This is a genomic window from Aurantiacibacter odishensis, from assembly GCF_003605195.1.
GTDB lineage: Bacteria > Pseudomonadota > Alphaproteobacteria > Sphingomonadales > Sphingomonadaceae > Alteraurantiacibacter > Alteraurantiacibacter odishensis.
The window spans coordinates 169,041-226,711 of record NZ_QYOS01000022.1 but is presented as its reverse complement, the minus strand read 5'-3'; the positions used below and the strand labels follow the sequence as shown (position 1 = coordinate 226,711).

The 57,671-nt window shown below is 64.4% G+C and carries 42 protein-coding genes and 1 pseudogene (2 of these 43 cut by a window edge); 12 read left to right on the top strand and 31 right to left on the bottom strand.

Translation table 11 applies throughout. The features are described 5' to 3' along the window. Positions 1–93: the 3' end of a tRNA lysidine(34) synthetase TilS gene (gene tilS, locus D4Q51_RS06775; protein WP_120076980.1), read on the top strand. It extends 867 nt beyond the left edge of the window; 93 of the gene's 960 nt are visible here — the last part of the coding sequence; its start codon lies beyond the left edge, outside the window; the stop codon is at positions 91–93. On the opposite strand, the gene D4Q51_RS06770 is transcribed toward tilS, so the two are convergent. From D4Q51_RS06770 to D4Q51_RS06735, 8 genes are all read right to left on the bottom strand, one after another. Continuing rightward, positions 90–758 carry a L,D-transpeptidase family protein gene (locus D4Q51_RS06770; protein ID WP_240624595.1) on the bottom strand — a complete coding sequence of 223 codons (669 nt, stop codon included), beginning with the start codon at positions 756–758 and terminating at the stop codon, positions 90–92. The two genes, tilS and D4Q51_RS06770, sit on opposite strands and share 4 nt — an antisense overlap. A gap of 94 nt (positions 759–852) precedes the next feature. Next, positions 853–3,627, bottom strand: a complete 2,775-nt coding sequence (locus D4Q51_RS06765; protein WP_120076978.1) for a phosphoenolpyruvate carboxylase — start codon at positions 3,625–3,627, stop codon at positions 853–855. Next, on the bottom strand, positions 3,624–4,244 hold the full coding sequence (gene eda, locus D4Q51_RS06760; RefSeq protein WP_120076977.1) for a bifunctional 4-hydroxy-2-oxoglutarate aldolase/2-dehydro-3-deoxy-phosphogluconate aldolase: 621 nt from the start codon (positions 4,242–4,244) through the stop codon (positions 3,624–3,626). Before eda ends, D4Q51_RS06765 begins: the two co-directional genes overlap by 4 nt. Before the next feature lie 6 nt (positions 4,245–4,250). After that, on the bottom strand, positions 4,251–5,225 hold the full coding sequence (gene glk / locus D4Q51_RS06755) for a glucokinase (protein ID WP_120076976.1): 975 nt from the start codon (positions 5,223–5,225) through the stop codon (positions 4,251–4,253). Further along, positions 5,226–7,040, bottom strand: a complete 1,815-nt coding sequence (edd, locus tag D4Q51_RS06750) for a phosphogluconate dehydratase (protein WP_120076975.1) — start codon at positions 7,038–7,040, stop codon at positions 5,226–5,228. Further along, positions 7,033–8,463 carry a glucose-6-phosphate dehydrogenase gene (gene zwf, locus D4Q51_RS06745; protein WP_120076974.1) on the bottom strand — a complete coding sequence of 477 codons (1,431 nt, stop codon included), beginning with the start codon at positions 8,461–8,463 and terminating at the stop codon, positions 7,033–7,035. The genes edd and zwf overlap by 8 nt, the downstream gene beginning before the upstream one ends. 142 nt (positions 8,464–8,605) lie before the next feature. Further along, positions 8,606–9,406: a transglutaminase-like domain-containing protein gene (locus D4Q51_RS06740; protein WP_120076973.1), complete on the bottom strand. Its 801-nt coding sequence runs from the start codon at positions 9,404–9,406 to the stop codon at positions 8,606–8,608. 37 nt (positions 9,407–9,443) lie between these two features. Further along, the gene (locus tag D4Q51_RS06735; RefSeq protein ID WP_120077055.1) at positions 9,444–9,860 is read right to left on the bottom strand and encodes a secondary thiamine-phosphate synthase enzyme YjbQ; all 417 of its coding nucleotides are present in this window, start codon (positions 9,858–9,860) and stop codon (positions 9,444–9,446) included. Between the two features lie 20 nt (positions 9,861–9,880). Here D4Q51_RS06735 and D4Q51_RS06730 point away from each other — a divergent pair, with 20 nt between their 5' ends. Genes D4Q51_RS06730 through D4Q51_RS06710 form a run of 5 tightly spaced genes read left to right on the top strand, consistent with a single transcriptional unit; the run spans position 9,881 to position 14,235 of the window. Then, positions 9,881–10,456: an alpha-ketoglutarate-dependent dioxygenase AlkB gene (locus D4Q51_RS06730; RefSeq protein WP_120076972.1), complete on the top strand. Its 576-nt coding sequence runs from the start codon at positions 9,881–9,883 to the stop codon at positions 10,454–10,456. 56 nt (positions 10,457–10,512) lie between these two features. Continuing rightward, positions 10,513–10,893: a DUF6152 family protein gene (locus tag D4Q51_RS06725; protein WP_120076971.1), complete on the top strand. Its 381-nt coding sequence runs from the start codon at positions 10,513–10,515 to the stop codon at positions 10,891–10,893. Next, on the top strand, positions 10,886–11,632 hold the full coding sequence (locus D4Q51_RS06720; protein ID WP_120076970.1) for a hypothetical protein: 747 nt from the start codon (positions 10,886–10,888) through the stop codon (positions 11,630–11,632). The genes D4Q51_RS06725 and D4Q51_RS06720 overlap by 8 nt, the downstream gene beginning before the upstream one ends. 57 nt (positions 11,633–11,689) lie before the next feature. After that, complete coding sequence (locus tag D4Q51_RS06715) at positions 11,690–13,003, top strand: amidohydrolase family protein (protein ID WP_205689456.1); 1,314 nt, start codon at positions 11,690–11,692, stop codon at positions 13,001–13,003. Further along, the gene (locus D4Q51_RS06710; RefSeq protein ID WP_120076968.1) at positions 13,000–14,235 is read left to right on the top strand and encodes an amidohydrolase family protein; all 1,236 of its coding nucleotides are present in this window, start codon (positions 13,000–13,002) and stop codon (positions 14,233–14,235) included. The genes D4Q51_RS06715 and D4Q51_RS06710 overlap by 4 nt, the downstream gene beginning before the upstream one ends. A gap of 19 nt (positions 14,236–14,254) precedes the next feature. Here the strand turns inward: D4Q51_RS06710 and D4Q51_RS06705 are convergent, their stop codons facing one another. The 4 genes from D4Q51_RS06705 to rimO all read right to left on the bottom strand — a co-directional run bounded on the left by D4Q51_RS06705 (position 14,255) and on the right by rimO (position 19,443). Then, positions 14,255–16,360 carry a TonB-dependent receptor gene (locus D4Q51_RS06705; protein ID WP_120076967.1) on the bottom strand — a complete coding sequence of 702 codons (2,106 nt, stop codon included), beginning with the start codon at positions 16,358–16,360 and terminating at the stop codon, positions 14,255–14,257. 29 nt (positions 16,361–16,389) lie between these two features. Continuing rightward, positions 16,390–16,590 (bottom strand): hypothetical protein, encoded by a 201-nt coding sequence (locus tag D4Q51_RS06700; protein ID WP_120076966.1) that lies wholly within the window; start codon positions 16,588–16,590, stop codon positions 16,390–16,392. Beyond that, positions 16,587–17,744, bottom strand: coding sequence for a PepSY-associated TM helix domain-containing protein (locus tag D4Q51_RS06695; RefSeq protein ID WP_120076965.1), 1,158 nt, complete (start codon positions 17,742–17,744; stop codon positions 16,587–16,589). The genes D4Q51_RS06700 and D4Q51_RS06695 overlap by 4 nt, the downstream gene beginning before the upstream one ends. A 328-nt stretch (positions 17,745–18,072) precedes the next feature. Beyond that, positions 18,073–19,443, bottom strand: a complete 1,371-nt coding sequence (rimO, locus tag D4Q51_RS06690) for a 30S ribosomal protein S12 methylthiotransferase RimO (RefSeq protein WP_120076964.1) — start codon at positions 19,441–19,443, stop codon at positions 18,073–18,075. 73 nt (positions 19,444–19,516) lie between these two features. Here rimO and D4Q51_RS06685 point away from each other — a divergent pair, with 73 nt between their 5' ends. After that, positions 19,517–19,933, top strand: coding sequence for a DUF1761 domain-containing protein (locus D4Q51_RS06685; RefSeq protein WP_120076963.1), 417 nt, complete (start codon positions 19,517–19,519; stop codon positions 19,931–19,933). 8 nt (positions 19,934–19,941) lie between these two features. Here D4Q51_RS06685 and D4Q51_RS06680 read toward each other — a convergent pair whose 3' ends face one another. The 3 genes from D4Q51_RS06680 to serS are packed head-to-tail and all read right to left on the bottom strand — an operon-like array spanning position 19,942 to position 23,067. Next, positions 19,942–21,027, bottom strand: a complete 1,086-nt coding sequence (locus D4Q51_RS06680) for a potassium channel family protein (protein WP_120076962.1) — start codon at positions 21,025–21,027, stop codon at positions 19,942–19,944. 3 nt (positions 21,028–21,030) lie between these two features. Next, complete coding sequence (gene surE / locus D4Q51_RS06675; protein ID WP_120076961.1) at positions 21,031–21,783, bottom strand: 5'/3'-nucleotidase SurE; 753 nt, start codon at positions 21,781–21,783, stop codon at positions 21,031–21,033. Positions 21,784–21,786: 3 nt separating this feature from the next. Then, on the bottom strand, positions 21,787–23,067 hold the full coding sequence (serS, locus tag D4Q51_RS06670) for a serine--tRNA ligase (RefSeq protein ID WP_120076960.1): 1,281 nt from the start codon (positions 23,065–23,067) through the stop codon (positions 21,787–21,789). 142 nt (positions 23,068–23,209) lie between these two features. On the opposite strand from serS, the gene D4Q51_RS06665 reads away from it, so the two are divergent. Next, on the top strand, positions 23,210–24,484 hold the full coding sequence (locus tag D4Q51_RS06665; protein ID WP_240624594.1) for a sulfotransferase family protein: 1,275 nt from the start codon (positions 23,210–23,212) through the stop codon (positions 24,482–24,484). Between the two features lie 561 nt (positions 24,485–25,045). Here D4Q51_RS06665 and D4Q51_RS06655 read toward each other — a convergent pair. From D4Q51_RS06655 to D4Q51_RS06610, 10 genes are read right to left on the bottom strand one after another with little or no spacing between them, the layout of a single operon-like run. Beyond that, positions 25,046–27,697 (bottom strand): CocE/NonD family hydrolase, encoded by a 2,652-nt coding sequence (locus tag D4Q51_RS06655; RefSeq protein ID WP_240624593.1) that lies wholly within the window; start codon positions 27,695–27,697, stop codon positions 25,046–25,048. Next, positions 27,676–28,836, bottom strand: coding sequence for a CaiB/BaiF CoA transferase family protein (locus D4Q51_RS06650; protein ID WP_240624592.1), 1,161 nt, complete (start codon positions 28,834–28,836; stop codon positions 27,676–27,678). The genes D4Q51_RS06655 and D4Q51_RS06650 overlap by 22 nt, the downstream gene beginning before the upstream one ends. After that, entirely contained in the window at positions 28,833–29,861 is a 1,029-nt protein-coding gene (gene dctP, locus D4Q51_RS06645) for a TRAP transporter substrate-binding protein DctP (RefSeq protein ID WP_120076958.1), read from the bottom strand. Before dctP ends, D4Q51_RS06650 begins: the two co-directional genes overlap by 4 nt. Next, on the bottom strand, positions 29,858–31,144 hold the full coding sequence (locus D4Q51_RS06640) for a 2-hydroxyacyl-CoA dehydratase subunit D (RefSeq protein ID WP_120076957.1): 1,287 nt from the start codon (positions 31,142–31,144) through the stop codon (positions 29,858–29,860). The genes dctP and D4Q51_RS06640 overlap by 4 nt, the downstream gene beginning before the upstream one ends. Continuing rightward, on the bottom strand, positions 31,141–33,225 hold the full coding sequence (locus D4Q51_RS06635; protein WP_120076956.1) for a CaiB/BaiF CoA-transferase family protein: 2,085 nt from the start codon (positions 33,223–33,225) through the stop codon (positions 31,141–31,143). The genes D4Q51_RS06640 and D4Q51_RS06635 overlap by 4 nt, the downstream gene beginning before the upstream one ends. Beyond that, a complete protein-coding gene (locus D4Q51_RS06630; protein ID WP_240624591.1) occupies positions 33,222–34,100 on the bottom strand; it encodes a hypothetical protein in 879 nt (292 codons plus the stop codon). The genes D4Q51_RS06635 and D4Q51_RS06630 overlap by 4 nt, the downstream gene beginning before the upstream one ends. A gap of 2 nt (positions 34,101–34,102) precedes the next feature. Next, a complete protein-coding gene (locus D4Q51_RS06625; RefSeq protein WP_120076955.1) occupies positions 34,103–35,410 on the bottom strand; it encodes a TRAP transporter large permease in 1,308 nt (435 codons plus the stop codon). Further along, complete coding sequence (locus tag D4Q51_RS06620) at positions 35,407–35,859, bottom strand: TRAP transporter small permease (protein WP_120076954.1); 453 nt, start codon at positions 35,857–35,859, stop codon at positions 35,407–35,409. The genes D4Q51_RS06625 and D4Q51_RS06620 overlap by 4 nt, the downstream gene beginning before the upstream one ends. Further along, positions 35,856–36,968 carry a CapA family protein gene (locus D4Q51_RS06615; RefSeq protein ID WP_120076953.1) on the bottom strand — a complete coding sequence of 371 codons (1,113 nt, stop codon included), beginning with the start codon at positions 36,966–36,968 and terminating at the stop codon, positions 35,856–35,858. Before D4Q51_RS06615 ends, D4Q51_RS06620 begins: the two co-directional genes overlap by 4 nt. Before the next feature lie 22 nt (positions 36,969–36,990). After that, positions 36,991–39,675: a TonB-dependent receptor plug domain-containing protein gene (locus tag D4Q51_RS06610; protein WP_120076952.1), complete on the bottom strand. Its 2,685-nt coding sequence runs from the start codon at positions 39,673–39,675 to the stop codon at positions 36,991–36,993. A gap of 166 nt (positions 39,676–39,841) precedes the next feature. Here D4Q51_RS06610 and D4Q51_RS06605 point away from each other — a divergent pair, with 166 nt between their 5' ends. Then, the gene (locus tag D4Q51_RS06605; protein ID WP_120076951.1) at positions 39,842–40,519 is read left to right on the top strand and encodes a GntR family transcriptional regulator; all 678 of its coding nucleotides are present in this window, start codon (positions 39,842–39,844) and stop codon (positions 40,517–40,519) included. Between the two features lie 322 nt (positions 40,520–40,841). On the opposite strand, the gene D4Q51_RS06600 is transcribed toward D4Q51_RS06605, so the two are convergent. Together D4Q51_RS06600 and D4Q51_RS06595 are read right to left on the bottom strand one after the other, a co-directional pair. Continuing rightward, on the bottom strand, positions 40,842–42,479 hold the full coding sequence (locus tag D4Q51_RS06600) for a hypothetical protein (RefSeq protein WP_120076950.1): 1,638 nt from the start codon (positions 42,477–42,479) through the stop codon (positions 40,842–40,844). Between the two features lie 229 nt (positions 42,480–42,708). Beyond that, on the bottom strand, positions 42,709–43,293 hold the full coding sequence (locus D4Q51_RS06595; RefSeq protein ID WP_240624590.1) for a LuxR C-terminal-related transcriptional regulator: 585 nt from the start codon (positions 43,291–43,293) through the stop codon (positions 42,709–42,711). Between D4Q51_RS06595 and D4Q51_RS06590 the strand changes: the two genes are divergently transcribed. The 3 genes from D4Q51_RS06590 (at position 43,198) to D4Q51_RS06580 (ending at position 49,118) form a co-directional block, all read left to right on the top strand. Next, positions 43,198–45,363, top strand: coding sequence for a sensor histidine kinase (locus D4Q51_RS06590; RefSeq protein ID WP_120076949.1), 2,166 nt, complete (start codon positions 43,198–43,200; stop codon positions 45,361–45,363). The two genes, D4Q51_RS06595 and D4Q51_RS06590, sit on opposite strands and share 96 nt — an antisense overlap. Positions 45,364–45,723: 360 nt before the next feature. Then, on the top strand, positions 45,724–47,871 hold the full coding sequence (locus D4Q51_RS06585; RefSeq protein WP_120076948.1) for a TonB-dependent siderophore receptor: 2,148 nt from the start codon (positions 45,724–45,726) through the stop codon (positions 47,869–47,871). Then, entirely contained in the window at positions 47,871–49,118 is a 1,248-nt protein-coding gene (locus tag D4Q51_RS06580; RefSeq protein ID WP_240624589.1) for a PepSY-associated TM helix domain-containing protein, read from the top strand. The genes D4Q51_RS06585 and D4Q51_RS06580 overlap by 1 nt, the downstream gene beginning before the upstream one ends. A gap of 35 nt (positions 49,119–49,153) precedes the next feature. On the opposite strand, the pseudogene D4Q51_RS15940 reads toward D4Q51_RS06580, so the two are convergent. The 4 genes and pseudogenes from D4Q51_RS15940 to D4Q51_RS06560 form a co-directional block, all read right to left on the bottom strand. Beyond that, positions 49,154–49,650: pseudogene (locus tag D4Q51_RS15940) on the bottom strand (tyrosine-type recombinase/integrase); the annotation flags it as partial. A gap of 219 nt (positions 49,651–49,869) precedes the next feature. Further along, the gene (locus D4Q51_RS16105) at positions 49,870–51,141 is read right to left on the bottom strand and encodes an autotransporter domain-containing protein (RefSeq protein ID WP_240624606.1); all 1,272 of its coding nucleotides are present in this window, start codon (positions 51,139–51,141) and stop codon (positions 49,870–49,872) included. Positions 51,142–53,890: 2,749 nt separating this feature from the next. Then, the gene (locus D4Q51_RS06565) at positions 53,891–55,549 is read right to left on the bottom strand and encodes an alkaline phosphatase D family protein (protein WP_120076946.1); all 1,659 of its coding nucleotides are present in this window, start codon (positions 55,547–55,549) and stop codon (positions 53,891–53,893) included. Positions 55,550–55,571: 22 nt separating this feature from the next. Then, positions 55,572–57,671 carry the 3' portion of a TonB-dependent receptor gene (locus D4Q51_RS06560; RefSeq protein ID WP_205689453.1) on the bottom strand. The gene runs 288 nt beyond the window's last position, so the window shows 2,100 of its 2,388 coding nt (coding positions 289–2,388); its start codon lies beyond the right edge, outside the window — the gene reads right to left on this strand; it ends in the stop codon at positions 55,572–55,574.

Genomic DNA, 57,671 nt, shown 5'->3' with positions numbered 1-57,671 from the left:
GCAGGCCAGGGAGGAAACCTTGCAGGGGTGCTGGCGAAGATCGAAGGTGAGCAGTGGTTGCTGACGCGCGAGCCGCCCCGCCGGACAGGCTAGCTTTCGGTCGAAAGCGACCCGCCGACTCCCGTCATCACGCCGTCGGTGATGATGACAACGTCGCCCACGTTGGCAATGTCGAACAGCCGCGATGCGAATTCGTCCGGCACGCCGATGCAGCCGTGGCTGGCGTAGCCCACTTCCACGGTGGAGCCGCCGTGAACGGCCACCCCGTCCCACGTGAGGCGCAGGGTCCAGGGCATCGGCGCGTTGCCGTATTTTTCGGAAACGTTGTGGCGTTCCTTGGTCAGGATCGGGAATGTGCCGACAGGCGTGGGATGCTCCGGCGTGCCCAATAGCGCTGCGGCCGCGCCGATTTCGTAGCCATTGCGGAAAACCGAGATCACGCGAGCCTGCAGGTCCACCGTCATCACCAGCGGGCCATCGGGGATACCTTCGTCGTCCCAGTGCCATTCGCCGTATTTGATCGGCCCTTCGATAGGCAGCACGCGCTTGATGACGAACGGATCGTCCGGATCGTAAGCCGGGGTTTCCTGCACCACTTCCTTGGCGACGAACTCGATAGCCTCATCCACCGCGGCGGCACTGCCTGCGATAATGTCGCTTTCCTGCGCGTCGGTGCCGTGCGTGAACGCCATCGCGCCGCCGAACGTTGCCGTGATGGCAAGGGCGAGCGCGCCAATCCATTTGAAGCTCGTGTTCATGCCGCGCATCCTGCGCCCGAACGCGCGCAAAATCCAGCGGAGAGCACTGCAGCGTCCCTGTTTGGAACGATGCGGCGGGGCTGTCTACGTCAGCTCAGCCATGCGCTCCGAACACGTTGGCGATGGCCGTGGTGATGCGCAGGGAGAGGCCGTAGGCGCGCTCGATCGGGTCGATGTAGTCGCGGTGGATGGCCTCGTAACCCTCGTCGCTGCCGTCGGGCCAGTCGGTCGGCTCGGTCAGGTCGAAACGGGCGATGCGCGGGAAATGCGTGGGGTAGGCCCGCCGCAGTTGCGCCAGCGCGTCGTCTATCCGCAGGGTGAAGACCATTTCCAGCACGTCGTCGCGGCTCACGTCGTTGGCGCGGCTGAACACCGGCACGCTGACGGCGCGGATGAACATGGCTTGCAGCAGCGCGAGGCGCAGCGACTGTAGCACGCCGATCATGCGGCGCTTGTCTTCGCGGTTGTCGGTCGGGGCATCGTCCGGAACATGGTCCAGCAGGCGATGCAACTTCATCGCATCCACCCGCAAACGGCTGGCGAGGCGGCGGAAGGTGCCGACGCGGTCGTCCTTCACCAGATATTCGCTCAGCGCCTGGCAGGCGGCGGTCAGGTGCCCCTCCGTGCCGCGATAGGGGCGACTGGCCCAGTAGGCGGAGTTGAACAGTTCGCCGTGGGCAGCCACGGTCTTCACGCTGGCGAGCGCATTGGCGGCGCGCACGAGACGGACGAGTTCGCGCCCGCGCGGGCTTTCAGCGAGCAGCGCGCCGATTTCCTCGTAATTGCCGTCCGCCGCCTCGCCGATCCCGGCGATCACGTTCACCGGGTAGCCCAGCTGCTGCAGGATGGAATTGTGCGGGATGGCGCGGATCTGCCGCAAGGACATCTCGCGATCGGCGGAAAGGTCGCTCTGGCGGCGACTGACGCGGCTGCCGGTGGAGTTGAGCAGGCCGAGGCCGAAGGCGGTGATCGCACGGCTGTAGGTGCGGCTTTCCAGGTGATCGCGCTGGTGTTCCTTCACCGCGCGGTAGAAATCGAGACTGAGGTCCGTGCGCTGGTAGAACACGTCCTTCGGCACGTCGGTATCCGCCTGCGCGGGACGAAGCACGGCGATGCGGGTGAGCATGGCGCGCGCCAGTTCGGGGGTGGAAAACCACAGGTAGCCATCGCCGCCCTGGAAGCTGACTTCCGGCTCCAGCGGAATGCCGGCGCGGGCGAAACGGCGCCGTGCCCAGGGTGAGAGCGCCCATTCCAGCCTGTCCGCCATCTTGGTGGGGTGCGCGCCGCGGCCCATGGATTCGCCGTGGGTGTTGAAGATCAGCGCCGCGACATAGTTCAGCCCGTTGTCGTCGATGGCAGCGGCAAGGCGGCCCTGCAGACGCTCGATCGCGAGGCTGGCGGGGATCTGCCCGACGAAGCGCCCGGCGTCTGAGAAGCCGGTTTGAATCGCCACGCGGCCACGCTTCTTCGCGTATTCCTGGTAAACGGGCTCGGCCAGCAATTCATCGAGGAAGCGGCCGCCGTGTTCCAGCGCGGTCTCGGTTTCGAACAGGGGCGATACGTCGACCTTGTCCTCGATCCCGAACAGCTTGGCGAAATAGAGCGCGGCGAGCACCGTTGCCGGTTCCTCGCACTCCGCGATCAGCATGCGGATCGGCGCGTCCTCGTCGATATGGGCGAGGATCTGCGCCATGGCGAGGAACTGGCGAATGGCCGTGCTGGCCTCGATCGCCAGTGCGCCGAAGTTGCTGCGGCGCGGCTCGATCTGCTCGATCGCGCGGTTGAGATGCACCACCGCGCCCTTGCTGGCGAGGTCGAGGTTGCCATCCGGGTCGATCCGGCGGCGGATGGCGTTGTGAAGCTGCTTGGCATTCACGCGGAAATGGATCCAGCCCATGCCGAGCCCATCGGCGCGCATGGCGGCGGCGAGCGTCTTGAGCGCCACGGCGCGCTTCGCATCGTCGGAGGTCTTCGCCTCATCCTCCAGCGCATCGATGTAGCGCGACAGACTCAGGAGCTTGCGCGGATCGCTGGCCGTCAGCCGGTTGGCGGCGACCGAAAGCGCGGCGGGATCGGAAAGGTCGGCCGAGAAATCCTCGGCCCGCTCTGCGGCGTAATCCGCTGCGGGGCGCAATTCGGAAAGCAGCGCGTGATCGGCGTCGATGACTTCGAGCGAAGCGACGTAGCGGGAAAGGCGTTCGGCCTTTTCCGTCAGGCGGAAGCCGATGGAATTGGACCAGGTGATGTCGGTCCGCCCGTCCATGTCGTAACCCACCCAACTGGCGAAGCGGAAGGGCAGGGGGGCAAGCTCGTGCCACTGGTCCGGCCATTGCTTCTGTGCGTGGGAGAGAAGCTGCGCGACGATCGCGTCGCGCGCGTCCTGCGCATGGGCAATGGCACGCATGGCGCGGTCATGCTCGTAGGACAAGGTGACTTCGGGCCGCTCCCCGCCGATGCAATCGGACGTAATCGGGGTGCCGTGGCTGGCGGCGCTCGCCACCGCGTCCGACTGTTCGGGCGTCAGGAGGAAAGTGGGGTGGGCGGTGAAAACCGCGTGGAGCTGTGGGCGCTCCCACTGCTGGCGGAACTTGGCGAAGTCGTCCTTCTCCAGCGCTTCGGCCAGCGCTGCCTCGTTGGCATCGCTGCCGATGGGGGCGACCATGCATTCCAGCCGGTCCGCCCGTTCTTCCAGTGCCGCGACTTCCAGTTCGGCGATCAGCGCCTCGAAATCGTCGAGCGTCATCTCGCCACCTTCCAGCTTGCGCGACAGTTCGTGCGCGAGCTGGAACACCGGGTTGAACTGCGGGGTCTCCACCGTGCGCTGGTGCAGGTCCTGCAGGCGCTGGGTCAGGTCTGCGACGCCGCTCATTTGCCCATCTCCGCAGCTTCTTCTGCCAGTTTGCGAATTTCCTCGGTCGAGGCGCCCTTTGGTGCGACCCAGCTGCCGCCTACGCACAGCACCTGCTCCATCGCCAGCCAGTCGGGCGCGGTTTCGGGGGTGATGCCGCCGGTGGGGCAGAACTTGCACTTGCCGAAGACCGAGGTGAGCGCCTTCAGCGCCGGGATGCCGCCGTTCGCCATCGCCGGGAAGAACTTGAAATGGGTAAGCCCCATGTCGAGGCCCGCCATCAATTCGCCCGCCGTGGCGATGCCGGGCAGGAAAGGCACTCCGCTCTTGATCGCGGCGCGCCCCAGCGGTTCCGTCAGGCCGGGGGAAACGATGAACTCGGCACCTGCGGCCAGCGCCCTGTCCAGATCGTCACGGTTGGTGACGGTGCCCGCGCCCACGATGGCCCCGGGGACGAGGTTCATGCGCTTGATCACCTCGATCGCGGCATCGGTGCGCAAGGTGACTTCCAGAACCTTCAGGCCGCCTGCCACCAGTGCTTCCGCAATGGGGCGTGCCTCAGCCGGATCGTCCACCACCAGCACCGGGATGACCGGGGCCGAGAGCATGATTTCCTCGATGTTGTCGGGTGCGCTCATGGGTCGTCAGTCTCCGTGGCTCTGGATGAATGCCGCTGCCGCGCCGAACAGGCCGGGCTGGGGATGGGTAATCAGCTTGACGGGAATGCCCGCCATCAGGTTTTCGAAACGGCCCTTCGCGCGGAAGCGTTCCGCGAAGCCGGAGTTGGGCAGATGTTCGCGAAGCCGGTAGCCAAGGCCGCCCGCGATCACGACGCCGGAAAAGCCGCCTTGCGCCAAGGCGATATCGCCCGCGACCGCGCCCAGCGACAGGCAGAACCGGTCGATGGCGGCGGCTGCCAGGCTGTCCGTGCCTTCCATTCCGGCTTTCCAGATCGAGATATCGTCCTGCTCCTTCACAGCGCGGCCTTCCAGCGCGGCGAGGGTGGCGTAAATGTCGACGATGGCGGGGCCGGAGACGACGCGCTCCACCGAAACCCGATTGTGGCGCTTCCTCAGCCGGGCGAGGATCGCATCCTCGATGGGGTCGAGCGGGGCGAAATCGATGTGTCCGCCCTCGGTAGCCGAAACGCGGTAGGTGCCGTCAGGCTCGCGGAACAGGTGCGCCACGCCAAGGCCGGTGCCCGGCCCCATGACGGAGAGGCGCCCGGTGGGCTTCAGCGGACCTTCGGGGCCGGTCAGGTGCAGGAACTCGTCGTCACCCGCACGCGCCACGGCATGGGCGACGGCCTCGAAATCGTTGACGATGGTGAAGCGCGAGACGCCCAGCTTGCTCTCCACCAGCGCGGGACGAATGATCCACGGGTTGTTGGTGAAACGGATGACTTCGCCTCCCACCGGCCCGGCAATGGCCATGGCCACCGCATCGGGTAGGGTGCCGCCCTTGCGTTCGCGGTAGTCCTCCCACGCGGTCTGGAAGCTGGCGTGGTCCTCGGTATGCAGCGTGATCGGCTCGTCCATGGTGAGCGTGCCGTCCTCGCCCTTGGTGGCGATGGCGAAGCGGGCGTGGGTGCCCCCGATATCTACGGTTACAAGTTCCATTTACAGCCCCGCCACGGCCAGCATCGCGCTGCCGCCTTTCTCTGCTTCGTCCGCCTGTGCGCGCATCATGGCGAACAGTTCGCGGCCCGTGCCCATGTCCGGCACCGGGTCGGGCGCGGGCGTTCGGGCGGAAAGGTCTGCCGTGGTGGAGAGTTCGCCAGTCTCGGCGCAGACTTTCACCACGTCGCCGTCTTCCAGCAGCGAGAGCGGACCACCACCCAGCGCTTCGGGTGAGCAGTGGATGGCGCAGGGCACCTTGCCGCTCGCGCCGCTCATGCGGCCATCGGTAACGAGCGCGACGCGGTAACCGCGATCCTGCAAGACGCCCAGTGCCGGGGTCAGTTTGTGCAGTTCGGGCATTCCGTTCGCGCGCGGTCCCTGGAAGCGGACCACAACCACCACGTCCTTGTCGAGTTCGCCGTTCTTGAACGCCTCGTTCACCGCGCCCTGCGTCTGGAACACGCGGCACGGTGCCTCGATGGTCCAGCGTTCGCGCTCCACGGCGGAGGACTTGAAGCAGGCACGCCCCAGGTTGCCCTGGACCAGCCGCATCCCGCCATCGGGCTGGAATGGGTCGGAAGCCGGGCGCAGCATCTCGTCGTCGCCGCTGGGGCCGATATCGCGCCAGTCGAGCGTATCTTCATCAAGCCACGGCTCCTGCCCATACTGTGCCATGCCGCGTTCCTCGCCAACGCCGATCACGTCGGCATGGGCAAGCCCTGCGCCAAGCAGTTCGCGGATCACGAAGCCCATGCCGCCCGCGTCGTGGAAGTGGTTCACGTCGCCCGAACCGTTGGGATAGACCCGCGCCAGCAAGGGCACCGCGCCGGAAAGTTCGGAGAGGTCCGTCCAGTCAATCTGCACACCCGCCGCGCGGGCGAAGGCGGGGATGTGGATGGCGTGGTTCGTGGAACCACCCGTTGCCAGCAGGCCGACAGCGGCATTCACGATGGCTTTTTCATCGACACAGTGGCCGAGCGGGCGGAAATCGTTGCCGTTCTTCGTCATCGCCGCCACGCGGTGCACGGCGGCCCGGTCCAGCGCCTGGCGGATTTTCGTGCCGGGCTGGAAGAAGGCCGCGCCGGGCACGTGCAGGCCCATCAGTTCCATCATCATCTGGTTGGAATTGGCGGTGCCGTAGAAAGTGCAGGTGCCGGGCGAGTGATAGCTTCCCAGCTCGCTTTCAAGCAGCTCTTCCCGCGTCGCCTTGCCTTCGGCGTAGAGCTGGCGAACGCGTTGCTTTTCCTTGTTCGATACGCCCGACGGCATCGGGCCGCTGGGCACGAAGACGGCGGGCAAGTGGCCGAAGCGCAGCGCGCCCATCAGCAGGCCCGGCACGATCTTGTCGCAGATGCCCAGCAGCAGCATTCCGTCGTACATGGCGTGGGAGAGCGCGACGCCGGTGCTGAGCGCGATCACGTCGCGGCTGAAGAGGCTGAGTTCCATGCCCGTCTCGCCCTGCGTCACCCCGTCGCACATGGCAGGCGTGCCGCCTGCGACCTGCGCGGTGGCGCCCACTTCGCGGGCGTAGATCTTCAGCCGTTCGGGGTAACGCCCGTAGGGCTGGTGCGCGGAGAGCATGTCGTTGTAGGCGGAGACGATGCCGATGTTCGGCCCGGCGTTGGTCTTCAGCGCCTCCTGGTCCTCCAGCGCGCCAGCAAAGGCGTGGGCAAGGTTGGAGCAGGAAACGGCGGAGCGTTCGGGCTGGTTGTCCGCCTCGCGGTCGATCAGGTCGAGATAAGCGCGGCGGCTGTCCTTCGACTTTTCGATGATGCGCTGCGTCACGCGTTCGATGGTGGGGTTGAGGCTACTCATGCCAGCTTACTCCGTCGCGTTCGGCCAGGGCGATGGCTGCGCTGGGGCCCCAGCTTCCGGCGTTATAGGTCCTGGGCGTCTTGCCCTCCGCTTCCCAGCCCGCGCGGATCGCGTCGATCCACTTCCACTGCGCTTCCACCTCGTCACGGCGGACGAACAGCGTCTGGTCGCCGTTGATGAGATCGAGCAGCAGCCGCTCGTAGGCGATGCGCTTGTGCTTGCCGGTGAAGGCATCGGGCATGCGGATATCCAGCGGCACTTCGCGCAGCGTCATGCCCTCGTGCTCGATACCGGGCACCTTGGCCATCAGGGACAGGGTGATGTTTTCCTCAGGCTGGATGCCGATCACCAGCTTGTTCGGCTTCAGCCGTGCATCGGGGAAGATCGAGTGCGGCACGCAGCGGAAGTTGACGATGATCTCCGTCACCCGCTCGGGCAGGCGCTTGCCGGTGCGCAGGTAGAAGGGCACGCCCTGCCAGCGCCAGTTGTCGATATGGGCCTTCAGCGCCACGAAGGTTTCGGTGTCGCTTTCCTTGCCCAGTTCCTCGTCATAGCCGGGCACGATCTCGCCGTTCGAGGCGCCGCCGCGGTACTGGCCGGTCACGCTCTCGTCGTCCTTCAGCTTGCGCAGCGCGCGCAGGACTTTCACCTTCTCGTCGCGCACCGCGCCCGCATCGAAGCTGCTGGGCGGTTCCATCGCGACGAGGGCGAGGAGTTGCAGCATGTGGTTCTGCACCATGTCGCGAAGAGCGCCCGCGCCGTCGTAGAAATCGACGCGGCTTTCGAGGCCCACTGTCTCGGCCACGGTGATCTGCACGTGGTCGATATGCTGCGAGTTCCACAGCGGTTCGAACAGGATGTTGGCAAAGCGCAGCGCGATCAGGTTCTGCACCGTTTCCTTGCCCAGGTAATGGTCGATGCGGAAGATGCGGCCTTCGGGGAAGGCGCTGGCCACGGCATCGTTGATCTCGCACGAACTGCCCAGATCGGTGCCGAGCGGCTTTTCCAGGCAGATACGCGCATTGTCGTCCGCCAGACCGTGGGCAGCGAGCCCCTCGATCGTCGGCTTGAACAGGCTGGGCGCGGTGGAGAGGAAGATCGCAGCCTCGCGGTCCTCTCCCACCTTGCCTGCGAGGTCGGCATAGCCTTCAGGCGTGGTGACATCGAGCTGGCTGTATTTCAGCCGGTTGAGGAAATCGGCCATTCCGCCGCGGCGGTGCGCGGGCAGGAACTTCTCGATCGCCTCGCGCGCAAAGCTGCGGAATTCGCTGTCGGTCAATTCGGAGCGGGCGGTGCCGATGATTTCGAGATCGTCGGAAAGCAGGTCGTCCGCGTCCAGCGCGCACAGTGAAGGCAACAGCATCCGGCGCGAGAGGTCTCCCGTGGCGCCGAAAAGGATCAGCGTTTGTGCCTTCCGGATCAAGTGCGTTCCCCGCTTTGCAATGATGTCGTGTAACGCATTCCTAACCCCTCCCTATGTTGCAGTGCAACACCGTTATCTTTTCATTCGTTTCCCTGCCTCGCCGATAGCCGTTCTTGTGAACGTTAACAAGCCGCGCAGTCCCTCACGCGCATTCGCGCACGTTCACTTCCGAGCTCTTGAACTTCGAGAGGCCGAACGTGGTGAGAAACGATACGTCTGCCGCGTCTCGTCCGATACCGATCTTGGCCGTCTGGTCAGACCTCGCCATGCCCGTGGGATCGACAATGTACCAGGCGCCGCCGCCGGGCGTCGTCGGGTCACACAGGAAGACTTCCGCAACTGCATGAAAATCGGGCGGGTTCACGCCGGGCGCGTAGCAACTGACGTAGCGCGCCGGGATGGTGGAAGCCCGCGCGAAGCAGATCATCACGTGGGCATAGTCGCGGCAGATCCCGCGCCGTTCCACGAATGTATCGAGCGCCGTCGTCGTGGCGTTCGAGCTGCCAGCCTCGTAAGTGAAATTGTCCGCGATCCAGTCGCACATGGCGAGGATTTTCTTCCCGCCTTCAAGATCGCCGAACCGGTCCATGACGAAGCTGTGCATACGGTCGGCCTGGCAGTAGCGCGAATCGAATACGTATTCGACCGCCTCTCCCGGCAGGTCGTGCGGGTCGAGCTGGTGCAGGCCGGCGAGGTCGGGCACCAGTCGGTTGACCTCCACCCTGGCGGTGTATTCGACGTTGTAATCGCCTTCCGCGCGCACCCAGATGCGCTCGCCGACGGCATCCTGCGCGGGCACCCTGGCGGTGTGCAGGGCGGGGGAGAGCACCGTGTTGGAGGAGAGCACCTTCTGCTCGGGAATGATGGCCGCCTCGAACTGCAACAGCAGGTCGGTCGGCTGGTCGAGGTGGAACGCGAACTTGGCGGATATATCGATGGGCATATGCGGTGCGAACGCGCGGGGGGTGCCGCCGGTTTCGCTATTCTCCAATAATGTGTGCGACGATCTCGCGCGAGTGGGAGGCGCTGCGGTGTTCGGCAAGGTAGAGGCCCTGCCATGTCCCCAGCAACATGCGCCCGCCGCCCACCGGAACGTTCAGCGATGCGCCCGTCAGCATGGTGCGGATATGGGCGGGCATGTCGTCCGGCCCCTCGCTGTCGTGCTCGTAATGGTTGCCTTCAGGCACGGCCTTGTCGAGCCAGCGCAGCAGATCCCGCTGCACGGCGGAGGCGGCGTTTTCATTGATGAGCAGGCTGGCGGAGGTATGGCGGCAGAACAGGGTGAGCATGCCGCTCTCTATCCCGGTACCCGCCAGCCAGTCCGCCACCTCGTCGGTGAACTCGTACAGCGCTTTGCCGTGGGTATGGATGGTGAAGCGGTGCTGATCCTGTCGCATGGACACCTATATAGGCATCGATGACGCAGCAGATAGACCTGTTTTCGGATACCCCGGCCCAGCCGCCGGTGGGTGGGCTGCGGGTTATTGGCGAAGTGATCGACGAACAGGAGGAACAGGCGCTGGCCGACCAGATCGATGCCGCCCCGCTGGAGCCGTTTCGCTTCGGCCAGTGGACCGGCAAGCGCATGACCGCGCACTACGGCTCCGCCTACGATTACCAGCGCTCGCGCCCCATCCCTGCGCCGCCGCTGCCGCCTTGGCTGGCGGACCTGCGCATCAGGCTGGGCCACCGGTTAGGCATCGCGCCCGATGCGCTGCAACAGGCGCTGCTGATCCGTTACGATCCGGGCGCAGGCATCGGCTGGCACCGGGATCGCCCGCAGTATGGCGAGGTTATCGGCCTTTCGCTGGGCGCGCCTGCCACCTTGCGTCTGCGCCGTCGGTTGCCGGACGGCGGCTTTGCCCGACATGCCGTGCCGCTTGCGCCGCGCTCTGCCTACCTGCTGTCGGGCGAGGTGCGGGATAGCTGGGAGCATTCGATCGTGCCGATGGAGCAGACCCGCCGCTCGATCACCTTCCGCACCATGCGCTAGAGCTTCTGGACAGCGCGCAGTCAAAACGACACTGTGGGGTTGGAAGAGGAGAGGGAATGTTCGGGAAAACGATGACGCTTGCGCTGGCACTTTCCGGCGCACTGGCAGGCGGGGTGGCCGCGCACCACTCGTTCGCGGTCTATTTCGACCCAGAGGCGGACGTGACGGTGGAAGGCACCGTCAAGGCATTCCGCTTCACCAATCCGCACGGCACGCTGGTGCTGGATGTCGACGGCACCGAATGGCGCGGGGAAACGAATGCGCCGGTGGTACTGCAGCGCCGCGGGTGGACGCGGGGGAGCGTTCGGGCGGGGGACCTTGTCACCGTGTCGGGCTGGCGCGCCCGCGATGGCCGCAACTACATGCGCATCCGTGAAGTGCGCGATGCGCAGGGCCACATGATCGGCAACGCCCCGTTCGGGCAGAACGATGGCTAGGTCGCTCGCGCTCGTTTTCGTCCTCGCATCGCTGGCCGCGCCCGCAGCCGCGCAGGACACGCAGCCTGATTTCGAAGGGTTCTGGGGACCGGTTTTCGATGCGGGCGAACCAGCGCCCGACATGCTGGCCAAGCTGCCCGATGGCACCGTGCTGGTGGAGGATACCGGCGTCGTGGAATTCCCGCGCGGCGAATACGGCGGGCTGGAGCCGACACCGCAGGCGCTGGCGCGGGCCGCCGATTGGCAGCCGGAAGACGACATGGCGCTGGACCGCGTGTGCCTGCCGCCCAGCATCGTCTACGCGCTGCAAGGGCCGTTCCCGTTCGAGATCCACCAGACCGACGAACTGATCGTGCTGCGCTACGAATATTTCGACCAGGTGCGGCTCGTTTTCATGGATGGGCGGGAGGCACCGGAGGGCTATCCCCATTCCAAGATGGGCTTCTCCACTGGCCGCTGGGAAGGCGACGAACTGATAATCGAGACCACCCACATCGCTCCCAGCACCATTACCAACAACGGACTAGACCATTCCGCCGACATTCGCATGGTTGAACGCTATCGCCTCGCCGAGGGTGGTGAAAAGCTGGTGGCGACGCAGTGGTTCTCCGATCCGGCGATGATCGGCAGGGATGGTGCGCGCTGGATCGAATGGGAGAAGCGCGAGGGTCAGCACGTCTATCCTTACGAATGCGATCCCACCTTTGCCCTGGAATATGCGGAAACTGCGCCCGAGTAGGCTTGCACGCGGGCCTTGTGGCGTTAGTCTCGGGCGTAACGAAAAAAGGGACTTCCCATGCGAATGATCAAGCAGGCGGCACTGGCCGCCTCTTCCGTGGCGGCGTTTGTCGCTGCTCCGGCACTGGCGCAGGAGACGCCGATCGCCTTCACCGGCGCGACCATCCACACGATGAGCGGCACAAGCGGTACCGGCACCATCGAGAACGGCACGCTGGTGATTCAGGACGGCGAGATCGTCGCCGTCGGCGCTGATGTTACCATTCCCGCAGGGGCCCAGGTCCGCGATGCCAGCGGCATGGTGATCATGCCCGGCACGGTCGACACCCATTCGCATATCGGACAGGTCTCCGGCGCGGACAGCTCTGCTGCCATCCAGCCGGACGTGCGCGCGCTCGATTCGATCAACGTGCGCGACAGCTCCATCGCCCGTGCCCGTTCGGGCGGCGTCACCACCGCCAACATCATGCCTGGCAGCGGCCACCTGATGAGCGGGCAGACGTTCTACATGCACCTGACAGAGGGCAACACTATCGAGGAACTCGCCTGGATGGACGACGACGGCAAGGTGCTGGGCGGCATGAAGATGGCCAACGGCACCAACCCCTTGCGCGAAAGCCCGGCTTTCCCCTCCACCCGCGCCCGCAGCGCCGCAATGGTGCGGCAGCACTTCGTCGCGGCGCAGGAGTATTGCGGGGGCGAACGGAGCCCGCGCGATATCGGCATGGAAGCCATGTGCGAGGTGCTGGACGGCAGCCGCCTCGTCCACTTCCACACCCACCGCAGCGACGACATCATGACCGCGCTTCGCCTCAGCCGCGAATTCGGGTTCGACATGCTTGTCCAGCATGGCGTGGAAAGCGGCCGGGTGGCGCGCGAACTGGCGGCAGCGGGCGTGCCGGTCTCGGCAATCCTGCTCGATAGCCCCGGCGGCAAGCTGGAAGCGCGCGAGGCGGATATCGTCACCGCGGCGCAACTGGAGGATGCAGGCGTGTTCGTCTCGCTGCATTCGGACGACAACATCATCGACAGCCGCCTGATGTACCGGCAGGCCGCGCTCGCCGTGCGCGGCGGGATGAGCCGCGAGGGCGCGCTGCGGGCGCTTACCATCAACGGCGCGGTGCAGCTTGGGCTGGACGAGCACGTCGGCAGCTTGGAAGCGGGCAAGATGGCCGATTTCGTCGTGCTGACGGGCGATCCGCTGTCGGTCTACACCAATGTCGCGGAGACCTGGGTGATGGGCGAACTGCTGTTCGATGCCTCCGACCCCGAGGAACTGCTAATGGCAACCGGCGGCTACGGCGCCGGCAATCCCACACTCAACACCCACGTCCTCGAAGGCGAGGCCCTGATGCTGGAGGGCGGACAATGACGAACGTTGGCAAACTGATTGCGGGTGCATTCACCGCGGCGCTGCTCTCCACCTCTGCGATGGCGCAGGACATTGCCGTGCGCGGCGCGCAGGTCTGGACCATGGGCCCGCAGGGCGTGATCGAGAACGGCGTCGTCGTGATTGAGGACGGCAGCGTCACCGCCGTAGGCCCGGCCGCCAGCACCGCGATCCCGGAAGGGATGCGGGTGATGGAAGCCCGCGTCGTCACTCCCGGCCTGGTCGATGCACATTCCACAGTCGGCCTCACCGGCTATCTCAACCAGCCCGACGATCAGGATCAGCTCGACACAACCGCGCCGGTGCAACCGCACCTGCGCGCCATCGACGCCTACAACCCGCACGACCGGCTGGTGCAGTGGCTCCGCGAACTGGGCATCACCACGGTCCACACCGGTCACGGCCCCGGCGCGCTGGTTTCCGGGCAGACCATGGTGGTGAAGACCGTGGGCAACACGGTCGATGCCGCGCTGGTGGAGGACGGCACGATGGTGGTCGCCAACCTCGGCAGCTGGGCGCTGGACCGCGAGAGCGCGCCCGGCACCCGCGCGAAGCAGATCGCCATGCTGCGCCAGGCGCTTCTTCGCGCCCAGCAGGGCGGCGAGAGCGCGGAAGACGACGACGAGGATGAAGACGCCGTCGACAGCGCCAGCCGCGACCTTGTGAACGAGGCCTTTGAATCGGTCGTGCGGCGGGAGCGCCCGCTGCTCGTCACCGCCAACCGCGCGCAGGATATCATGTCTGCCCTGCGCCTTGCCGACGAGTTCGGCATCGAGGTCATCATCGATGGCGCGGCGGACGCGCCCATGCTGCTCGATGAACTGCGCGAGAGCGGCGTTTCGGTGATCCTGCATCCCACCATGGCTCGCAATTCGGGGGAGATGGAGAACGCCTCCTTCACCACTGCCGCCACTCTGGCGGAAGCGGGCATCCCCTTCGCGCTGCAATCGGGATACGAGGCCTATGTGCCCAAATCGCGCGTGGTTCTGTGGGAAGCAGGCTTTGCCGCCGGACACGGCCTCGCGCCGGAGGACGCGCTGGCCAGCGTCACCATCGATGCGGCTCGCATCATCGGCATGGACGAGCGCGTCGGCAGCCTCGAAGTGGGCAAGGACGGCGACGTTGCCATGTTCAACGGCGATCCGCTGGAATACGTCACTCACGTTACCGGCGTCGTGATCGACGGTTACGTGGTGAGCGAGGCGACGCGCTAGTCGCCCCGCTCGACCACCTTCAGAACGCGATCGAGGCGGATGCCTTCACCGTGCGCGGCGTGCCCTGCAGCAGCGCCGGGTTGAACGCATCGAAGGCCGAAGCCCAGTATGCTTCGTTCGTCACGTTGTCGACGGTGAGGCGCAGGGTGACGGGGCTGTCCCCCGCCGCGAACACGTAGCGCGCGCCGAGGTCCAGCACGGTCCAGCTGTCGAGCTGGAGCGTGTTGGCGGCGTTGGCTTCCTGCTCTCCGGTGTGCGTCACCCGCCCGTTCAGCGTCAGGCCGCGGGCGAAGGGCACGTCCCACTCGATATTCGCATTGGCCGCGAACTCGGGCACGCCCGCTGCATCGAGGCCGCTTTCGAATTCGGAATCGGCGAAGTTGAGACCCGCGATCACGCGCAGGCCCGGCGCCAGCTCGCCGTTCACCGTGGCTTCCACGCCTTCGTTCACCTGTTCGCCGATGTAGGCGAAGCGCACGCCGCCGTTGCCATCATCCACAGCGCCGGTGCCGGGGCGCTCGATACGGTAGACGGCCACGCTGGCAAAGATCGACGGGTCGAAATAGAACTTCGCGCCCGCCTCGTACTGCGTCGAGCGGCGCGGGGCGAGGGTGGTGCCGAAGTTCGAGAACTCCACGTCGTTCGCGCGCGGGCCTTCCTGAAGCGCCTCGATGTAGTTGGCATAGAGCGACAGGCCCTCGACCGGCTTCACCACGAGGCCCGCGACCGGCGTTACCGCCTCGTCGTCGAACTCGGTATCCAGGCCGCCGCCGAAATAGCTGAAGACGCGCACGTTGATGTCCTGCCAGCGCAGGCCGCCCGTCAGCAGCACGCGGTCATCGAACAGGCCCAGCGTGTCGGACACGAACAGGCTTGCAAACTCGCGCTTGGTGATGGGGAACGGATCATCCAGATCGCCGCCGACGAAAGCGGTATCCTGCGGCGCGACCTGCACGGTGTCGTAGAGGTTCGTCGCGAAGGGATTGAAGAAATCGTAGGCGGTGCGGTCTTCCTGCCAGATCATGTTGCCGCCCACGTTGATGGCGTGGCTGACACTGCCAGTCATCACCTTTGCACGAAGGCCCGCTTCCACCGCCTGGTTGTCCTGCTCGTAAGGGATGAAGTTGTGGAAGCCGGAAGTGGCGGCGCCGGTTGCCGCGTCCTCCACGGTCAGGCCGCCGTAAATGCCTTCCTCGTCGCCGCTGCGCGCGCCCAGCTTGGCGTAGGCCAGCACGTCGCGCGCGATGTCGTATTCGAGGCTCAGCGTGCCGAATATGTCGGTGAGTTCGGTGTAAGTGTAGTCCTGCGCGTAGTTGGCGTCCGCTTCCGGTACCTCGGGAACGACGGCGGTGGTGAAGCCGACCTTGGGGCGCAGCGAATCCACGCGCACTTCCTGGTAGGCAAGGTCGAGCGCCGCGCGGAATGCGCCGCCGTCGTAATCGAAAGCACCGCCCAGCACCTGCGTGCGGCGATCCTCGCGGTCGATGGCGACTTCGCCGTTACGGTAGGCTCCGTTCACCCGCACCCCGAACTGGCGGCTGTCGCCGAAGCGGCGCGATACGTCGAGGCTGCCGCCGATGTGCCCTTCGCCCACGAAAGTGGCCGTGGCGCGGGTGCGATCCTGCTCGGCACGCTTCAGCACCAGGTTCACGCTGCCACCAAGGCCCGATCCGCCCGGAGCCGCGCCATTCAGGAAGGCGCTGGAGCCGTTGAGCACCTGCACCTGTCCGAACAGCTCGGGCGCGACGAGTTGGCGCGGGGCGATGCCGTAGAGGCCGTTCACGCCCACATCGTCCCCGAAGAGGGAGAAGCCGCGGATCACGAACTGCTCGGCCGCATTGCCGAAGCCGTAGGTGGTGCGCACAGTGGGATCGTTCTCCAGCACGTCACCGATGGTGAGCGGCTGCTGGTTGTAGATCAGCGTCTCGTCGAAGCTGCGAATGGCAAAGGGCAGATCCTCGGCGGACTGGTTGCCCAGCGCCCCGGCATCGCCGCCGTTGGTGATCTCGGTCGCGTTGTCGCGCTGGGCGGTAACGATGATGCTTTCGGCATCCTGCGCGGTGGCAGGGGAGGCCAGCGCGAAGGCCAGCACGGAGAGAGAAACGGCAGAAAGGCGGGCTGTCATGAGTGGTCCTGTTCTGGAGTCGGAAGGGTTCAACTGCGGCGCGCCCAGGCATTGGCGAGCGCGAGAAGGGGAAGGGCGAGCAAGGCCCAGGCAAGAAAATCGGGCAATCCGTCGCCGTTGAGGCCGATCACCAGGCCCGCAATCGTGGCGACCAGCAGGAAGATCGGCACGGCGAACACGGTGGCAAGGCTGGCGCGGCGCCGCCTGCGGTGCGGGGCGAAGGGCTTCATGCGGGCTGGCCTGCCATTGCGCCGTGCGCGATCTCGTCGATGCGCCGTTCCATGTGCGCGGGGGAGCGGCGCAGCCACAGCAGGATACCGGTCCACAGCACCCAGATCGTCAGCAGCGTCATCACCGCCCAGACAATCTTGAGCGGAAGGCCGCCGTAGTCGCCGAAGTGCAGCGGCTTGGAAATCATCAGCGCCTGGTTGAGCGCGGGCATGGCGCGGGCATCGGTCAGTTCGCCGCTGCGCGCGTCGACCAGTGCTGGAGTCAGCAGGTTCTGCGTCAGCGGACGGTCGCCCTGGAAGAAGATGGCGTAGTGGTGCCCGGTGCTCCAGTCGCCGCCTGGAAAGCCGATGAACTGCGGCGAACGGCCGGGAAGGGCGGCCTGCGCCGAGGCCATTGCGGTGTCGAGCGAGCCGTATTCCTGCGGCGGTAACGGGCGTTCACCGGCATAGCGCGCGGTCATCTCGGCAAGCTCGCCGTTCTGCCAGCTATCCACCAGCGGATCGGCGAAGGCGTTGATCATCCCGGTCGCGCCCACCACAAGCATCCAGCCCAGCGCGACGATGCCGATGAGGTTGTGCTGGTCCAGCCGGCGCACCCGCGCGCTCCGCCGCGTGCGAAGGGTGCCGAATTTCAGGCGGCGCATGAAGGGCGCGTAGAGGACCACGCCGGAGACGAGCGCAATCACGAACATCGCGCCCATCACGCCGAGGAACAGCATACCCGGCAGTCCGAGGAACATGTCGGTGTGGAGTTGCAGGACGAAATCCATGAACCCGCCGCCGGGCGCAGGGCCGAGTGCTTCGCCGGTTGCGCGATCGAGGAACAGCAGCGTCATTTCGTCACCGGGCGCGTCGGGCGCGGGGCCGGTGGTGACGGTCAGCAGCGGGCTGTCCTGGCTGAAGGCCATGAACAGCGGCACTTCGCCGGGCCGCTGGTCGAGCGCGGTTTGCAGCATCTGATCGAGCGGCAGGCCGCCGTCCGCCGACGGGGTGCCGGGCAGAGTGGCGTCATGATCCTCGCCAAACACCGCGTCGATCTCGTCGTGAAAGATCAGCGGCAGCCCGGTGACGCACAGCATCAGCAGGAACGCGGTCGCGATCAGGCTCGTCCACTTGTGGACGAGGAACCAGCCCTTGATGGTCGATCGCTTCAACTGATGCAGCCCTTTGCACGGGGCCACGGCGAATCCGCGGCCTTCGCAGCGCGGGCTAGGCTGCGTGACTGCTCGCGTCAATGATAATCATTCGCAATAGCAGGTGAATTGGCGGGGCCGTCGAGGCCCCGGCTGTCCTACACTGCGGGTGCCGCGCAAAGAGATCGCCCTGTGCCCGATGGATGAGGTTGCGCACGATGAAAGGAGGTCAGATGCGAAAGGTTACACATCCAGCAGCCGCCAACCACGCGGAAGCCCTGCGTTCTGCCGACCGTGAGCGAAATCGCATTTTTGCAAAAGCGCCCTGTCGGCGTTCCACAATCGGGGGTCAGCTCTCGTTGATAACGCCGAACAGGTCGTGCGCGTCGGCGTCCTCGACCTCGACGTTCACGAAGTCGCCGGCCTTCAGCGTCGCCGCGACGTTGCGCAGGTATACTGCGCCGTCGATCTCCGGCGCGTCCGCCTGGCTGCGGCCCGTTGCGCCGATGTCGCCGTCCTCGTCGGGTTCGCCCACCTCGTCGATGATGACGGGAATGGTCTTGCCCACCTTGGCGGAAAGCTTGGCGGCACTGATGCGCTCGGTCACTTCCATCACGCGGGCGAAACGCTCTTCCTTGATCGCCTCTGGCACGGGATCGGGCAGGGCATTGGCCGCCGCGCCTTCGACCGGCTCGAACCGGAACGCGCCCACGCGGTCGAGCTGGGCTTCCTCCAGCCACTCGAGCAGGTACTGAAAATCCTCCTCGGTCTCTCCGGGGAAGCCGACCACGAAGCTGCTGCGCACCGCGATTTCGGGACAGATTTCGCGCCACGACTTCAACCGCTCCAGCACCTTCGCCTCGTTCGCCGGGCGCTTCATGGCTTTCAGTACAGTGCGGCTGGCGTGCTGGAAGGGGATGTCGAGGTACGGCGTCAGCAGCCCCTCGGCCATCAGCGGGATGACCTGGTCGACGTGGGGGTAGGGATAGACGTAATGCAGCCGCACCCACGGCACGTCGCCTTCGGGCGTGCGCATCTGGCCCAGTTCGCGGGCAAGGTCCGTCATGTGGGCGCGGACGGGGTGGCCCTTCCACTCGCGCTCCTCATGCCGGGTGTCGACGCCGTAGGCGCTGGTGTCCTGGCTGATCACCAGCAGTTCCTTGGTGCCCGCCGCCAGCAGCTTCTCCGCCTCGCGAAGAACGGCATCGATGCGGCGGCTGGCGAGCTTCCCACGCAGCGTCGGGATGATGCAGAACGCGCAGGAGTGGTTACACCCCTCGCTGATCTTGAGGTAGCTGTAGTGGCGCGGGGTCAGCTTGATGTCGGGCTGCGGCACCAGGTCGATGTACGGGCCTTGGCTGGGCGGAGCAGCCTCGTGCACGGCCTCCACCACGTCCTCGTACTGGTGCGCACCGGTGATCGCGAGAACCTGCGGGAAGCGCGCGCGGATCAGTTCTGCCTCGTCGCCCATGCAGCCGGTCACGATGACGCGGCCGTTCTCGCTGATCGCCTCGCCGATCGCCTCGAGGCTCTCTTCCTTGGCGGAATCGAGGAAGCCGCAGGTGTTCACCAGAACCACGTCCGCGCCTTCGTAATCCGGGCTCATGGCATAGCCATCGGCGCGCAGCCGGGTGAGGATGCGCTCGGAATCGACCAGCGCCTTGGGACAGCCGAGGCTGACCATGCCGACGCGCTTCTGATCTGGAATCTGGGTTGCCATGATGCGCGGCCCCCTACACCCGATTGCGCCTTTGGGCTAGTGTGCGTGCGGGACGCGGTACTGGAGGGATACGATGGGCAATGTGAACCTGCTGGCGGTGGTGCTGGGCACGGTGGCTTTCTTCGTGATCGGCGCGCTGTGGTACGGCCCGCTGTTCGGGAAAAGCTGGCGCGAAATGAACGGCATGACAGACGAGATGGTGAAGGCCGGCCCGCAGCCCGGGCAGAACCCCGTCTGGCTGATCATGCTGCTGGCCTTCCTGCTGGAGATGGTCGTCGTGCTGATGCTGGGCCACAGCATCGCCCGTTCCAGCGGACAGCCGCACATAATAATGATGATGGCCGTGGGCTTCGGCGCGCTGATCATGGCCCCGGCGCTGGGGATCAACTACCTGTTCCAGATGCGGCCCGGCAAGCTGTTCGCGATCGACGCAGCCTACCTGATCGTCGGTATGGCAGCGGCGGGCGGGGTGTTCATTCTGCTGGGTTAGGTCGCGCGTCAGTCTTCGGGCTTGGCATCGTTGCCGTCCCGGCCGTCGATGTCGGCGGGCTTGATCTCCACGATGATATCGCCCGCTTGCAGGCAGTCTGCCTCGTTTTCCCAGAACCCGCAGGCAACCCCGTTGCGATAGATGCGAAGGCCCCTGCCGCCAGAACATGCCTCGGTCAGCGACTTGCCGATCTCTTCCTGACGCACTTCGCGCTCCACCAGTTGCACGCGGCCGGTGACGGAGGCGAGATCGCCGAGGTAATCGGCGATGTGCGCGCCGCGCGCGCTGCCTGCCAGCAACAGGCCGGTGAAGCGCACTGGATTGATCACGTTGTCCGCACCCGCCTGCCGCGCCAGGAGCTCGTTGTCGGCGGCGCGCACCACGACGCTGATCGGCACTTTTGGTGCCAGATGGCGAACGGTGAGCACGATCAGGATCGAGGCATCGTCGCGCCCTGCGGAGACAAGCACGGTCTGGGCCTGGCTGATGCGCACGGCCTCGAGGTTCTCGTCGCGCGAGGCATCGGCCTCGATCACGTTGCAACCCAGCGCCTCTGCCTGTTCGAGCCGCTCCTCGTTCATGTCCATGACGACGATGCAGGCGGGATCGGTGCCGCGCTCGATCAGTTCGCCCACGGCCTCCGCGCCGGAGACGCCGAACCCGAGGACGACGACGTGGTCGGAAAGCTGGTCCTGGATACGGGCCATGCGGAATTTCTCCCAGCTGCGCTTGATGAGGAAATTGTAGGCGGTGCCGACAAAGATGAACAGGACGGCAAAGCGGACCGGCGTCACGATCAGCGCTTCCACCAGTCGCGCCTGGTCGCTGATCGGGGCGATATCGCCGAAGCCGGTGGTGGTGATCGAGATCATCGTGAAATAGATGACGTCGAGGAAGCTGACGTGGCCGTCGAGATTGTCGACCAGCCCCTCACGGTCCCACCAGTGGATCATTACCACGATGAAAATCAGGAATACCGCGAGGCCGAGGCGGATGAACAGGTCGCCCCATACAGGGATGTTCACGGCCCGCCGCAGGGGTGCGAAGCGGCGCTTGCCGACTTTACGCAGGTCCCTGTTGTGCGAGCGCGCCATGGCTCAGGCGAACCTGTCTGCGAGGTTGGAAATGGCGGAATGGTGCGTCAGGTCGAGCTGGAGCGGGGTGACGGCGATGAAGCCATCCTCCACGGCTTCCAGATCGGTGCCGTGGTCCAGCGTGTGTTCGGCATCCTGCAGGCCGAACCAGTAATACTTGCGCCCCCGCGGATCGGTGCCTTCCACCAAAGAGCCGCGCTCGTAATCGTGGAAGCCTTGTCGGACGACGCGAATGCCCTTCACCTCGCTGGCAGCCAGCGCCGGGAAGTTCACGTTGACGAGAGTGCGCTTGGCCATCTGCACGTCGATCAGCGGCCCCAGCACCTTGGCGCCCCATTGCCTCGCCGCATCGAAACCGTTGCGCGTTTCCCGATAAGCCTGGCTGAGACCAATGGCGGGAATGCCTGCCAGCGCGGCTTCCATCGCAGCAGAGATGGTCCCCGAATAGGTGATGTCGTCGCCCAGATTCTCGCCCGCGTTCACGCCCGAAAGGACGAGATCGGGCTTGCGGTCGGCGAACAGCTTGCGCAGCGCGAGATTGACCGAGTCTGTCGGCGTGCCAGTGACGCTGAAACGCTTCTCGCCATGCTCGCGCAGACGGACGGGGTGGTGGAGGGTGAGCGAGTGTCCCGCACCCGATTGCTCCTCTGCCGGGGCGCAGATCCACACATCGTCGGAAAGCTGGCTGGCGATATCCTCCAGCACGGTGAGGCCGGGGGCATGGATGCCGTCGTCGTTGGTGAGGAGAATCCGCATGAATCAGGCGGGTACCAGTTTTTCGAGCCCGCCCATATAGGGCTTCAGGGCATCAGGAACGGCAACCGAGCCGTCTTCCTGCTGGTAATTCTCCAGCACGGCGACCAGTGTGCGGCCCACGGCAAGGCCGGAGCCGTTCAGGGTGTGGACGAATTCCGTCTTCTTGCCGCCGCCCTCGGGCCGAAAGCGCGCGTTCATCCGCCGGGCCTGGAAATCGCCGCACCAGCTGATGGAGCTGATCTCGCGGTAAGCATCCTGCCCCGGCAGCCAGACTTCCAGGTCGAAGGTCTTGCGCGCGCCGAAGCCCATGTCGCCAGTGCACAGCAGCACCTTGCGATGCGGCAGTTCGAGGGCGTGGAGAATGCTCTCGGCGCTGGCGACCATGTGCTCGTGCTCTGCGTGGGCATCCTCCGGGCGGCAGATGGAAACGAGCTCTACCTTGTCGAACTGGTGCTGCCGGATGAAGCCGCGCGTGTCCTTGCCCGCCGCGCCCGCCTCGCTGCGGAAGCAGGGCGTGAGGGCGGTGAGGCGGATCGGCGAGGACAGATCGTCGATGATCTGTTCGCGCACGGAGTTGGTGAGCGAAACCTCGGCGGTGGGGATCAGCCAGCGGCCGTCCGTGGTCTTGAACAGGTCTTCCGCAAACTTCGGCAATTGCCCGGTGCCGTAGACGGCCTCGTCCCGCACCAGCAGCGGCGGCGCGCATTCGAGATAGCCGTTTTCGCTGGCCTGCTTGTCGAGCATGAACTGAGCTAAGGCGCGGTTGAGGCGCGCCATCTGCCCGCGCAGGAAGGTAAAGCGTGCACCGCTCATCTTCACGGCGGTTTCGAAATCCATGCCGAGCGCGGGGCCCATGTCGGCATGTTCCTGCGGTGTGAAATGGAAAGTGCGCGGCACGGTCCAGCGACTGACCTCGACGTTGTCGTCCTCGTCCGCGCCTTCGGGCACGCCGTCAGCGGGGAGGTTGGGAATGGCAGCCAGCGCATCGTTCAGCGCCTTGCCCTTCGCGCGCTCCTCTTCCTCCACCTGCGGCATCGACTGCTTGATGTCGGCGACTTCGGCTTTCAGCGCCTCGGCCTTGTCCTTGTCGCCCTGCCCCATGGCCTGGCCGATGGCTTTCGAGGCCTCGTTGCGGCGGCTTTGCATTTCCTGCAGGCGGGTTGTGAGGGCACGGCGTTCCTCGTCAAGCTTCAGCAGGTCGGCGGCCACGGGCTCCACGCCGCGCTTTGCCAGCGCAGCGTCGAAGCCTTCCGGATTCTCTCGGATCAGTCGAAGGTCATGCATGGCCGCGGGCTATGCATCGCTAGGTTGCCGCTTGTCCAGCACAGACACAGGCGTCTGGACACAAGCAGCATGGCTCAGGGGAACCATTGTCACGCTGCACCGCTAAAACAGTCACATCGCGGACAACTGACGAGGGCCGTAATTGCTGGACAAGACGATCAAGGAACCCCCGCAGCGCACGTGCTTCGTGGACATTGTGCAAGGGGTGACCCGGTTCGCCATGAAAGCACGGCTGATGCAGCCTGCAACTTTCGACAAGCAGACACTCATGGACCGCGCTGCGCAGGCCGCCGGATCGGACGATTTCGGCGATCCGTGGTTCGAAAAGCCGCTCTCCGTCCTGCTCCAGTCTCTGGAAGACGAGGCGCGGCTGCACGAAGCTGGTGCATGGGTCGCCATGAAGCAGTGCGAAAAGGTGCTCGTCGACAGGCTGCGCGCCCAGCAGTGGTTTGCCCGGCATCCGGAGATCCTTGCCCGGCCCCTTCGCCACCCCGTCTTCATCGTCGGACCGATGCGTTCGGGCACCACGCGGCTGCACCGCCTGCTCTCTTCGGATAGCCGGTTCGATCACATGCGCAGTTTCGAGACGATCACGCCGGTGCCTCACCCTGAATTTACGCATGGTGGGCATGACCGACGCATTACTCTCGCAAGGCGGGCGCGCAAGGTGGCAAACCTTGCCAATCCGCACACGCTGGCCATCCACCCCACTGGCCCGATGCAGCCAGAAGAAGAGCTCGGCCTGTTCGTCAATTCGTTCTGGGGCATGAAGCACGAGGCGCAGTGGCACGTGCCCACGTACGGGCGCTGGTGCGAGCAGCAGGATGCAACGCCAGCCTACGAACAGATGGCACGGCTGTTGCGACTGATCGGCTGGTCGCAGCAGGCCAGTTCGCTGAAGCCCTGGGTACTGAAGACCCCGCAGCACATGCTGGACCTGGACGCCTTGCAGAACGTGTTCCCCGATGCCCGCTTCATCTTCACCCACCGCGATCCCTTGCGGGTGGTGGCCAGTTCCGCCTCGCTCGCCTGGAACCAGACCTGCATCTATTCCGACCATGCCGACCCGCACGAGGTTGGGCGTGAGTGGCTGCGCAAGACACGGGTGCAGATCGAGAGGATGCAGCAGGGACGCCGGCGCGTTGCGCCCGGCCGCATGATCGATGTCCATTACGAGGCCGTCGATGCCGACTGGCGCGCCGAAGTGCGCCGGATCTACGATTTTCTAGATCTCGACATAGAACGCGCGTGGCCCGCGATGGAGGCCTATCGCGAGAGCGCCGACGCGCTGAAACGTCAGCCGCACAAGTACAGCCTCGCCGAATTTGGTCTGTCGGAAGATGCCGTACTGGCGCAGCTTGGCGACTACATGGATCGCTTCGATGTCGCGCCCGAGCCGCGCGCCGCAGCTCGCTGACAAGCAAGAGAAATGGTGGGCGCGGCAAGGATTGAACTTGCGACCCCAGCCGTGTGAAGGATGGGATCAACGGAAATCTGCCGTTTCTAAAAACTTGAAAAGGCAATAAAATCAACGTCTGATGCCCGTCGGTGTTCATCGCTGCCGCATCGGTGATCGTGAAAGGTTGAAGCCAAAAGCGGGCGACGAGCCGCATTGGCATTGCCTGCGCCAAGGCGTCTACCTTGGTTATAGGCCATCGAAGAGGACCGAGGGTGGCACGAGGTTTGCTCGATTGTTCCTAACGCCCGGCTCCCTCAATACTGATGCGGCCTGGCAGGAGGCGTTTAAGCCGTTCAAGGGTGCCGACAAGCGCCGAGAACTTTATTTGGGCAAGGGTGAGCGGAAGAGATTAATCGATACCGCCTGCGAGGAAGTGCAGCCGTTCCTAAGGGCGCTATGTCTCCTGCCCTTGCGTCCTGGCTCGCTTGCAAGCCTTGTCGCGCGAGACTTTGACAAGCGCACCCGGACACTCACAGTTGGCAAGGACAAGAACGGCAGCCCGCGGCAGATTTGGTTCCGCTAAGGCTCGGAGGCAAATTGCTTTCGCTCCACTGTCCAATCCTTTGCGCTGCAGAGAACGCAGCCCTCGCCGATGAAGAACTCAGCGGCCTCCTGGTCGCCGCGCAATTGCCACTTGAGCCAGGCCGAACCTGCGCGTGCCCACTCGCCCCCGTCTTCCAGCATCAGCGTTCCGCCGTGCCCCACAGGGAGGTTGGCAAACATCACCGGCACGTGGTCGATGCGGGCGAAATCGTCGCTGCCGTTGGGAAAGGCGATGTCGGTGGGGCCGCCAAGGATATAGGCGACGGGCGTGTGCAGGTTACGCAAGGCATCCTTGTCGATCTGCACGCCGCTGAGGCCCGGGCCGCCACGATTGTAAACCCCGCTGCCGAAGGCGATCACGGTGTCGATGCGGGGATCGGTGCCTGCCAACAGCGCCTGCAGGCCACCGCAGCTGTGCCCGGTGGCGGCGACGCGCCCGGTGTCGATCCTGCCGTATAGTGGGTCGGCCGGGTCGGCGTTCGCGCGCGCGGCCCAGTCGAGGGCCGCCAGCATCTGCGCGGTGGAGGTTTCGTCCGGCTGGCGCTGCGACGGGGGCGGCAGCGTGCGCGGTCCGCCCGCTGCTGCGGGCATGACGGGCACTTCGGAAAGGATGTCCAGTTCACGCCGAGGCGTTCCGTTGGCGATCACAAGAAAGCCGTGGCTGGCGAAATCGCGCAGGGCATGGCTGGCACTGAGGCCATTGTCGCGGCATCCGCCGTTGCCCCACAGCACGACCGGCATGGGCTCGTCCGGCAGGGTAGCGGGGCGATAGATAGTATATCCGGGCGCGTCTTCCCGCGCCTGCGCGATTGCAGGGTGGGGGCCGCTGCCGCCTGCATCACCGATCTGCCCTTCAATCGCGGCGTCCGCTTCGACATCGTGCAGTGGCAGGTCAACGCGCGATCCCGATTGCCAGCCACGCTGAATGTCCAGCACGGGCGGCGGGTCCTGCTTCACCTCTTCGAGGTTGCGCTGGCGCGGATCGGCGCCAGTGATCACGAACCGCAGCCGGTAACCCGGCTGCACGCGATGTGACAGCGGCATCATGGCAATCGGCAGGCGCGCCGTTTCCCCGGCAGGAAGGGGGGCGACGTCGGCCTCGTACCCGCTGTGCCAGGGCAGTCCGAGGTTGTCCCACGGTGCAGGTTTGGTTGCACGGTGTGAGATTTTCAGCCGCCCGAACGAGAGGACTTCGGCCTCGCCCCCCGGCGACAGTTCCTCGAGATAGACGAAGACGTCGGCATCCTCCCGGTCGGCGGAAAGCTCCACGTGGGCGACAGGGTAGCCGAGGAGGTCCGCTGCGCGGTCGAATGGCTCGCTTGTGTAGGCAAGGCCATGCTCGGCTAGGCTTTCGGGCCAGAAGGAGAAATAGTCGTCGTTGGCGACGTCATAGTCGACCACCAGCCGGTCACTGCCATTATCGAGCGGGCTGGGCGAGAGACCAAGGGCGCCATCTGCGGCAGGTCCGTTGAGATACCAGGCCTGCGTGGTGGAGCTGGTGCCGGGAATGGTCACGCCGCGCACGTATTCGCCTTGGTCGGTGCCGCGATCGGCCCAGTAGGTGACGGGCGGCTCGGCAGAGAATCCGTCGTCGATCCCCTTCAGGTGGTAATCGAAATAGCGCGCTATCTCGCCGACGAAATCGAAGCCGGGCGGGGGCACGCAGTGACTGCCGGGGCCGACCAGGAGGCGGCTGTCCATGTTGCGCGCCGCAATCAGCACCTGGCTGGTCGGCTCGTCTTCCCAGTTGCTCCAGTAGTAGGTGGCAATGCCTGCCTCGCGGATCCTGTCGGCATATTGCCACACGGCGACTTCGTCCCAGAAGGCATTGCCTGTGTAGGAGGACACGCTGTCGCGGAACGGCATTTCCGCCCACAGCCCCGCCATCGGCGTATTGTCCGCGTGCTGCGCCACGGCCTCGCGCAGCAGCGCGCCGTCGCGATCTGCATCCATAGGGACGCTGGCGAGATCGACCGAAAGCGGTTCGTCCGGGCGGGTGTTGAACTGCGCGGTAAGGCCGCCTCGGCGCACGAAATCGTACTTGTCCCAGTCGGTCGCGCCGATGAAGACGGCTTTCAGCGATTCAGGCGCTGCGCCCGCCACCAGTGTTGTCGAGCCGCCGAGGTAGGAGCAGCCGATCATCCCTGCCTTGTCCGTCGTGTAGGGCTGCGCCGCCAGCCAGTTCAGCAGGTCCGCGCCGTCCTGCGCCTCGGTCTGATCGAGAAAGCCGCGCCGCGCCCCGAAGGAGGCGCCCTTGCCGCGTACGTCGGCAGTGGCCACCACGTAACCAGCACGGATTAGCGATCGCATCGCGAGCCGGTCGCTCAGCGCCAGCTCCACGATCTCGCCGTCTTCGTCGTAATAGCGCGCTCGGTAGGGCGTGAAGGCGAAGATGACCGGCAGTGGCTCGTCCACCACGCCGTCCGCGGTCGCGGGGCGATAGATGTTGAGCGCGAGGCGGGTCCCGTCGCGCACGGGCACGTAAAGCGATTCGCGTTCGTATTCCGGATAGGGCTGCGCCGATGCGGAGGTCGCGGCCAGCGATGCCAGCAGGAGCGCGAAGACCGCCACCAGCCGGGCGGGCGAGGGAAGGGGTGTGGCCATCGTCAGTCGTTCCCGTCCAGCCATGCCAGGATTTCCTCTCTGTCAGCATCCAGTCGCGGCGGTGCCTCGTGCGTTCCGGGCTGGCCCGGCTCCATGCGGAAGCCGGCGTTCGGCACCGTTGCCGTGCAGCCCTTGGGCAATGCGTCGGTGTCGAGGTCTAGCAGCGAATCCGCCGAACCCAGGTCCGCTGCCTCGTGCACGCCGCGAACCTTGCCACAGGGAATGCCCTCGCCGCTCAGCTCGCGCTCCCACTCGTCTGCCGCGCGGGTGAGGAAGATCTGCTCCAGCTCCGCGTGCATCGCATCGAAATTGGCGCGGCGCGCGTCGGCGGTCGAGTAGCGTTCGTCGGCCAGCCAGTCCTCGCGCCTCAGCTTGCGCGCCAGTGCGGCGAACTGGTTGTCCTGCACCACGCCCAGCGACACGTGCCTGTCGTCCTTCGTCTTGAACAGGGCGGCGGTGGGAAGCTCGCTGTAACCTGTGTTGCCGAGGCGGCGCAGCGGCGATCCGGTGACGAGGTAGGGCGTCAGCGCGGAGGTCATGAAGGACAGGCTGGCATCGATCATCGAGACGTCGATGTAGGCCCCTTTCCCGGTTTGCTGCCGCTGGAACAGTGCGCCAAGGATTGCCACGGCGGCGGTCTGCCCCGTCAACGTGTCGACGATGGGGAAGCCGATGCGCACGGGCGGGTCGCCTTCCGCGCCGCTCAGCATCATCATGCCGCTGGTGGCCTGCACGATATTGTCGATCGCGGGCCAGTCGCGCTGCGGGCTGTCCTGCCCGTAACCGGAGACGGAGCAGAACACGATGTCCTCGCGCAGCTGGCGAACGGCATCGTAGCCAAGGCCCAGCCGGGCGATCACGCCGGGGCGGAAGTTCTCCAGCAACACGTCGCTTTTAGCGACGATGCGGCGCGCGGTTTCGTGGTCCTTCTCGTCCTTCAGGTCCAGCGCGATGCTCTTCTTGCCGACATTGGCCGCGATGAAAGCCGGGCTCATCCCGTCGAAATCGCGGTTCGAGCCGTAATTGCGGAACTGGTCTCCGCGCGGGGATTCGATCTTGATGACCTTGGCTCCCATCAGCCGCAGGATGTGGCTGGCGAAGGGGCCGGCCATCACGTGGCTGAAATCCGCGACGGTTACTCCTGCGAGGGGCTGGTGCGTCACTTCGTATCTCCGCATTGAACTGTGTCGCGCTCCACCAGGCTCTGGCGAGCGGCGCGATAGGCTGTCATTCCGTCTATCCCCACGCGGAAAAGCGCCCGCGCGTTGGCCTGGCCTTCGCGCAGATAGAGGTCGTCGAACTGCTGCTGGTCCTGCGTGCTGGCAGGCAGGATTGTGATGGTGCTGGCGGCGATCTTTTCGCCCGCGGCCGCGGCGGCGCGGTTTTCTTCGGCAAGGGCGGCTTCCCACACGCCGATGCCTTCTTCGAGGATAGCCCGCTCGGCATCGCTCAGCGATTGCCAGGCTTCCATGTCCATCGCCCGGGAGGGGTAGGCGCCGCGCGGTATGCGAATGTCGTAGAAGTAGTCGGTAACTTCGCCGAAATGCAGCGATTGCAGCGTTTCGGGCGGAGCCACGACGCCGTCGATCACCCCTTTTGCGAGCGCGCTGTAAACCTCGCCCATCGGCAGGTCGACCGGGTCCGCCCCCAGATTGCGCAGCACCGGCAGCAGCTCGGTAGGCGCTCTGATCCTGAGGCCCTGCAGGTCGGCGAGGCTTTCCACCCTCGCGGTGCTCGTCAGGATGCCGGGCAGCACGCCGCCTTGCAGGGCGAGCAGCTTCAGTCCTTCCAGCTCCTTGTCGAACTGCGGCTCTACCTTCGCCATGCAGCGATAGAGCGCCAGTTGCGATTCGATGGAATCGGCCCCGCTGTAAAAGCCTGTCTGGGTGCGCAGCAGGTGGGTGCCGCCGCGCGTATAGATCGGGGTGATGAGGCCGATGTCGGCCACGCCGTGGCGGATCTCCGTCATCGACATGTCAGCCGAAAGCAGCGCGCCGGACCAGATCGGCTTGATCTTGATACGTCCGCCGGAGCGTTCGTGGACGAAGTCGATCCAGGTCTGGTCGGCTCGGCTGAACGGGTGGCTGGGCGGATAGGGCGAAGCGTAAGTCAGCTCGGTCACGCCTTCGGGTACCGGTCGGCTGCACGCCGCCAATACCAGCAGGGCGAGAAGGGCGAGAAGCCTCATGCCAGCCCTTTCTCGTGTAGGAAGCTATCGACCATGCCGACCATCCGGTTGTGGTCCCAGTTGTCGGCATCGACCATGTCGGCATCGATGCGCAGCACCGGCACGCCCGCCTCTTCCAGCGACAGCGCCGTGAGATTAGTGCCCGACTGCGAGAGGCGGTTGTCCGGCGGGAGCAGGATCACGGCGGCATCGATGCCGCAACGCTCCGCCTCTGAGGTCATCCAGCCGTTCATCCACGGCGGCAGGTGCAGCACCTCGTTCATCGAGGCGACGCGGCTGGCCAGCGCTTCCATCGGCTCGCCCTTCAGGTCGCGGATATAGGCCGGCCCGGCAAAGGGCATGTACATCGACCACACGAAGACCGCGCCCAGCTTTTCCTCCAGCGCCTGGTAGAAGCCCGGATCGTGCCAGACCCCGGCACCGATCCACATCAGCCGCAGCCGCTCGTTTCTGGACGCTCCCAGCCCCTTCTCGATCCGCTCGAACACCTCGTCGCGAAACTTCTTCGCATGGGCGACCGCCCAGTCCGATCCGCGGTGCCACTGCGGAATCATGGTGTTGGGCATCTGTTCGGCGATGGAGACGGGGCAGGGGCGCGCTTCGCCGATGGCGCGAGCGGCTTCCCAGATGTAGCCTTCCTGTTCGTTGATCCGCTCCATCAGCCGTTCCAGTCGCGCGGGATCGAACTTTCGCCCGGTCCGCTCTTCCAGGAGGGCGATCAGGTCCTCCATCTCGGACACCATCTGCTCGATACGGTCGGGCTGGTAGACCCGGTCCCACGCGTCTTTCGAGTGGGCGAACCAGTCCACTTCCTTGTGCTCCCAGGCGGGCGCTTCCATCGGGTAGAACTCACTGCCCAGTTCCTTCGCCCACAGGCCGAAGACGTGCTGGATGCAATCGCAGGTGAGCCGCGCCACCAGCACGGTGGGCGTGGGCAATCCGCCCCACGGCGCCGTTTCCGGCTCGTCTGCCAGCGTGCAGGCGAGGCCAAGCGAGCAGTACTTGCAACTGTTCGCGGGGAAGCCCTTCTTCACCATCGCATCGAAATAGCGCCCCGAAAGCTGCTTTGCGGAGATGTAGGCGGACCACCACTGGTTGGTGATGATGGGGATGTCCATCGCGTGGAACAGCTCGTGCGGGGTATCGGCCTGCACGATGGCATAGGGCTCGGCCTCGTCCACGACGCGGCGTTTCAGTTCCTTGCCGAACGCCTTCTGGAAGGCCGTCGCTTCGGACGTGCAGGCCAGTGTCTTGCGGCTGCGCTGGTTGACGGACTGGCTCATTTGAAAACTCCATCGCTTTCCAGCCGCGCGATGTCGGCTGGCGAAAGGCGCGCGATCTCGCGGGCCACCTCGTGCGCGTGTTCCCCGATCGAGGGCGCGCGGAAAGGGGCCAACGTGTCTCGCGAGAAAGCCATCGGCGTAGCAATATGGCCGAAGGTGCCGAGCACCGCGTGCTCGAGGTCCCACATGGCGGCGCGGCCTGCGATCTGGGGGTCGTGATCGAGCAGGTCCTCACAGTCCTGCAAGGCACCGGCGGCAATTCCGGCGGCCTGCAGTTCCTCGGCGATGGCGTGGTCATCGCGCGCAGAAGTCCACGTGGCAATGTCCGGCCCGGTGATGGATAGCAGGCGCTGGTGCTCGGCTTCGCTGAAGCAACTGATCGCCACCCACCTGTCTTCGCCCGCAGCGGGGAACACGTCCTGGAAGTACACTGCAGGGTCCGCATTGCCGAGGCGACGGGGCCGCTCCCCGGCCTTGGCCGCTTTCAGGAATTCGCGCATCTGCTGCACACAGATCTCGTACATCGAGGCATCGATGTGGCACCCCGCGCCGGTTTCGCGGCGGCGCTGCAAGGCGGCAGCGACATGGCCCGCCATGACGAAGGGCACGATCACGTCGCCGTAGGGCACCGCGCCGGGGATCACCGGCTCGCCGTCCGGGTAGCCCGTCAGGTAGGTGCGGCCAGACAGTGCGCCGCCGGTGCCGTCGACGCCCCATTCGTTCGCCAGCGGGCCGGTCTGCCCGAATACGCTGCCTGACACCATCACCAGCCCCGGATTGCGCTTTACCAGGCTATCGTAATCGAGGCCGAGCTTGGCCATCGTGCCGGGCGAAAAATTCTCCACCACCACGTCTGCCCAGTCGATCAGCGGGTCCAGCACCTCGCGCGAGGCGGGCTTCTTCAGGTCGAGCGTCAGGCTGCGTTTCGAGGTGTTGAGATTGGCGAACCACGGCTTGTCGTCGAGGCTGTCGGCGCTGGAGGCCGAAACCTGAACATCGAGGCGGGCGAGGTCGGGGCGGCTGCGGCTCTCGATCTTCACCACTTCTGCGCCGAGGTCGCCCAGCGTCTTGGTGGTGATCGAGCCGACCAGCGCCCAGGCGAAATCCAGCACTCTAACGCCGGACAGCGGGCCGGACCGTTTGCCCTGGTGAACGGCTGGAGCGCCCTTGGCCGCCCCATCGCGAACCGCAGCGAACCGCTCTGGCAAACCATCCGGGGTATCGAAGAAGTGCCGCGCCTTCAGGTGCTCGTTCTGCAGCACATCCGCGGGTTCGTTCACGACGCAGGCGTTGATGCCGCGCCGCCTTCCTTCGGTGGCGATGTCGTGCTTGGTGCGCTGCGCGAAGAACCGCGCCATGGCGGCCTGCCAGCGGTCGCGGGTTTCCTCGGGCAGGGTGGAGCGGTTGTAGGCGAGCCAGTCGACATCGCGCATCGGGTTCTCGACCCCGGTCTCGTCCATCCAGTCCGACAGCGCCTTGTTCGCAGGCGCGCCGAGGCGGCCCGTCATCAACGCGTGGAAGCAGTATCCGTCGGCCAGTTTCCAGATTACCTGCACCTTGGCCCGGCCATAGGCGATGCAGCCGCCCGCCCGATCCAGCTTGCGCCGGTCGAACTGCCAGACGAGCACGCCGTTCACGTTGCGGCTCATGGCGACCTGCTGGATCGAGACGTCGACGTGCTGCCCCATGCCGTGCGTGCCGCGCGCGAAATGCGCGGCCATCGCGCCAGCGGCAGCGACCATGTCGGCGTGGAAGGTGCAGGCATCGCCCGCTTCCTTCACCGGCTTTTCGCCCGGAACGCCTGTCAGCCGCAGCGCGCCGCCCATGGCCGAGGATACCAGCTCTCCCCCGCGCCAGTGCGAACGCGGGCCGCCCGACCCGAACGGAGTGACGGAGACGTGGATCGCCGTATCGGGAATGGCCAAGTCGGCGGTGCCTTCCAGCCCAACGTCGTCGATCACGAAACTTGCGCCCTCCACCGGCCCGCCGATTTCGGCGCCGAGCGATGCCAGGTATCGCGCCAGCGGGCGTTCCTGCATGTCGCCGATCACGGCAACCCTGTGGCCTTCGAGGAAGCTCATCGTGTCACCCCTTCCAGGAACGCGGCAATTTCCTCGCGCGCGCCGTCGTTCGCCAGCCAGTCGCGCCGCGTCATCACGAGCGCGGGAATGCCTGTCGCTTCGAGCGCTTCCCGCTCTGCCGGGAGGTGCCAGCACTGCGCCTCGTCCTCCTCGATCCGCCAGAGAATGGCGGCGCTGGCTTGCGTCGTCTGGAGGGACCTCGCCAGCACGCTTTCCGCATCGGCAAAGCTTCGCGGACCCCGCGGACGGGCGTGCAACTGTTCGCCCAGCGCGGCAAATGGGTCGCCGTTGTCGCCATCGACCGATGGCCCCGGATCGAGCCATTCCTGCGTGAGCGTGGACCCGGCCGACGCGAAACCCGCTGCCTCGATCACTGCGTGGAGCCGCCGGTCGGGCGGCGGCGTCCCGGCCAGCAGACATACGGGAATGTCTCTCCCGTCGGTGGACGAGCGCCTGTTCTCATTGGTTCGCGCAATCGCTTCTCCGAGTGCGCTGGCTCCGACGCCAAGCTGGTCCGCCAGTTCGCGCAGCTTGGCCACGGTGCGCCTGCGGCTGGTGTCGCGGGGTATCTTGCACACGTCGAGGATCAGCGGCTGCGGCCCGCCCAGCTGTCCGCGCCGCTGAAGCTCGCAGATGTAGTAATAGAGGCGCTGCGAAGTGTCGTCGGCGCGGCTGAAGAGGACGTGCTCCAGATCGTCGTAGGCGCCTTCCGCCCAGCTCTCGAGCAGCGGACGTGCCCACGGCGCGAACTTGCTTTCCAGCCAGCCGCTCGCACGCGGCGTCGCACGGTCCGGGTCGAAGGCGAGCGCGCCCTCGAACCGGCCGGTGGCGGCCAGCAGGTCAATCGGGAGGTTGGGACCGGCGATAGCAATCATCTTCAGGTTCCGAGCATTTCTGGCAGCCACAGGACCATGGCCGGGAAAAGGATGATCAGCACCAGGTGGAAGAAATCACCCGCGAGGAACGGCATCACGCCGCGAAAGATGCTGCTGATCGAGATGTCCTTGGCCACGCCCTGCATGACATAGAGGTTGATACCCAGGGGAGGCGTGAGGAAGCCGACTTCCATCGCGCGCACCAGGAAGATGCCGAACCAGATCGCCGTCATCCCGGTGCCCTCCACGATGGGCAGCAGGATCGGCGTCATCAGCAGCATCAGGGCCAGCCCGTCGAGAACGGTGCCCAGAATGAGCAGCAACAGCGCCACCATGAGCAGCGTGACGAAGGTGCCTGTGCCCATTCCCTCGACGAGGATTCCGGCGGCTTCCGCCAGCCCGGTGACGCCGACGAAGGTGGAGAAGATCAGCGCGCCGATCACGATGAGGTAGATGAGACCGGTGGTGCGCAGCGTTTCGTGGAAGGCGTTGAACAGGTTCTCGCGGGTCAGCTTGCGGCGCAGCGCAGCGATCAGCAGCGCGCCCGAGGCACCGATGGCGGCGGCTTCGGGCGGGCTGAACCAGCCCAAGGCAATGCCGCCGATCACCAGCAACACCAGCGCCACGATCTGCCAGATCCGGCCAAGAGCGCGCCAGCGATCCTTCCACTCGGCCCGCTCGCCCGGCGGCGCTAGCTGCGGCCTGAGGCGGACGAGGACGAAGACGACCACGGCATAGATCAGCGCCTGGGTGATCCCCGGAATGATGGCGGCGGTAAACAGCCGCCCGATGGACTGCTCGGCAATAATGCCGAAGACGATCAGCGCGCCCGACGGCGGGATCATCTGCCCCAGCGTTCCGCCTGCGGCGATGGTGGCGGTCGACAGCCTGTCGTCATAGCCGCGCCGCTTCATCTCCGGATAGGCAACGAGGCCCACGGTGGCCGTGGTAGCGAGGCTGGAGCCGTTGATCGCGCCGAACCCGCCGCAGCCCGCGATGGAAGCATAGGCGAGGCCGCCGCGCCGGTGCCCCACAAGCTTGGCCGCAGCATCGAAAAGGTCGCGGCTGGCATCCACCGAGAAGAAGATATGCGCCATGAACAGGAACAGCGGCAGGGTGCCAAGTTCGTAGCGCGTCAGCGTATCGACCACGACGACCCCGCCCTTGATCAGCGCAGCCTCCGGACCGAGGATCAGGACGAGCCCGCCAAGGCCGACAAGGCCCAGCGCCGTGCCGATCCGCGCCCCTGCAAGGAGCAGGGCAAACAGCACGACGATGCCGACAAGTCCTGTGCCTGCCGTATCGATCATGACTGCACCTTCCTGACGATCCGCACGGCCAGGCTGGCCGCAGCGATGATCAGGCAGGCATTGGCGAACAGCCGCAGCAGCCGCCACGGCACGCCAAGTATTTCGCTCTTTTCGTGCGCATCCCACAGGTCGATGGAAATGCATGCGGACCCGATGAGCAGCGCGAGGAAAAAGATCAGCGAAAGGGCATCGGATAGCTTGTCCGCCACGGCCTGCCCCGCAGGAGAGAGCCGGTCGACGAAAAGCCGCACCCGCGCGTGGGATTGCACGATCGTGGCAATCGTCAGCCCCAGCGCGCCTGATACCAGCACGGCGGCCTGCATCAGTTCGATGGAGCCGGTGACGGGAATCCCGAGGTGACGACCGATGACGGCCAGCGTGTCGATCGCGGTCGCCGCAAGCAAGGCAATGCCGCCGAGCCAGATGGCCGCCTTGAGGGGCCGGCTCATCGTGCCGCCTCCAGCCTGCCATCTTCGGCAATGCGGATCGGGGGAAGCCCCGCGCGGCTGGTGATCTCCTCTACATAGCGCCGGATATCTTCGGCCCTGTCGCCGTGCGCCAGCACGGGGCGACCCGGCGCTTCGACATGAACGGGCACGATGGCAGCTTCGGGCGACTTCCCACGCTGGAAGCGCAGCGTGCCAATGAACGCGTTCACCGCCTCGGGATGGAAGGGCGCCAGGTGGTAGGCTGGGTCGGGCTCGAACCCGAATAGCTCCTTGCGCTTGCGGGCCCATTCGCTGCGCGCGGGATGATCCTGGTCGGGCGACAGCGCGCGGGTGACGACGCAGCCGTTGCCGAGGCCGTGGAATATAGGCTTTCCCTGGTGGAATTCTACGCCACGAACGATGTGCGCGTGGTGCGAGATCACCGCTTCCGCGCCGGCCTCTATCGCCATTCTGCCAATATCGCGCTCGTAGGGTTCGATGTGGGCGGGGGTGTGCACGACGCCCTTGTGCAGCGCCACGATGACGTGATCGGCACCGTGGCCTCGCGCCTCTGCGATGCCAGCGGCAAGGATGTCGGAAGCCTCCGCCGAGACTCCTTCGATGCGGGCCATCGGGGTGACCTCGGTGCCGTCCTGCGTCGTGAGAGGCAGATAGGAACAGCCTGCGCGCTCCGCCGTGGCCCATGCCGCCTGCGGGCCGATGCAGTTGTAGCTGAGGAGCGCGATCTTCTGTCCGCATGCTTCCGCGAAGGCGGGGCGGCGCGCATCTTCCAGAGTCATCCCCGCGCCGCAGCAGGCGATGCCCAGCCTGTCTAGTTCGGCGACAGTCTCGGCAATGCCTTGCGCCCCGCAATCGGCGATGTGGTTTCCGGCCAGCGTGAGCATGTCGAAGCCCGCCTCGGCAATGGCCTCCAGGTTTTCGATGGGGGCGCCCGGCGCGGGCACGTCGCCTGCAAGTTCCACCGTGCTTGCGGTATGAGGGACTTCGAGGTGACCGATGGCGAGATCGGCACCGCGCAATGCAGAAGCGATACCCGAGAGCCAGTGCCCGGCGTTCGGCTCGTCGAGAACCAGGTCGCCGGTCACGGCCACGGATATCACTTCTGGCATTTTGCGTCCCTGTTTGCGTCGATCAGAAGCGGACACGCGCCCCGATTGCAAACTGCCGTCCGATCGGGTTGGCCGCCGTCGCATCGTAGCCGCCGCTGCCGTTGCCGCTCGGCGCCAGGTTGACGTAGGGCGGATCGGCATCGAACAGGTTGCGCACCTCGGCAACGAGTTCAAGGTCGGCCATCGGAATCGCGAAGCTGTCTGCCACGCGCCAGGTCAGCGTCAGGTCCACTGGCGTGAAGCTATCCACGTCCTGCGACGGTGTCACGAGGTTGTTGGTATAGCCCCCGACATGGGTCGCCATGACGCGCGCGGAGATTGGGCCGTGGTCCCAGTTGGCGAAGGCACGGGCCTTGAAGCGCAGCGGCTGGAAGATGATGTTGAGCTGGTCCGTCAGGTTGGCCTGCGGCGCGACGGCGACCTCATAATCGGTGAGGTAGGTGCCCGACGCACCCAGCCGCAGCAAGTCGTTGGCGCCGAGATCAAGCATATAGTTCACGCTGAAATCGATGCCCCGCGTGATCGACTTGCCCAGGTTGCGCGAGCGGCCATCCACGAACACGTCGATGTTGGAAAGGCTGCCGCCGGGGAAGGCCCCGAGGACGTTCACGCCGGAGTCGATCAGGGACTGGATCTGGTCCTGCGCCGCTTGGCCGCGCAGCACGACGCCCGTTCCGGCGAACTGCGTTTCCTGGCCGAGGATGGCGAGGTTCGAAAGGTTCGCGCTCACCTGGTTGTCGTAGGCGACATCGAAGTAGGTCAGCGAGAGGCGCAGGCGGTCCACCGGCTCCCAGTCGGCACCGAACGACCAGGTGGTGGCGGTTTCGGGGCCGAGGTCGAGGTTGGGGCCCGAGAGGGCCACACCCACGATCGGCGCGCCGCCGGCCGGATTTTGGTAATTCTGCACGAACAGGTTGTTGCTGTTGCCGTAGATCTCGGGGATCGTCGGCGCGCGGAACGACGTGCCGTAGCTGCCGCGCAGGGTCAGGCGGTCGGTCGGCATCCAGTTGACGCCGAACTGCGGGTTCGTGGTGTTGCCCGCATCGCTGTAGCTGTCGTGACGGATGGCGGCGACGAATTCCAGCTCCTCGAAACCGGGCCGCGCGTTGCCGCCGCCGAACAGCGGAAGCAGCATTTCGGCATAGACCGAATCCACCTTGCGGTCGAAAGTGCGGAAGGAGATCGGGTTGGTCGGCGCGCCGCGGGCAACGCCCAGGTCAACCGAGAATTCCTGCCGTTCGTAACCCACGGCCAGGCGCACCTCGCCGCCGGGCAGTTCGAACAGCGGCCCGCTGGCACCGGCTTCGTAGAAAGTCAGCTGGCCGTTGGTGGGCGCGAGGAAGATCTGGTTGAAGATGTTGTCCAGCACGGATTGGCTGGTGCGCCCGCCGCCGTAGGGATCGAAGGCGGCATTGGGGTCGGAACTGGCCAGAGCCGCGTTGAGGGCGGCGTTGTTCACGCCGTCGTAGGAGCCGGAGAAATCGCGCGTTTCGCCGTAGGCAACCAGCGCCTCGATGGTCCAGTCGAACGGCAGCTCGACGCGAAGGCCGGGCGAGATCTGCCAGCTTTCGGCAGAGCCTTCCGACTTGGTGAGATCGACATCGTCAGCGAAGCTGTAGTCGATCTGGTAGCTGGTGCCGGTAAAGCCCGGCGGGCGCACGAAGAACGCGTTCGTTTCGGGCACGGTCAGCCGGGTGGAGGGCCGCGCACTGAGGCGCGTGAATTCGCGCTTGGAATAGAACCCGTCATAGAAGATCTCGAGCCAGTCGGTCAGTTCGAACGTGCCGGTCGAGTTGAACGAATCGTATTTCTGCTCGGGGATCAGGTCCTGCCCGATCAGGCCGTCGCAGAGGTTGGCAGTGCCCGCCACGATGGAACCGGCGTTGGCCTGCGTGTACTGGTCGGGCAGGGCATAGGTGGTGCCGTTGGCAATCAGCGTGCCCGGCGCGCAGCGGGTGACGCGGTAGTCGTTGCCGCCGAACGGCGTCTGGTCGGAAACGAAGAAATCCCGGTCGTCGCCGCTCAGGTTCGAGCGTTCGACATGCTCGTAGGCGAACATCACCTGTCCGCGATCGAAGCGGAAGCCTGCTGCCGCGCCGACAGACCATTCGTCGAATGCGCCATCTTCCGACGTGCCATAGCGACCGAACGCCTCTACCCCGTCGAGCGAGCGGCGCGGAATGATGTTCACCACGCCCGCCACGGCATCGGAGCCGTAGATGGCCGAAGCGCCGTTGGCGACGACGTCGATCCGCTCGACGCCCAGCGTCGGCAATACCGAGGGGTCGGTCGAACGACTGTTGTTCACCACACGGTGGCCGTCGATCAGCACCAGTGTCGCGTAGGGGCCGATACCGCGCAGGTTCACGCTGTTGCCGTAGGTGATGTTGCCCGAACCGCCGGCCTGCCCGCGCGAGTTCTCCGAAACGCCGAGATCGAACACCTGCGGCAGTTCGCGGATCACGCGGTCGATGGTGACGGCGCCGGAATTCTCGATCTCGTCCCGGCCTAGCACGGTCGCGGTGGCACCGACGGGTGCTTCCCCGGTGCTGACGCGGCTGCCGGTGACGATGATGACGTCCTCGCCATCGATCTCGTCGTCCTGCTCCTGCCCCATCGCGGGGGTTGCCAGGCAGGCTGCGGCCACTGAGGCACCGCAGTAGAGCGCGTTACGGAACGCCGCGAAACTTTTCTTACCCCTGGTCATAGCTTCTCTCCCAAATCCGCCCGAAACTTGCCGTCCGGTTCGCGAATGACGACGGACCCTCGGCCCGCTGCGGCCAGTTGTTTCCCGCTGGGGCGGGTTATCCGCAAGTGAAAAGTGGATGACGAAATTGTTGACAATATGATCGGCAAGGTGTCAGCTTCGGTGGATGGACGAACTAGCCAAGGCCCTGCCCAAAAGCGGCCCGCCCGCGCCCGAGATCGCCGACTGGATCCGCTCGCAGATCCGCGCCAGCCGCTTTGTACCGGGGCAGCGCCTGGTGGAGGTCGATATCATCCGGCGCACCGGGGGAAGCCGCTCCAAGGTGCGCGAGGCGTTTCAGCGGCTGGCTGCAGAGGGCTTGCTGGAGATCGAGGAATTTCGCGGCGCTTCGGTGCGCGAAGCCTCGCTGGAGGAAGTGAGCCAGCTTTACCGTGCTCGCGCGGCACTGGAAGGCATCTGCGCTGCCGATTTCACTCGCCTTGCGACGGACGAGGACAAGGAGCAACTGCGCGAAATCGCCCAGAAGATGGAGACCTGCGTTGAGGCAGGCTCGGCGGAACAGTTCGGCAAGCTCAATTCCGATTGGCATTCGATGATCATGCGCGTCACCAGAAACCACGTGATCGCCGAACTGGTCTCGCGCCTGAACACGCCGGTCCATCACCTGCTGTTCCAGAGCTTCTATCGCGGCAACCGCATGACGCAGGCTATCGAGGATCACCGCGCGATCCTGGATGCGATCATGAACGACGATCCCGAGGGAGCGGAAAAGGCAATGCGACAGCACGTCGAGAACGGGCTGGAATTCCTCACCTCGCTCGACAAAGCACTATTTGGTCCCTGACTGCTTCAGCGCTTAACGTTTACATGGGTCCGATCAACATTTCGCTGGGAAATCTCTATCGGGTGTGTCGATGGCCGGCGAGAATGACTGCTCTCAGCAAGAGAAAACATATGAGCCTAGGTCGGATATTGGGGCGCAAGGCTGACCTTCAATCTTCCGACTATCCGCCGTTAAAGGTTACTGATCCTGTTGGACGAGGTCGGCTCGTATCCTCTGCTCCCCAGTTTGCTCTAGCAGTGCTCTCTCGGAAAATATCGCATCTGCCCCCGCTCACGTAGGCACGCGGCGAGGGCAGGTTTGAGCTTAGACCGTCATCGTCGAGTCAGCATTCCTTGTCGTTTTCCTCGCGGCGGAAGATATTGCCAATGCCGCAGCTTACCCGGCTTACGGCGCGGCCCGTGTTCTCCAGGTGGTGCACCGCCCGCTCGCCCGCCACGCCCAAGATGTCGCGCACCGGCGTGTCGCTTGCTACCGCTTCGCCATAGCGCTGGGCGGTATCCTCCATGCTGACCAGCTCCATCCCGGTGTAGTCGCCAACGTTCTCGCGCAGGCGACCACGCTCCGTAAAGGTCTCGCCGATGCGCCGGAAGTTTTCCTGGTGATGCTCACGCCGGCGCTGGCGCAATTCGGCCAGTGCATTCGGGTCGTCGCTGCGCAGTGCTTCCAGATAGGCAGCGCCCGTGGCCAGCGCGCTTTCAAATTCGGCTCCTGTCAGCGCGGTGACAGTTTCCTGCCCCACAAGAACCGCACCGCCGACAACCGTTGCCCCGCGAGCCATGCGGCCGACGCGGGCGAGCCTGCCTGCATTCGCCGCTGTGCTGCCTGCACGCGCGGCCTGCGCCGTCCGGCCCGCGCGGTTCATGTTGGCGACGCTGCCACCGCCCTGGTTGATCTGCCGAGCCAGTTGCCCCTGGGAGATGCGGCCACGCGCGGCCTGCGCCGCATCTGCATTGGCGACTATCCGTGCCGTCCCATGTACCCCCGCGTTGCGCAGGACCTGCGCCTGCAATCCCTGCTGCGTCAGCGCGGTACCGGCTCTTGCAGCGTTGGCGGCCTGCGCAGCCCGCCCTGCCGTGCCCACGGTGCGGGCGGTGTTGGCTGCGCCTCCGCTCACGTAATATGCGCCTGCACCAAGCGCACCGACAGTCGCAACCGTACCGAACGTGCCCATGCCCTGATTTGCGGCTGCAGCTTCACTAGAACTCACCTGCGCGGTGTATCCGCGCTCGGAGGGAACCGAGCCGGGATTGCCCGATCCGGCTTGCCGGTCGTCCTGCTGCCAGTCCCCGATGGCAGGCAGCGGCTCCACTGGCGGAAGGGGGCGGACAGGCTGAATGGGATTGGCCGGGTCGGATTGCTGCGCGTTGGCGACGGCCTCTCGCGCATGGTCGAACACGTTTCCTATCAGACCATTCGCCGGACCGGGCTGCCCAGGCAACGACTCTTCTGCGTAGAACTGGCCTACGGCGTCGATCTCGGCCACGAAATAATCGGGATAGAAGACGTCCAGCGGATCGAGGTGGTAGGTCACCGGGATCAGCGAGGGAACTTGCGCGACAATCGAACCGTCATCCTGCAAGGTCATCGTGGCGCGTCCCATCAGCGGCAGGTCGTCAGCGCTGAAGACACCGAGATCATTCTGCGTCAGGTTTTGCAGCACCACCATTTCCGGCTCCACGCGCAGAACTGCCGCATGCATCCATTGATCGACAGCAAAGGCACGGCCATCGGCAATAACAATGCGCTTGTCGAGTTCGCGGATCATCCAGACACCGTCGATCACACTCGGCTCCCCCGGGGCCACAGCGTCTATGCGGGGCAGGAAGGCCGGGATCCCCTGGGCCTGCGCCTCGGCACTCAGGATCGGGGCCGGCATGGCGGATACACCGACCGATGCCAGCAGCAGCGCAACGCCGCCCAGCATCTTGGTGCGGATGGAAGTCTTCGTCTTGCGGGTCATTGGTCGCCTCCACTTGCCCTGGCCCGACCTGGGCCTTGAGCGATGGGATATGACTAGGTGAGGCGGCGCCGCGCCGGAATGAGGTGATCACCCCAATCGCAGCGAGGCCGGACCATTTCCCGCAGGCTGCATGCACGATTGAGGTATCGACCTCATGCCCCCGAAGGACCCGTCGGCCTATCGGCAGGAAATGACCTGCAGAACCACTAACATTCCGTGCGATCGTTCCTCAGGCAGAGGCTCCCGGATCGAACAGGCCTTCGCGCAAGGCATAGGCAATAAGTTCCGCTGCGGAATGAGAGCCGGTCTTACCCATCACACTGGTTCGATGGCGGTCTACGGTCTTGATACTGATGCCAAGGGTGTCAGCGATTTCCCGATTGGTGCGCCCGGCAGTGACGAGGCTGAGCACCTGCCGCTCCCGGTCGGTCAGCGCAGCGGCATCCGGCGCATCTTCCAGCAATTGCATGTAGCGCGAACAGATGACCGGGGTGCCCGAAAGGATAAGGGGCAAGGCGCGCTGCAACTCGTCGAGATCGTCGGATTTGCAGAACAATCCGTCCGCCCTGACCTGAACCAGCTCAGCAATCTTGCCCACCGTTTCGATTGCGGTGAAGACGACCACCCGCGTCTGCGGCGACCAGCGCCGCGCCTCCACCAGCACTTCGGTACCCCCGGCATGGGGCATGTTGACATCTAGCATCAGGAGGTCCGGTCTATGCTGCCTGACTGCGGCGATGGCCTCGATACCGTTGGTGACTTCGGCGATGACATTGAAATAATGGTTGTAATTGTTGTCGGCTCGATTGAGCAACGACTTAAGCGCATCGCGAACAATCGCGTGATCGTCTGCCACGATGGCGGAATAACTGCGTTCGAACCCCAACAGTATCCCCCTGTATTTTTGCCCTGTACTAGACCTATAAGAGCAAACATGGGGGCAAATCGAGCCTTTCGCGCATTTTTGACGCTGATCTTGGCGATAATCGCACTTACCTTCATTTCCGGAGTATCTCATGCGCGCGTCGTGATGGTGGAGCCGGGCCGGTCCGCGGAGCAGGTGGAAAAGGCAGCCGGCAACCTGCTGCTGCCGCGGGGTGTGGAGAGCGATGCCAAACAGGCCCTGGCCGAATACAGACGCGGCAGCTTCGTGCCCGAAATTCTCGCCGACGACACCGAAGCACTGCATGACTGGCGCAAATGGATCGCCCTGTCATTCGCCGCAAACGAAAGCGCAGGAGGTGACGAACCCATGCGCCGCGTGATCGGTATCGGCGGCATTTTTGTCGAGCTGCCGCGCGTTTTCCTGACCTGCGACGGCGGACCGATGAAGGAAATACTTGCAAGTCAGACAGGGCCCGAAGGGACGCTGGAAGCGCGATATTTCACCTATGTGCGCACCCGCAGCTTTGCCATCACGCCTGGCCAGCAGTGCCTTGCCCTGATCAATGTTGCCAGCAATGACACGCCCAACCTCGGCATCTTTCGCGAAGGCGATCTTGGGAACAACCAGGTTGTAGCCGTCCTGCTGAAAGCCGGATTTACCGTCACCTTGCTCATTATCGGTCTGGCGCTGGCGATCGTGTCCTACCTCACCAACCGTCCCCTGACGATGTTGATGGGCTTTGCCTACTCGATAACCATGCTCCAGAACGATGCATCGCTTTTCACCACCACTTTCGCTGCCGATGCGATGCAGGGCCGAGCGATCTGGGAAGGCCTGATGCTCCTCACCATCTTTGCCTGCTACTGGGTCTTTCTATTCGCTTTCAGAGCCGAACTGCGCCTGACACGGCCTGTATGGTGGCGTGTACCGCTGACCCTGCTGCCCCTCCCCCTTGTGTATGTGGCGTATGTCTCCAATTCGACGCCCGACCTTCTCTGGGCCTTCTATCTCGCGCTCTTCCTTTACGCTTTGGCAGTGGCGCTGCGCTTCGATGTGTCGCGCCGTCTTCGTTACACGGCCGGGGCCATTCTGACAGGCGCTGTCGTCGCCGCCATTCTGGTAGAGCCGTATTATCTGGGGCGTTTCTTCACAGACCTGACAATCGAATATGTCCGTGATGTCATTCGCCTGGCGACGGGCCTGGGGATGCTGTTGCTCGTCGTGGTGGATACTCTGCGCACCCGCAGCGACCGCGACAAGCTGACCGCCGAACGCATTGCCGCATTGCAGGTGCAGGCAGAAGCAAGCCAGCGCCTGCTCGATGCGGAGCGCGAGTATGTCCGCGCGCGTGAAGCGGCATCGCGCAGGAAAGCGCAACTCGATGCAGCCCGGCACGATATAAGGCAGCCGATCGTCGGCCTGAAGAATGCCGTTGCGTCCGAGACGGAAAACCTCTCGCCCGATCTTCTCTCCCGGCTCAATCAGGCTGTCGCGACACTCGAACAGATGACCGGGGCCTATTCCGCCGATGGAGAGACGTCGAATGCGGTCGCTGCCAAGAACGAGGGCGAATATCCCGTAAACCTGATCCTGCAGGCTACCAGAGACATGTTTGGAAAGGAGGCGTCGAGATTGGGGATTGTCCTGCAGATCGACCACAGTGATCGCAAGACACGGATACCTGCGCTCGCTCTCATTCGGGCGGTCAGCAACCTCGTCGCCAATGCGCTCCATCATGCGAAAGCGAGCAAGGTGTCGGTGACCGTAAGCGAAGAGGGGCCATTTTCCATCATGGTCAGCGACGATGGCGCAGGTTTGACGAAAGACCAGCTGGAGCGATTGAGATTACGCGGTGCGAAGGGAGAGGATTCCAGCGGCGAAGGCCTGGGGCTTGCCATCGTGCAGGACCTGGCCCGCAGTCATGGCTTCGATCTTGCCCTGGAATCCCAACCGGAAAAGGGCACGACGGCCCACCTGCGTTTGGGCGAGCATATTTAGGATAGTCATCAGTCTATTCCGCACAATTTGGAGAAGCGGCAGAACTGTCTTGGTTTGCCGATCCCTCTGTTAGGCCTCCGCTACCTTCGGAACAAACACGGACGGAGGGGGCGGGGATCCCATGGCTTCTGGTCTCGAATAGCTTGGTCGATTCCTAGAAACTGTCAGACGGCTAGTGGGCCGGTTGCGCACTGGCAGCTATCGGCTTCTGCGACTGCCCGGGCGGACATTTTGCTCTCGGGTTATCCCAGCCAACTCGAAATATTCCGGCGCCGGCTAGGTGTTATTGCAAATCATTATCATTGACGCCCGCCTTCTGCTTCCGTAGCCGATCTGCGAACGATTCGCAGGAAGGAAATCATGAGGACTTCGTATTTGATCGGCGCGGCGGCATTGGCCGCTCTAAGCGCCCCGGCGGCGGCGCAGGATACCACTCTCGAGGATGCGCAGGACACTTCGACGCCCTCGGCCAGCACGCCCCAGCCTCGCGACGAGGGAGCGATCATCGTAACAGGACGCGCGCAGAAGCTGTATCGGGCGGACGAAGTTTCAGTTGGCAAACTGGACGCACCGCCGCTGGAATCCAGTCTCGTCATAACGACGATCACGGAGCAGCTGATCGAGGACCAGGGCGCCCGCGACGCGCAGGATCTCTATCGTAATATCTCCGGCGTAAGCTTCTTCAGCTATGCTGGTGTGACCGCGCGAGGATTTCGGCAGGAGGAGATCTTCTATGATGGACTGCGCGGAGATCCTTACGCGGGTTTCTCGGTCCCGCAGCTATTTAACGTGCAGCGGGTGGAATTTCTCAAGGGACCTTCCGGCATGCTCTACGGTCCCGGCGCTCCGGGCGGCCTGTTCAACTATGTCACCAAGAAAGCCGATCCGAGCGAACTTTCGGGCGAACTGACGGTCGTAGCCGGGACAGAGGATCGCTGGGGCGGTTCGGCTGAAGTCAACGTGCCGCTGGGCAGTGCGTTCGGTGCGCGGGGCGGTGTGTTCTACGAGGATCGCGGTACGTTCCGTAACAACGCAGCTTCGCGCACCCTGATCGCCGATGGAGGCGTCTCGTTCGATCCGGGGCCTGTTCGCGTCGACTTGCAGGCCACGCGCTATGACCAGGAGCTCGACGCCAACCGTCTGCGTGGTGTTCCCGTAGACGACAATGGTCAGTTCCTGACAAGCCGCCGCTGGAATCACAACGAACCGTCCGATTTCCTCAATCTTGAATCGGATGTGGTGCAGTTGCGCCTGGAGGCGGAACCTCTGTCGGGACTGACGTTCGATGCCACCGCACGTTACAACAACGCAACCGAGGTCCAGAACTATCACGAGCCGCGCGGGCTCTTCGATTCCGATGGCGACGGCACGATTGACGCCACGATCCGTGAGTTTCGTGATCAGATGCGCACGCAGGAGACCTGGTCGTTCGGTGCCAATGCCGTTTGGGACACCGACATCTCGGCGACGATCGGCAACCGGGTCCTGTTCGGTCTTGATCACTTCACGTCGGACCAGTTCTTTCAGGGACGATCGCTTCGCGGCGCGACTGTCGACACTCCGGGCCTGCCCAACCCGCTCAGTCTGTTCGATCCACAATATGGTCTCTCCGATCCGACTACCTATGACCAGGGCCCCTTCACCATCACGGAGACCGACACCGAGCAAACCGGCTTTTATCTCCTGAATGAACTCACGATCGGGCGGCTGATCCTGACCGGCGGCATCAGGCGTGACAAGGCCGAGGCCGACGGTGTGTCGGAGAGCGAGACCACTTACCGCGCAGGCTTGGTCTACCGAATAACGGACGATGTTTCCGCCTTCGGCCAATACGCAACCAGCTTCGAGCCGCAGAGTGCAGGTTCGCAGAACCCGCTGGCTGGTGGCCCCTTCGCGCCGACAACCGGTGACATTTTCGAAGGCGGGGTGAAAACCGCGCTGATGAACGGTCGGGTCCAGTCCTCGCTGTCAGCCTATCAGATCCGCCGGACCAATATCCTCCAGGCCGACCCGCGCGGCGATGTAGGCGGTGATGGCGTCGATGATCTGGTTTCGCTGGGTGAAATCACCAGCAAGGGAATCGAATTCGATATTGCCGCAGACGTCACGCCCAACTGGGTCGTAACCGTCGCCTACGGTTATAACGACACAAAGATCACCGAGGACAACGGGGGCGGCGGCTTCTCCAATGCCGTTGGCGATCGGTTTGCGAATGCGCCGGAACACCAACTCGGCTTCTGGACGCGCTACCAGTTCCCCGAACTCGGTCTGGCTGCGGCACTAGGCGGCGACTATGTTTCCGAGCGCGTCAGCATCAGCGGCCAGCCGGTAAACGCCTACATGGTCTTCGACGCTTCGCTGATCTACGATTTCGGGCCGTTCCGCGCGCTCCTGCGAGTTGATAACCTGTTCGACAAGACTTACGCAGCTTCGGGCTTCATCGATCGCACGGGGCATTTTCCGGGCGCACCGCGTTCGGCATTTGTCGAACTGGGCTATCGTTTCTGATGGAAATGGCGCGGGATTTCGCTGGCGCGTCGAGGCCGAGCGCAAAGCCCGCGCCGAAAGCCGCGCGCACGTGGTGGAAGGTGCATCAATGGGTCGGCTTGAAGCTCAGCCTGTTTATGACCTTCATCCTGTTCACCGGCACGCTGGCAGTGGTGAGCGCCGAAATCGACTGGCTTTTGCAACCGAGCCTGCGCGTCGCGCCTTCCAGCGTGGAGGGCCCGGTCGCGTGGGCCGAGATTGCCGAGAACGCAGCCGCGTATCCCGGCGTTGCCGAGGCCACGTACATCAACGCCCCTACCGCATCCGCGTTCGCCGCCAAGGTGACGGTCGAGGATATCGAGGGAAATACTTTCTTCCTTCACGCTCACCCGACAACCGGCGAAATTCAAGGCACAGGACCGTGGGTCGGTGCGCACCGCGTATTGAGGAACATGCACCGCCATCTCAACCTGCCGGTCTGGCTGGGCGTCCCGATCGTCAGCTCCCTGGCGATCCTGCTGCTGATCAGCCTGGTCACGTCCTTCGTGGTCTACAAGAAGTGGTGGCGTGGTTTCAGAAAGCCGCTGCGAAACCGTGACGCGCGCACCTGGTGGGGCGACTTTCACCGGCTTGCAGGTGTGTGGTCCTTGTGGTTCGTCGCGCTCATCACGCTCACGAGCTTATGGTATCTCGTCGAGAGCCTGGGCGGCGATGCCCCGGCGCATCCTCGCGTCGAAAGGGGAAATGTGGCGAGCGATGCTGAACCAGCCGACAGAAGCGATCTAGGTGCGGCAATAGATGCTGCTCTTGCTGCCTCTCCGGGGCTTGAGGTCGAGTCCGTGAGATTGCCCAGCAGCGACAATCTGCTCCAGATCGACGGAAACTTCGAAGCGGTGCTGGTTCGTCCGCGTTCGAACGCCGTACATGTCGACGCCCGTACAGCCGAAGTGCTGCTGAAAACCGACGGGCGCGATCTCAATCTGCATCAGCGCATCGGCGAGATGGCCGATCCGCTGCATTTCGGATACTTCGGCGGCTACTGGACCAAGGTTCCATGGTTCCTGTTCGGCCTTGCTCTGACCGGACTCTCGCTCTCCGGTGCGGCGATATATTCTCTGCGTATTGCGCGCGAGCGTGGCGATCAGGTAAAAATTAGCCGGAGCTTTTCGGGCATGTGGCAAGGTATGGGACGCTGGCGTTGGCTTTCCGTCACATCGCTCACAACTGCTTTAATCTTTCTGATATTGCTAGTTTTGGGGATGCAGTAAGTCCGTCAAGGCGCCGCGGCGTTGGAGACATTGCTCGCTGCTTTCGTCCGCCGAAGCGAGTGCGTGCCGTACTCAGCCTTCCGCAGTCCGATCGCCGTTACCCATTCGTCAACCAGGCGCGCATACTGTCGCGTGCTCATGTGGCGTGCAAAGTCGATACGGCTGGGGAACAGATAATGCCAATTGAGCCGCCTCGACGTTCAAGCCACGCTAGCAATGTGGCACGCACATCAGAGGTCAGTTCGAATTGCACCGGCCGGTTGGTCTTTTGCTGAATGACGGTTGACCGATTGCGAATCTCGGCACCCGCGGTCACGTCGCCGATCCTGATTTTCAACAAATCACATCCGCGCAGTTTGCTGTCGATCGCGAGACCGAATAGGGCCTTGTCTCTCAATCGTCCTTCGCGATCGAGATGAAAACGGATTGCCCAGATCTGCTTATGTGTCAGCGGTCGCTTCGTTCCGACATCCTTGCCAGCATTTTAAGCCGGACGGTGTCGCGTTGCTGCATCAAAACGTGAGTAACCCATTGCATTTCTCCTTGGCCCGAATGGCCAAAGGGGTAACGCTCAGGATGTCGGCGCCTGGGCCGCTGGCGGAATGGCGGCTTTCGCTTGTCAGAGCGCGAAATCCGGGCATTCAGTGAATGACATGATAAAGGGACATCGAGCGGAAGACTAGGGTGCCCTGCCAAACAGAAAGGGCCGGGATTGCTCCCGGCCCTTTTCGTTGTTCGGTCCTGTGTGGACTTACATGCCCGAGCCCGGACCGTAAGTGATTTCCACGCGGCGGTTCTGCAGTTCGCGCACGCCGTCTGCGGTGGGCACGCGGGGCATGCTTTCGCCGAAGGCTTCGCTGGAGATGCGACCGCCCGGAATGCCGCGACCGGTGAGGTATTCGCGGACCGAGGCGTTACGACGCTCTGCCAGACCCATGTTGTACTCGACCGAGCCGGAACGGTCGGTGTGACCGGCCAGCATGATGGCCGCGGTGCCGCAATCGCCATAGGCGGTGATGGCGGAGTTGAGCACGGTGGCTGCTTCCGCAGTGATGGTGGACTCGTCCCAATCGAAGAACACGATGTAGGGGCCCTGCTCGCAGACCGGAGCCGGCGGCGGCGGCGGCGGAGGCGGCGGAGGCGGCGGGGGCGGAGGAGGCGGCGGCGGCGGAGGCGGCGGAGGCGGCGGCGGGGCCGCTTCTTCGCCACCGAACCCTATCCGCACCCGCAGGAGTGCGCCGTGTGCGTCATATCCCTCGGCGAAGTTGCCGCGATATCCGAACGTCAGCTGCGATGCGCTGCCGAGATCGAATTCGAGACCTGCGTAGATATCGTAGCGGCTTTCCTCGGGCGTGTTCGAGACGACCGTGAACCCGCCGATCTCGCTGGAAGCGAGTGCGATGCTGCGCGGGTCTGCATCGAAATCGTGCACGTAGGTCGCGCCCACATAGGGCCTGACAATTCCTGCATCGACATGGGCGGTGAGGCCGAGACGGCCTTCGAAGAAGGTGACATCGTCGCGCGTCACCCCGAAGCCGAAGCCTCCGGTTTCAACATAGTCGTCGAAATTCATCTCGGCGTAGTTCAGTCCGGCCGTGGGCGTCAGGACGAAGCCACCGCCAAGTTCGAGGCCGTAGCCCAGCGTAGCCCGCCCGATCAGGCCCTTCACCTCGAAGTCGCTGCCGATTGCGCCCAGAGCACCGCTGCGGTTGGAAAGAACATCGGCGAAATGGTAGCCGACCTCCGCGTTCAGGAACCCTGCGCCGAAACCCAGGCCGGCGTAGGCCGAGACCTTGAAGGAATCTATCTCGTCCTGCGATTCGGCCAGGCCGACCGTGGTGGTCTCGATCTCGGCATAGCTGCCCATCACGCCGATGATGGCGTTCTCGCCAACGGCGAGATCGGCACCGGCGGTGAAGATCGTGCTGTCGGACTCGTATCCGGACACGCTGAGAGAAACCGGGTCTGCGTCTGCCGTGCGCACCCCGAACTGGCCCCAGACGGCACCATTGCCCCTGCCCATGGACATGCGGCGAGCCAGCAGGTCACTGGCGAAGTTGGAGTTCTCGAAGATTTCCCGGCTGATCGACCCATTGAGATCCGGCAGACTGTCGACTGCCACGCTTTCGAAGTCCGACAGGCTGCCTGCCGCGTTGAACGCATCCCGGTTGGCAGTCCTGATCGTGCCCGCGGCCACGCCGCTCTGGATAGCCGAACCTAGCAGAGCGATGTTGCCATCGGTGGTGCCGGTTGCGGGGTTGGCGGCGGTCACCACGACGCTGACCGACCCGATCAGCACCTCGTAATCCAGCAGCCAGTCGTCGTCGTCCACGGTGACGGTGGTGCCATTGTCAGCGAAGTCGCCTGTCTCGGTGAGCACCGGGATGGCCCCTTGGCCGACAAGATCGAAGGTATCGCTCGTCAGAACCGTGATGGTCGAACCGTCCGCCAGGGTCAGGTCTCCGTCAACCGCAAGCGAGTCGAGACCGAGGTCGAAAGTGGCATTGCCGACGACCGTTACGTCGCCCTCGACCGAGCGGTCTCCGACAAAGCGTGTATCGAACAGTTCGCCGACGGTTATGACTTCGAAGCTGTCGAGGATATCGGCATCGAAGATACCGCCCAGCACGGCCGTGTCGTTACCTTCACCGCCGCTGATCCCGTCGGTAAGGCTGGACGCGGTTCCCTCCAGCACGAAGGTGTCTTCGCCTGCCTCTAGGTCAACGTAGCCTTCGACAAGAGCACCGCTCCACTGCTGGAACACGTCGTCGCCGAAGCTCAGGAGCACGGCGTCCATGCGGCCGGTGACCGGGTTCACCGCGTTGCCGGTGATGGTGCCGTAGTTGACGATGGTCTGGCTGGCGAGGTTGGCGACTGAGCCGGGCTCCGAGCCGCCCATTCCGTCGGACACGAAGTTGCCCGAGCTGGCATTGATGCCGATGTCGCCGCGGATCACGCCGCCTGCAAGGTTGGTCACGAGGCCCGGCGCGCTGTCGCCGTTGCCGTCGCCGTCGAAATCGATGCCGGCATCGAGTTCGCGGTTGGTGAGCGCCGCGTCGGAGAAGTCGCCGTCGGGATCGCTCGAGAGGCTCTCGATGATGCCCGAGTTGGTGATGGTGCCGGAGTTCAACTCCATCCCGTCGTTCTCGCCGCCCCGGATCAGGCCGGTGTTGGTCACGGTGACATTGTCGCCGCCGTCGATCGCATCGTCCTCGGGCGAGATGATCTCACCGTCGTTGACGACCACCAGGCCCGGGCCGTCGGCTTCCACCGCCTCGTCGAAGGCGCTGTAGATGAGCGCGCCGGCATTGTTGGTGAGCGTGAAGTCTGCTTCGCCCTCAATACCCTTCCAGTCGGAAGTGATCGTGCCGTTGTTGGTAACGGTCAGCCCGTCGCCGGCATCGATGATCTTGGTATCGAGACCCTCGTTGCTGATCGTGCCGTTGTTCACGATGGTGAGGTTGGCACCTGCCTGGATCGTATCCTCGTCGCTGGTGGTGTTGATCAGACCGCCCAATTCGTTGGTGATTGTCGCGCCGTCACCAAGGTCGATCGCGCGCTCCCCCGCGGTCTGGATCGTGCCGCTGTTGGTGAGCGAGACATTGTTGGCTCCACTAATGCCGAAGGCATATGCTCCTAGGGTTTCGATGGAACCGCTGTTATCGATAATCGCGTCGTTGCCGACCTGAACGGCCGTCGCGTTGCTTCCCGAGGTCTGGATATTGCCGGTGTTGGCGAGTGTGGTGTTCGCTCCTGCGGCCGAAATGGCACTGCCGAAGTCCCCGAATGTCTGAATCAGACCATCGTTCGTGATGACGGTACCGTCGCCAAAAGCAATGATGCCGAAGCCGGATCCAGCGGAAAGGTTATCGACAATGATCTGTCCATTGACGGTGTTCGTTATCGTAACCGGGCCAAGGTTGTTGAAATTCCCCACGATCCCCGCATTGCCCGAGCCTTGCAGGGCGATGAGGCCGTCGTTCACGATCGTCGCGCTGCCTTCCGTGAATATGCCCGCGACAACCTGACCTGTATTCTGCGTAATGATGCCGCTGTTCGTGACTGTGGAATCGTTACCGACAGAAATGATGCCATCGAAGAAAGGACTGGCAGTCAGATATCCGTTGTTGACGACTGTAGCACCGGGACCAAGATCGAGCGCACTCGCGCCGTTGGTGACGACGAGATCGCCGTCCACAGCCGCCGTGGCGTTCTCGCCCAGGTTGATTTCGCCCTGGACCTGCGCACCATCTTGAACGTCAAGGACAAGGTCGCTATCGGCAGAGACGAAACCGTCGGGATCGGCTCCGGGGACGCAGGTGACGGTCGATCCATCCTGCGCGCACTCTTCCACATTGGCCGGTGCAGTCGGCACTGCTGGCGCAGGAACATCGTCCACGGGGGCAGGGGCGGATTGTGCGGCCGCGGCCGCGCTGAAGAAGAGTGCTGCAGCAAGGGCACTCATGCTTGTCGAGGCCTTTGCCTCGGGCAAAACCGGCGGAATCTTCAATTGAGTGCGCAACATCGCTCCCCCCTTTAGAGAATCAGACGAAAGAACTTGCGCGACCCATTCTTGTTACGAGATTTCCTAAGTTGCGTTTGTGACAGAAATAGGACGATGATCGGACAATACGCGCTAAGTAAGGAAGGCATATATCCAAATTGCATCTCAGCCCTTACTGTTCAGTAAGGGAAATCATCTGAGATTAGCCGAGAAAATGGCTTTGCAATTATTATCAGTTACTTATGAAAGGCAGGACAAGATCCCGTTATCAAACGGCTTCCCAGCCGACGCCGTCCGGTGCTGGCTGGACTGCATGGCTCGCGGCCACGCGCCGTTCGAACTCCGTTGAGAAGACCGTCGAGACCGTGATGTGATCGACACGGCATTGTCCCGGCGTCAATTCGACAAGGGCGTATCCCTTCTCGTCCTGATCGCAGTAGGCCACCTCTTCGCTTGCTCTGCTCAACAACCCTCCCAGGCCAGGCAGGATCGATCCGTACGAAGGGCTGGTGATGGCAGTGCAGCCGACTTCGAGCGCGGTCAGTTCGCCGTCGCGATTGTGCAGGTTGTTGCTCCAGGCCGCATGGCTGTCGCCTGAAAGAACAAGGGGCCGTGCCCCGCTGCGACGGAAGAGTTCGTAGAGCCGTTCGCGTGCGTGCGGGTATCCGTCCCAGGAATCCAGATTGAAGGGGACACCGGCCCTGTAACCCGCAAGCGCCCGATCGATCTGGTCGCGATACTGCGCGGGCATTCCATTACGCAGGGCAGCGAATTCCTCGGCGCCGAGCATCGCTTCCAGATCGGGTCCCGGAACCCTCGCCATGATGACCTGGTTTCCCAGCATTTGCCACGGCTTGCCGGCCGCGACGGACGCCGAGAGAACGCCTTCCAGCCAAGCGCTCTGTCCCTGTCCCAACAATTCACGTTGCGGCATTTCCCGCTCCGCCAGAAGGTCGGCAACTGCCTCGGCGGGCGGCACGTCGCCTTTCGGCGCGACCTGGCGATCGCGTGCCAGCAATCGCGTTTCGACCATCGCCAGCGTTGCCAGATCACCGAATTCGAAACTGCGAAAGATCGCTTCCCTGGCCCGCAACGGATCGGGGTCGCGGATCGGCATCCATTCGAAGTATGCCTGCATGGCGACGGCCTTTCGACCCGCCCAGTCTCCTTCGCTTTCTTGCTGATGGTTTTCTGCCCCACCCATCCAGCTGTCGTTGGTGGTTTCGTGATCGTCCCACACGCAGATGAACGCCGCGCGTGCGTGTGCCGCCTGCATTTGCGGGTCGGCCTTCACCTGCGCGTGGCGACGGCGATAATCGGCCAGCGTGACGATCTCATGCGGCGGATCGGGAAGGCGGCCAAGCTGCCGACCGATGTCGGCGCCGTAACCGCTCTCGCCGTACTCGTAGATGTAGTCGCCCAGGTGGATCACCGCGTCCAGCCGTTCAAGGGACGCCATGTCGGCATAGGCATTGAAGAGGCCGCCGGGGTAGAGCTGGCACGACGCAACGGCGAACACTAGATCGTCGACAGCGCCGACCGGCAAGGTACGGAAACGACCGACCGGGCTGCGCGCATCTCCCGGCCCATCGAACCAGTAGTGATACTCGGTGCCGGGCAGCAGGTCGCTCACGTCGACCTTGGCGGTGTAATCGGCGGCACCGCGCGCGAGGACTTCGCCCGAGGACAGAGGCACTCCCTGCGCCGTGTCGGAGACGTACCAGCGCAGGCCGATGTCTCCCGAAAAGCCTGTTTCCGCGGTGGCACGGGTCCAGATTATCGCACCATCAGGCTTCGGGTCACCGCTGGCGACGCCATGAACAAACCGGACCTCCTGGGGCGTCTCCTGTGCGTAGGCGACGGAGGGAAGCCCCAACGCCGTTCCAGAACCGAAAAGGGCCAAGGCACCGCGACGATCAATCCTCATTATTGTTTCCCAATCAGAACCTTCAGAACAGGCGGGCAGTCAGTTCCACACCGTAGAACCGCGGTTCTGCCGGAATGAATGTGGGATAGCCAAATGCTCCGCCCGTGTTCCCTGCATCTAGCAGGTATTCCTCATTCGTCGCGTTACGAACGAATGCGGCGATTTCGAACCGTTCGTCGGCAAAGCTGACACCGCCGCGCGCGTTCAAGAGGGTTACGGCATCCTGCGAGATCAGGGCGCTGTTCGGCAGTTCAAAGAAGATACGGCTGCGATGGGTCACGCTGGGCGTAAGGAAGAACCGCATCCCGTTGCCGATTTCACGATCCACGGTGAAGCCGGCGGCTGCCTGGAATTTCGGCTGGAGGCGGAAGCGTGCGCCCGAAAAGGCCGGAACCAGTGCGTTGTCCTCGTCGATCTTGGCATCGATGTAGGCGCCGTTGACGAACACACGGAGCCAGTCGTTCGCCTGGACAGCCAGCTCTCCCTCGATGCCGAGGTTCGTCGCGCTGCCGGCGCTCTCCGTCCGGGTGGAGCCGTCATCCTGCACCACGCTCACCTGGAAGCCCGAATAGTCCTGGTAGTAGACGCCCAGGGAAGCCGAAACGGCCCCGGTGGCAAGCTTTACGCCGCCTTCGTAGTTCCACACCGTTTCTTCGGGGATCAGTTGCAGGCTGGGCGAGGGATTGCCCGCAACATCGCGCGTGGCGCTGAGCTGCACGACAGGGGAGCGCCGTCCCTTCGAGACAGTGACAAATACGTTCACGTCGGGAGACACCCGGTAGAGCGCGTTGAAACGCGGCAGCCAGGCGTCGAACGATTCGCTCGCGCTAAAGGTCTGGCCGCCGGTATCGATCTGGCCGGGAATGAGTGATGCCGTAAGCCACGGGAAGAACTGCAGCAGGCCGCCCTGCAGTTCAGACGGCAACAGTCCGAGCAACCGGGGTGCGGGGACATCGGCGAAATAGCCCGACTGGCGGTCTTCCCAGATGTAGCGGAGGCCCGCGGTGAGTTCGAGCGCATCTGTGGCGAGCCAGGTGGCATCGGCGAAGACCGAATAGGCATCGTTCTCGCCCTGGTTCTCGAAGACGGACTGGTAAGGCAGGGCAGCGATCGCACCCTGGCTGAGCGTGGGCGTGATAAGGGCGGCGGGCACCGATCCGTCCGCGGCCACGCAGCCAAACTGGAACACCGCGCCACCGCCCAGACATTCAAGGAAAATCGCCTCCTCGGCGGAGAACGGCACGTTCTGGCGGCCTTCCTCGGTAAAATAGTTCCAACCGGCAGAGGCGCGAAGGTTCATGCCGTTGTAAGCCAGACGGCCTTCGTGGCTGAACTGCCAGCCATCGGCGATCTCGGCAAATTCGAGGAACCAGGCGGCCGAGCCGTCGGCGTCGAACGTCTCAAGGCTGTCGAACTCGCGATACCCGTTTACCGTGGTGAAGCTCCAGTCATCGGCGAATTCCCATTCCGCAGTGAAGTTCACGTCATAGACTTCACGGTCGAGACCCAGCTGGTCCTTGCCGAGAACCTGTGCCGACAGCGGAGAGCCACCCAGATTGGCTGGGCCAAACGGATCTGCGGGACCTGCCTCGGTAGGGAAATTGCCGGAGATGAAAGGCGTGCCGCCGTTGCGCTGGCGATCGAATGTGCCGATCAGGTCCACCGTCAGCCGGTCGGTAGGCGTGAAGCGCAGCGAACCGCGGACTCCCAGGTTGTCCTGTGCGTAAAGCTCGTCTTCCTGCGAGGTGGCGAGGTTCTCGACGTAGCCGTCGCGGGTCTTCCACTCGAAAGCGACACGCCCTGCTATCACGTCGTTCCCGGCGTTCACGAAGCCAGTCAGAAGCGTCGCGTCGTAATTGCCGTAGCCGCCGGTCAGCTCGGCGGAAAAGCCAGGCCGGGGCCGCGCGGAGACGAGGCTGATGGCGCCGATGGCCGATGCGGTGCCGAACAGGGTCGCCTGCGGCCCCTTGATGACCTCGACACGGTCAAGATCGTAGATCGACTGATATGAACCGCGCGAGCGCGAGATATCGACGCCGTTGTAGTACAGCGAGACACGCGGCCCCTGCTGCGCCGAACCTGAGTCCGACGTAATGCCGCGTATTACGATGCCCGGATTGTT

Coding starts and splice junctions, on each gene's coding strand:
- D4Q51_RS06770 (WP_240624595.1), bottom strand. CDS start 758: ATGAACACGAGCTTCAAATGGATTGGCGCGCTCGCCCTTGCCATCACG.
- D4Q51_RS06765 (WP_120076978.1), bottom strand. CDS start 3,627: ATGAGCGGCGTCGCAGACCTGACCCAGCGCCTGCAGGACCTGCACCAG.
- eda (WP_120076977.1), bottom strand. CDS start 4,244: ATGAGCGCACCCGACAACATCGAGGAAATCATGCTCTCGGCCCCGGTC.
- glk (WP_120076976.1), bottom strand. CDS start 5,225: ATGGAACTTGTAACCGTAGATATCGGGGGCACCCACGCCCGCTTCGCC.
- edd (WP_120076975.1), bottom strand. CDS start 7,040: ATGAGTAGCCTCAACCCCACCATCGAACGCGTGACGCAGCGCATCATC.
- D4Q51_RS06740 (WP_120076973.1), bottom strand. CDS start 9,406: ATGCCCATCGATATATCCGCCAAGTTCGCGTTCCACCTCGACCAGCCG.
- D4Q51_RS06735 (WP_120077055.1), bottom strand. CDS start 9,860: ATGCGACAGGATCAGCACCGCTTCACCATCCATACCCACGGCAAAGCG.
- D4Q51_RS06730 (WP_120076972.1), top strand. CDS start 9,881: ATGACGCAGCAGATAGACCTGTTTTCGGATACCCCGGCCCAGCCGCCG.
- D4Q51_RS06725 (WP_120076971.1), top strand. CDS start 10,513: ATGTTCGGGAAAACGATGACGCTTGCGCTGGCACTTTCCGGCGCACTG.
- D4Q51_RS06720 (WP_120076970.1), top strand. CDS start 10,886: ATGGCTAGGTCGCTCGCGCTCGTTTTCGTCCTCGCATCGCTGGCCGCG.
- D4Q51_RS06715 (WP_205689456.1), top strand. CDS start 11,690: ATGCGAATGATCAAGCAGGCGGCACTGGCCGCCTCTTCCGTGGCGGCG.
- D4Q51_RS06710 (WP_120076968.1), top strand. CDS start 13,000: ATGACGAACGTTGGCAAACTGATTGCGGGTGCATTCACCGCGGCGCTG.
- D4Q51_RS06705 (WP_120076967.1), bottom strand. CDS start 16,360: ATGACAGCCCGCCTTTCTGCCGTTTCTCTCTCCGTGCTGGCCTTCGCG.
- D4Q51_RS06700 (WP_120076966.1), bottom strand. CDS start 16,590: ATGAAGCCCTTCGCCCCGCACCGCAGGCGGCGCCGCGCCAGCCTTGCC.
- rimO (WP_120076964.1), bottom strand. CDS start 19,443: ATGGCAACCCAGATTCCAGATCAGAAGCGCGTCGGCATGGTCAGCCTC.
- D4Q51_RS06685 (WP_120076963.1), top strand. CDS start 19,517: ATGGGCAATGTGAACCTGCTGGCGGTGGTGCTGGGCACGGTGGCTTTC.
- D4Q51_RS06680 (WP_120076962.1), bottom strand. CDS start 21,027: ATGGCGCGCTCGCACAACAGGGACCTGCGTAAAGTCGGCAAGCGCCGC.
- surE (WP_120076961.1), bottom strand. CDS start 21,783: ATGCGGATTCTCCTCACCAACGACGACGGCATCCATGCCCCCGGCCTC.
- serS (WP_120076960.1), bottom strand. CDS start 23,067: ATGCATGACCTTCGACTGATCCGAGAGAATCCGGAAGGCTTCGACGCT.
- D4Q51_RS06655 (WP_240624593.1), bottom strand. CDS start 27,697: ATGGCTGGACGGGAACGACTGACGATGGCCACACCCCTTCCCTCGCCC.
- dctP (WP_120076958.1), bottom strand. CDS start 29,861: ATGAGGCTTCTCGCCCTTCTCGCCCTGCTGGTATTGGCGGCGTGCAGC.
- D4Q51_RS06640 (WP_120076957.1), bottom strand. CDS start 31,144: ATGAGCCAGTCCGTCAACCAGCGCAGCCGCAAGACACTGGCCTGCACG.
- D4Q51_RS06635 (WP_120076956.1), bottom strand. CDS start 33,225: ATGAGCTTCCTCGAAGGCCACAGGGTTGCCGTGATCGGCGACATGCAG.
- D4Q51_RS06630 (WP_240624591.1), bottom strand. CDS start 34,100: ATGATTGCTATCGCCGGTCCCAACCTCCCGATTGACCTGCTGGCCGCC.
- D4Q51_RS06625 (WP_120076955.1), bottom strand. CDS start 35,410: ATGATCGATACGGCAGGCACAGGACTTGTCGGCATCGTCGTGCTGTTT.
- D4Q51_RS06620 (WP_120076954.1), bottom strand. CDS start 35,859: ATGAGCCGGCCCCTCAAGGCGGCCATCTGGCTCGGCGGCATTGCCTTG.
- D4Q51_RS06615 (WP_120076953.1), bottom strand. CDS start 36,968: ATGCCAGAAGTGATATCCGTGGCCGTGACCGGCGACCTGGTTCTCGAC.
- D4Q51_RS06610 (WP_120076952.1), bottom strand. CDS start 39,675: ATGACCAGGGGTAAGAAAAGTTTCGCGGCGTTCCGTAACGCGCTCTAC.
- D4Q51_RS06605 (WP_120076951.1), top strand. CDS start 39,842: ATGGACGAACTAGCCAAGGCCCTGCCCAAAAGCGGCCCGCCCGCGCCC.
- D4Q51_RS06600 (WP_120076950.1), bottom strand. CDS start 42,479: ATGACCCGCAAGACGAAGACTTCCATCCGCACCAAGATGCTGGGCGGC.
- D4Q51_RS06590 (WP_120076949.1), top strand. CDS start 43,198: ATGCTGCCTGACTGCGGCGATGGCCTCGATACCGTTGGTGACTTCGGC.
- D4Q51_RS06585 (WP_120076948.1), top strand. CDS start 45,724: ATGAGGACTTCGTATTTGATCGGCGCGGCGGCATTGGCCGCTCTAAGC.
- D4Q51_RS06580 (WP_240624589.1), top strand. CDS start 47,871: ATGGAAATGGCGCGGGATTTCGCTGGCGCGTCGAGGCCGAGCGCAAAG.
- D4Q51_RS16105 (WP_240624606.1), bottom strand. CDS start 51,141: ATGGGCAGGGGCAATGGTGCCGTCTGGGGCCAGTTCGGGGTGCGCACG.
- D4Q51_RS06565 (WP_120076946.1), bottom strand. CDS start 55,549: ATGAGGATTGATCGTCGCGGTGCCTTGGCCCTTTTCGGTTCTGGAACG.